This is a genomic window from Ensifer sp. ENS10, from assembly GCF_014852025.1.
GTDB lineage: Bacteria > Pseudomonadota > Alphaproteobacteria > Rhizobiales > Rhizobiaceae > Ensifer.
On the sequence record NZ_JACVAS010000006.1, the window covers coordinates 340,958 to 398,628 of the forward strand.

50 protein-coding genes (2 of these 50 running past the window's edge) are annotated in these 57,671 nt (G+C 62.1%); 29 read left to right on the forward strand and 21 right to left on the reverse strand.

The window, feature by feature from the left end; translation table 11 throughout:
• Both IB265_RS22045 and IB265_RS22050 read right to left on the reverse strand, forming a co-directional pair.
• A protein-coding gene (locus IB265_RS22045; protein WP_057252009.1) for an AMP-binding protein crosses the window boundary here: on the reverse strand, nt 1-1,609 show its 5' portion. Its footprint begins 299 nt before the window's first position; only the first 1,609 of its 1,908 coding nucleotides appear in the window; it begins with the start codon at nt 1,607-1,609; its stop codon lies beyond the left edge, outside the window.
• 111 nt (nt 1,610-1,720) lie between these two features.
• A complete protein-coding gene (locus IB265_RS22050) occupies nt 1,721-2,380 on the reverse strand; it encodes a YggS family pyridoxal phosphate-dependent enzyme (RefSeq protein ID WP_057252010.1) in 660 nt (219 codons plus the stop codon).
• A 224-nt stretch (nt 2,381-2,604) separates the two neighbouring features.
• On the opposite strand from IB265_RS22050, the gene leuS reads away from it, so the two are divergent.
• From leuS to holA, 3 genes are read left to right on the forward strand one after another with little or no spacing between them, the layout of a single operon-like run.
• Complete coding sequence (gene leuS, locus IB265_RS22055; protein WP_057252011.1) at nt 2,605-5,232, forward strand: leucine--tRNA ligase; 2,628 nt, start codon at nt 2,605-2,607, stop codon at nt 5,230-5,232.
• Entirely contained in the window at nt 5,219-5,752 is a 534-nt protein-coding gene (lptE, locus tag IB265_RS22060) for an LPS assembly lipoprotein LptE (RefSeq protein ID WP_057252012.1), read from the forward strand. Before leuS ends, lptE begins: the two co-directional genes overlap by 14 nt.
• Before the next feature lie 12 nt (nt 5,753-5,764).
• Nucleotides 5,765-6,799: a DNA polymerase III subunit delta gene (gene holA, locus IB265_RS22065; RefSeq protein ID WP_057252013.1), complete on the forward strand. Its 1,035-nt coding sequence runs from the start codon at nt 5,765-5,767 to the stop codon at nt 6,797-6,799.
• A 221-nt stretch (nt 6,800-7,020) separates the two neighbouring features.
• Here the strand turns inward: holA and IB265_RS22070 are convergent, their stop codons facing one another.
• The 8 genes from IB265_RS22070 to hemE all read right to left on the reverse strand — a co-directional run bounded on the left by IB265_RS22070 (nt 7,021) and on the right by hemE (nt 16,114).
• On the reverse strand, nt 7,021-7,911 hold the full coding sequence (locus IB265_RS22070; protein WP_057252014.1) for a ParB/RepB/Spo0J family partition protein: 891 nt from the start codon (nt 7,909-7,911) through the stop codon (nt 7,021-7,023).
• Between the two features lie 35 nt (nt 7,912-7,946).
• Nucleotides 7,947-8,741 (reverse strand): ParA family protein, encoded by a 795-nt coding sequence (locus tag IB265_RS22075; protein WP_057252015.1) that lies wholly within the window; start codon nt 8,739-8,741, stop codon nt 7,947-7,949.
• 15 nt (nt 8,742-8,756) lie between these two features.
• On the reverse strand, nt 8,757-9,398 hold the full coding sequence (rsmG, locus tag IB265_RS22080) for a 16S rRNA (guanine(527)-N(7))-methyltransferase RsmG (RefSeq protein WP_058321626.1): 642 nt from the start codon (nt 9,396-9,398) through the stop codon (nt 8,757-8,759).
• A complete protein-coding gene (mnmG, locus tag IB265_RS22085) occupies nt 9,395-11,278 on the reverse strand; it encodes a tRNA uridine-5-carboxymethylaminomethyl(34) synthesis enzyme MnmG (protein ID WP_192495167.1) in 1,884 nt (627 codons plus the stop codon). Before mnmG ends, rsmG begins: the two co-directional genes overlap by 4 nt.
• A 100-nt stretch (nt 11,279-11,378) precedes the next feature.
• Nucleotides 11,379-12,707: a tRNA uridine-5-carboxymethylaminomethyl(34) synthesis GTPase MnmE gene (mnmE, locus tag IB265_RS22090; RefSeq protein WP_057252018.1), complete on the reverse strand. Its 1,329-nt coding sequence runs from the start codon at nt 12,705-12,707 to the stop codon at nt 11,379-11,381.
• A gap of 376 nt (nt 12,708-13,083) precedes the next feature.
• Nucleotides 13,084-14,349, reverse strand: a complete 1,266-nt coding sequence (gene rho, locus IB265_RS22095; protein WP_093233478.1) for a transcription termination factor Rho — start codon at nt 14,347-14,349, stop codon at nt 13,084-13,086.
• Between the two features lie 194 nt (nt 14,350-14,543).
• A complete protein-coding gene (gene hemJ, locus IB265_RS22100; protein ID WP_057252019.1) occupies nt 14,544-15,086 on the reverse strand; it encodes a protoporphyrinogen oxidase HemJ in 543 nt (180 codons plus the stop codon).
• Nucleotides 15,083-16,114 carry a uroporphyrinogen decarboxylase gene (gene hemE / locus IB265_RS22105; RefSeq protein ID WP_057252020.1) on the reverse strand — a complete coding sequence of 344 codons (1,032 nt, stop codon included), beginning with the start codon at nt 16,112-16,114 and terminating at the stop codon, nt 15,083-15,085. Before hemE ends, hemJ begins: the two co-directional genes overlap by 4 nt.
• A gap of 407 nt (nt 16,115-16,521) precedes the next feature.
• Between hemE and IB265_RS22110 the strand changes: the two genes are divergently transcribed.
• Genes IB265_RS22110 through dnaQ form a run of 5 tightly spaced genes read left to right on the forward strand, consistent with a single transcriptional unit; the run spans nt 16,522 to nt 20,123 of the window.
• Entirely contained in the window at nt 16,522-17,343 is an 822-nt protein-coding gene (locus tag IB265_RS22110) for a pyruvate, water dikinase regulatory protein (protein WP_057252021.1), read from the forward strand.
• A 31-nt stretch (nt 17,344-17,374) separates the two neighbouring features.
• Nucleotides 17,375-17,974 (forward strand): Maf-like protein, encoded by a 600-nt coding sequence (locus IB265_RS22115; RefSeq protein ID WP_057252123.1) that lies wholly within the window; start codon nt 17,375-17,377, stop codon nt 17,972-17,974.
• Nucleotides 17,967-18,824 (forward strand): shikimate dehydrogenase, encoded by an 858-nt coding sequence (locus IB265_RS22120; protein WP_057252022.1) that lies wholly within the window; start codon nt 17,967-17,969, stop codon nt 18,822-18,824. Before IB265_RS22115 ends, IB265_RS22120 begins: the two co-directional genes overlap by 8 nt.
• Nucleotides 18,824-19,426 carry a dephospho-CoA kinase gene (gene coaE / locus IB265_RS22125; protein WP_057252023.1) on the forward strand — a complete coding sequence of 201 codons (603 nt, stop codon included), beginning with the start codon at nt 18,824-18,826 and terminating at the stop codon, nt 19,424-19,426. The genes IB265_RS22120 and coaE overlap by 1 nt, the downstream gene beginning before the upstream one ends.
• Nucleotides 19,419-20,123: a DNA polymerase III subunit epsilon gene (gene dnaQ / locus IB265_RS22130; RefSeq protein WP_057252024.1), complete on the forward strand. Its 705-nt coding sequence runs from the start codon at nt 19,419-19,421 to the stop codon at nt 20,121-20,123. Before coaE ends, dnaQ begins: the two co-directional genes overlap by 8 nt.
• Before the next feature lie 61 nt (nt 20,124-20,184).
• On the opposite strand, the gene secB is transcribed toward dnaQ, so the two are convergent.
• Entirely contained in the window at nt 20,185-20,688 is a 504-nt protein-coding gene (gene secB / locus IB265_RS22135) for a protein-export chaperone SecB (RefSeq protein WP_057252025.1), read from the reverse strand.
• 182 nt (nt 20,689-20,870) lie between these two features.
• On the reverse strand, nt 20,871-21,377 hold the full coding sequence (locus IB265_RS22140) for an FxsA family protein (protein ID WP_192495168.1): 507 nt from the start codon (nt 21,375-21,377) through the stop codon (nt 20,871-20,873).
• A gap of 210 nt (nt 21,378-21,587) precedes the next feature.
• On the opposite strand from IB265_RS22140, the gene IB265_RS22145 reads away from it, so the two are divergent.
• From IB265_RS22145 to gyrB, 5 genes are all read left to right on the forward strand, one after another.
• The gene (locus tag IB265_RS22145; RefSeq protein WP_057252027.1) at nt 21,588-22,292 is read left to right on the forward strand and encodes a Tim44/TimA family putative adaptor protein; all 705 of its coding nucleotides are present in this window, start codon (nt 21,588-21,590) and stop codon (nt 22,290-22,292) included.
• Between the two features lie 15 nt (nt 22,293-22,307).
• Complete coding sequence (locus IB265_RS22150) at nt 22,308-23,408, forward strand: murein transglycosylase A (protein ID WP_057252028.1); 1,101 nt, start codon at nt 22,308-22,310, stop codon at nt 23,406-23,408.
• Nucleotides 23,401-23,970, forward strand: coding sequence for a Smr/MutS family protein (locus tag IB265_RS22155; RefSeq protein ID WP_057252029.1), 570 nt, complete (start codon nt 23,401-23,403; stop codon nt 23,968-23,970). The genes IB265_RS22150 and IB265_RS22155 overlap by 8 nt, the downstream gene beginning before the upstream one ends.
• Nucleotides 23,967-24,344: a helix-turn-helix domain-containing protein gene (locus IB265_RS22160; RefSeq protein WP_057252030.1), complete on the forward strand. Its 378-nt coding sequence runs from the start codon at nt 23,967-23,969 to the stop codon at nt 24,342-24,344. The genes IB265_RS22155 and IB265_RS22160 overlap by 4 nt, the downstream gene beginning before the upstream one ends.
• A gap of 135 nt (nt 24,345-24,479) precedes the next feature.
• Nucleotides 24,480-26,915: a DNA topoisomerase (ATP-hydrolyzing) subunit B gene (gyrB, locus tag IB265_RS22165; RefSeq protein ID WP_057252031.1), complete on the forward strand. Its 2,436-nt coding sequence runs from the start codon at nt 24,480-24,482 to the stop codon at nt 26,913-26,915.
• Between the two features lie 59 nt (nt 26,916-26,974).
• Here the strand turns inward: gyrB and IB265_RS22170 are convergent, their stop codons facing one another.
• Nucleotides 26,975-27,571 (reverse strand): nitroreductase family protein, encoded by a 597-nt coding sequence (locus IB265_RS22170; RefSeq protein WP_057252124.1) that lies wholly within the window; start codon nt 27,569-27,571, stop codon nt 26,975-26,977.
• A gap of 256 nt (nt 27,572-27,827) precedes the next feature.
• Here IB265_RS22170 and gabD point away from each other — a divergent pair, with 256 nt between their 5' ends.
• Together gabD and IB265_RS22180 are read left to right on the forward strand one after the other, a co-directional pair.
• Nucleotides 27,828-29,282, forward strand: coding sequence for an NADP-dependent succinate-semialdehyde dehydrogenase (gene gabD / locus IB265_RS22175; protein ID WP_057252032.1), 1,455 nt, complete (start codon nt 27,828-27,830; stop codon nt 29,280-29,282).
• A 254-nt stretch (nt 29,283-29,536) separates the two neighbouring features.
• A complete protein-coding gene (locus IB265_RS22180) occupies nt 29,537-30,343 on the forward strand; it encodes an aldolase/citrate lyase family protein (RefSeq protein ID WP_057252033.1) in 807 nt (268 codons plus the stop codon).
• Here the strand turns inward: IB265_RS22180 and IB265_RS22185 are convergent.
• Nucleotides 30,337-31,425, reverse strand: coding sequence for a mannitol dehydrogenase family protein (locus IB265_RS22185; protein WP_192495169.1), 1,089 nt, complete (start codon nt 31,423-31,425; stop codon nt 30,337-30,339). The genes IB265_RS22180 and IB265_RS22185 overlap by 7 nt on opposite strands.
• Nucleotides 31,426-31,444: 19 nt before the next feature.
• Entirely contained in the window at nt 31,445-32,323 is an 879-nt protein-coding gene (locus IB265_RS22190; RefSeq protein WP_057252035.1) for a GntR family transcriptional regulator, read from the reverse strand.
• A gap of 216 nt (nt 32,324-32,539) precedes the next feature.
• On the opposite strand from IB265_RS22190, the gene IB265_RS22195 reads away from it, so the two are divergent.
• The 9 genes from IB265_RS22195 (at nt 32,540) to IB265_RS22235 (ending at nt 43,015) form a co-directional block, all read left to right on the forward strand.
• Complete coding sequence (locus IB265_RS22195; protein WP_057252125.1) at nt 32,540-34,045, forward strand: UxaA family hydrolase; 1,506 nt, start codon at nt 32,540-32,542, stop codon at nt 34,043-34,045.
• Nucleotides 34,046-34,085: 40 nt separating this feature from the next.
• Nucleotides 34,086-35,105 carry an aldo/keto reductase gene (locus IB265_RS22200; RefSeq protein WP_057252036.1) on the forward strand — a complete coding sequence of 340 codons (1,020 nt, stop codon included), beginning with the start codon at nt 34,086-34,088 and terminating at the stop codon, nt 35,103-35,105.
• Between the two features lie 167 nt (nt 35,106-35,272).
• Nucleotides 35,273-36,262, forward strand: coding sequence for an ABC transporter substrate-binding protein (locus tag IB265_RS22205; protein WP_057252037.1), 990 nt, complete (start codon nt 35,273-35,275; stop codon nt 36,260-36,262).
• A gap of 95 nt (nt 36,263-36,357) precedes the next feature.
• The gene (locus IB265_RS22210; RefSeq protein WP_057252038.1) at nt 36,358-37,911 is read left to right on the forward strand and encodes a sugar ABC transporter ATP-binding protein; all 1,554 of its coding nucleotides are present in this window, start codon (nt 36,358-36,360) and stop codon (nt 37,909-37,911) included.
• A gap of 40 nt (nt 37,912-37,951) precedes the next feature.
• The gene (locus tag IB265_RS22215; RefSeq protein ID WP_057252039.1) at nt 37,952-38,929 is read left to right on the forward strand and encodes an ABC transporter permease; all 978 of its coding nucleotides are present in this window, start codon (nt 37,952-37,954) and stop codon (nt 38,927-38,929) included.
• A gap of 32 nt (nt 38,930-38,961) precedes the next feature.
• Nucleotides 38,962-39,984: a zinc-binding alcohol dehydrogenase family protein gene (locus IB265_RS22220; RefSeq protein ID WP_057252040.1), complete on the forward strand. Its 1,023-nt coding sequence runs from the start codon at nt 38,962-38,964 to the stop codon at nt 39,982-39,984.
• Between the two features lie 333 nt (nt 39,985-40,317).
• Nucleotides 40,318-41,592, forward strand: a complete 1,275-nt coding sequence (gene phaZ / locus IB265_RS22225; RefSeq protein WP_057252041.1) for a polyhydroxyalkanoate depolymerase — start codon at nt 40,318-40,320, stop codon at nt 41,590-41,592.
• Between the two features lie 146 nt (nt 41,593-41,738).
• Nucleotides 41,739-42,158: a DUF2852 domain-containing protein gene (locus IB265_RS22230; protein WP_057252042.1), complete on the forward strand. Its 420-nt coding sequence runs from the start codon at nt 41,739-41,741 to the stop codon at nt 42,156-42,158.
• Nucleotides 42,159-42,262: 104 nt separating this feature from the next.
• A complete protein-coding gene (locus IB265_RS22235) occupies nt 42,263-43,015 on the forward strand; it encodes a M48 family metallopeptidase (protein WP_057252043.1) in 753 nt (250 codons plus the stop codon).
• Nucleotides 43,016-43,038: 23 nt separating this feature from the next.
• Here IB265_RS22235 and IB265_RS22240 read toward each other — a convergent pair whose 3' ends face one another.
• A complete protein-coding gene (locus IB265_RS22240) occupies nt 43,039-43,233 on the reverse strand; it encodes a YqaE/Pmp3 family membrane protein (protein WP_058321604.1) in 195 nt (64 codons plus the stop codon).
• Nucleotides 43,234-43,390: 157 nt separating this feature from the next.
• Between IB265_RS22240 and IB265_RS22245 the strand changes: the two genes are divergently transcribed.
• From IB265_RS22245 to IB265_RS22265, 5 genes are all read left to right on the forward strand, one after another.
• On the forward strand, nt 43,391-44,065 hold the full coding sequence (locus IB265_RS22245; protein ID WP_057252044.1) for a phosphoribosylanthranilate isomerase: 675 nt from the start codon (nt 43,391-43,393) through the stop codon (nt 44,063-44,065).
• Nucleotides 44,062-45,282, forward strand: a complete 1,221-nt coding sequence (trpB, locus tag IB265_RS22250) for a tryptophan synthase subunit beta (protein ID WP_057252045.1) — start codon at nt 44,062-44,064, stop codon at nt 45,280-45,282. Before IB265_RS22245 ends, trpB begins: the two co-directional genes overlap by 4 nt.
• A 4-nt stretch (nt 45,283-45,286) precedes the next feature.
• The gene (gene trpA, locus IB265_RS22255; protein WP_057252046.1) at nt 45,287-46,126 is read left to right on the forward strand and encodes a tryptophan synthase subunit alpha; all 840 of its coding nucleotides are present in this window, start codon (nt 45,287-45,289) and stop codon (nt 46,124-46,126) included.
• Nucleotides 46,127-46,176: 50 nt separating this feature from the next.
• A complete protein-coding gene (accD, locus tag IB265_RS22260) occupies nt 46,177-47,091 on the forward strand; it encodes an acetyl-CoA carboxylase, carboxyltransferase subunit beta (RefSeq protein ID WP_057252047.1) in 915 nt (304 codons plus the stop codon).
• 116 nt (nt 47,092-47,207) lie between these two features.
• Complete coding sequence (locus IB265_RS22265; RefSeq protein ID WP_192495170.1) at nt 47,208-48,551, forward strand: folylpolyglutamate synthase/dihydrofolate synthase family protein; 1,344 nt, start codon at nt 47,208-47,210, stop codon at nt 48,549-48,551.
• Nucleotides 48,552-48,647: 96 nt separating this feature from the next.
• Here IB265_RS22265 and trxA read toward each other — a convergent pair whose 3' ends face one another.
• The 5 genes from trxA to tsaE all read right to left on the reverse strand — a co-directional run.
• Nucleotides 48,648-48,971, reverse strand: coding sequence for a thioredoxin (gene trxA / locus IB265_RS22270; protein WP_057252049.1), 324 nt, complete (start codon nt 48,969-48,971; stop codon nt 48,648-48,650).
• An 86-nt stretch (nt 48,972-49,057) separates the two neighbouring features.
• Complete coding sequence (addA, locus tag IB265_RS22275; protein WP_057252050.1) at nt 49,058-52,624, reverse strand: double-strand break repair helicase AddA; 3,567 nt, start codon at nt 52,622-52,624, stop codon at nt 49,058-49,060.
• The gene (gene addB / locus IB265_RS22280) at nt 52,614-55,796 is read right to left on the reverse strand and encodes a double-strand break repair protein AddB (RefSeq protein ID WP_244495657.1); all 3,183 of its coding nucleotides are present in this window, start codon (nt 55,794-55,796) and stop codon (nt 52,614-52,616) included. Before addB ends, addA begins: the two co-directional genes overlap by 11 nt.
• A gap of 2 nt (nt 55,797-55,798) precedes the next feature.
• Nucleotides 55,799-56,530 carry a nucleotidyltransferase family protein gene (locus IB265_RS22285; RefSeq protein WP_057252052.1) on the reverse strand — a complete coding sequence of 244 codons (732 nt, stop codon included), beginning with the start codon at nt 56,528-56,530 and terminating at the stop codon, nt 55,799-55,801.
• A 10-nt stretch (nt 56,531-56,540) separates the two neighbouring features.
• Nucleotides 56,541-57,671, reverse strand: the 3' portion of a protein-coding gene (gene tsaE / locus IB265_RS22290; protein WP_057252126.1) for a tRNA (adenosine(37)-N6)-threonylcarbamoyltransferase complex ATPase subunit type 1 TsaE. Its footprint extends 381 nt past the window's final position; the window shows 1,131 of its 1,512 coding nt (coding positions 382-1,512); the start codon falls outside the window, past its right edge; the stop codon is at nt 56,541-56,543.

Consider the following 57,671-nt stretch of genomic DNA (forward strand, 5'->3'; position numbering starts at 1 on the left):
CATCGGCTATCCCGATCACAGCGCATTCGGCGACATCAGGATGGCTGGCGCAGACTTCCTCCATTGCCCCGGTCGAGAGGCGGTGACCGGCGACGTTGATGATGTCGTCGGTGCGCGCCATGATGAAGATGTAACCATCCTCGTCGAGATAGCCGGCATCGGCGGTCTTGTAGTAACCGGGGAATTCTTCGAGATAGGCCGCGCGGAAACGATGGTCGGCATTCCAGAGCGTCGGCAGACAGCCGGGCGGCAGCGGCAGTTTTACGACGACATTGCCGAGCGTGCCCGGGCCGACCGGATGTCCGGCATCGTCGAGAATCTGGACATCATACCCCGGCAGTGGGACCGCCGGAGAACCGTACTTGACCGGCAGCAGGCCGAGGCCCATGGGATTGCCGGCCACGGGCCAACCGGTCTCCGTCTGCCACCAGTGGTCGATAACAGGCACCCCAAGCGCTTTCTCCGCCCAGCGGATCGTATCCGGATCCGCCCGCTCACCGGCAAGGAACAACGCGCGGAAGCGCGACAGGTCATAGCGGCCGACATAGGACGCGTCGGGATCGTCCTTGCGGATCGCGCGCAGAGCGGTCGGCGCCGTGAACATCACCACGACGCCATGCTCGGCAATGATCCGCCAATAGGTTCCGGGGTCAGGCGTGCCGACCGGCTTGCCCTCGAAGAGGATCGAGGTGCTGCCGTTGAGGAGCGGGCCATAGACGATATAGGAGTGGCCGACGACCCAGCCGATATCGGAGGCGGCCCAGAATACCTCTCCCGGCTGGACGCCGAAGAAGTTCTCCATGGACCATTTGAGCGCAACCATGTGGCCGCCATTGTCGCGCACCACGCCCTTGGGCTGGCCGGTCGTGCCCGACGTATAAAGCACATAAAGCGGATCGGTGGAGGCGACGGGTGTGCATCCGACCTCTTCACCCGCCTGCTTCGCGGAGGCCAGCGCCGATGCGAAATCAATGTCGCGCCCCTCCATCATCTCCGCTTCCGCCATTTCCCGTTGGAAGACGAGGCAATGCGCCGGCTTGTGGGTCGCGATCTCCAGCGCCGCGTCGAGCAGCGGCTTATAGGCGACGGTTCGACCGGGTTCGATGCCGCAGCTTGCGGAAACCACGAGCTTCGCCTGGCAATCGTCGATGCGCACCGCCAGTTCGTTGGCGGCAAAACCGCCGAAGACCACGGAATGCACGGCGCCGATCCGGGCGGCGGCCAGCATGGCAACCGCCGCCTGTGGGATCATCGGCATGTAGATGATGATGCGATCACCCTTGCCAACACCGAGCTTCCGATAGACGGCAGCCAATGCCGCCACATCGGCAAGCAATGCCGCATAGGAGATGCGCTCGACCCGCCCGGTGACCGGACTGTCATAGATAAAGGCGACCTGCTCGCCACGCCCCGCTTCGACATGACGGTCGAGACAATTGTAGCAGGTGTTCGTCGAGCCACCGGCATACCAGTGCCCGTAGGTCCCCGCCGCAGCATCGAATGCACGCTGCGGACGCTCGTACCAGTCGATGGCGTCGGCAGCACCGGACCAGAAGCCTTGCGGATCCGCCTTCCAGGCGGCGTACACTTCGGAATAGCGACTCGCCATTTCCGTTCCTCCCTATGCATTTGCCGGACATGTCCGGCCTCCTCGTGCACAAGGATAGGCTAATGGGTGGGCAGGGGAACCCCGACGAAAGCGTAATGCGGCGAAATGGCGTTATCGCGCGCCGAAAATGGCCGAACCGACACGGACGCTGGTGGCGCCGAACTGCACCGCCGTCTCGAAATCGCCGGACATGCCCATCGACAGCTTCTCGAGCTTGCAGGCGGCGGCCAGCTTGGCGAGCAGGGCGAAATGCGGGCCGGGATTTTCCTCGACCGGCGGAATGCACATCAGCCCCTCTATCTGCAGACCCAGCTCCTGGCGGCAGAGATCGACAAAAGCGACCGTCTCCTCCGGTGGGATGCCGGCCTTCTGCGGCTCCAGCCCGGTGTTGACCTGAACGTAGAGCCTGAGGTTCCGGCCCTGCTTCTGCATCTCTGCGGAGAGCGCGCGGGCAATCTTCTCACGATCGACCGTCTCGATGACGTCGAAAAGGGCGACTGCCTCAGCCGCCTTGTTCGACTGCAGCGGGCCGATCAGGTGCAGTTCGAGGCTGGGCGTTTCAGCCTTCAGCACCGGCCACTTGCCTTGCGCTTCCTGAACCCGGTTCTCTCCGAAGACCCGCTGGCCTGCGGAAATCACCAGCCGGATTGCATCGGCGTCGAAGGTTTTGGACACGGCGACCAGCGTGGCTGCACCCTTGGCGCGATGAGCAGACTTCTCTGCCGCCTGAATCCGGCTCACGACATCCTGCAATCGCTCTTGGACTTCCATGGACCTTTTCTCCGAAACGGATTTCTCAAACCACTCACCGAGCGGATTAGGCAAAGTTGATCGGCTTGCCAAGACCGCCACCCTCATGACGGGCGCAAATCCGCCAAAGTGTCGCGGCAAACCCTTCAAAAACTTGACCGTCAGACGGTTTCGTGGTGAAGGTCACCCCAACTATCATGAGGCGCGCCCTATGCGCCGCAGAACTTCCGGAACATCGAAAAGACATGTCTAGCGAACGATACAATCCGCGTGATGCCGAGCCCCGTTGGCAGCAGGAATGGGAAAAGAACGAGGTCTTCCAGACCGAGAACGACGATCCGCGCGAAAAGTACTACGTGCTAGAGATGTTCCCCTATCCGTCGGGCCGCATCCATATGGGCCACGTGCGCAACTACACCATGGGTGACGTGGTGGCGCGGTACAAGCGTGCCCGCGGCTTCAACGTGCTGCACCCGATGGGCTGGGACGCCTTCGGCATGCCGGCCGAGAACGCCGCCATGGAGCGTGGTGTGCATCCAGCAAGCTGGACCTACCAGAACATCGCTTCGATGAAGGCGCAGCTTAAGGTCATGGGCCTGTCGCTCGACTGGAACCGCGAATTCGCGACCTGTGACCCCGCCTACTACCAGCGCCAGCAGCATCTGTTCCTGGACTTCCTGGAAAAGGGCCTCGTTTACCGCAAGCAGTCCAAGGTCAACTGGGACCCGGTCGACAACACCGTGCTCGCCAACGAGCAGGTGATCGACGGCCGCGGCTGGCGCTCGGGCGCGCTGGTCGAACAGCGCGAACTGACGCAGTGGTTCTTCCGCATCACCGACTTCAGCCAGGAACTGCTCGACGCGCTGGACACGCTGGATCAGTGGCCCGAGAAGGTGCGCCTGATGCAGAAGAACTGGATCGGTCGCTCCGAAGGCCTGTCGCTGCGTTGGGAGCTGGTCGAAGGCACCGCCGGTGACGCGACCGAGCTGACCGTCTACACGACCCGTCCGGACACGCTCTTCGGCGCTTCCTTCCTGGCGATCGCTGCCGACCATCCGCTGGCTAGGCAGGCGGCGGCGACCAATCCGGAAGTCGATGCCTTCTGCGAGGAGTGCCGCCGCGCCGGCACCTCGCTCGCCGCGCTGGAAACGGCAGAAAAGAAGGGCATCGATACCGGCATTCGCGCCAAGCACCCGCTCGATCCGAGCTGGGAACTGCCTGTTTATGTCGCAAATTTCGTACTGATGGACTACGGCACGGGCGCCATCTTCGGCTGCCCCTCCGGTGACCAGCGCGACCTCGACTTCGCCCGCAAATACGACCTGCCGGTTGTTCCGGTCGTTATGCCGAAGGACGGCGATGCCGCAACCTTCGCCATCGGCGACGAGGCCTATATCGGCGACGGCGTGATGATCAACTCGCGCTTCCTCGACGGCCTGTCGACGGAAGAGGCATTTGAGACAGTCGCCTCGAAGCTCGAGCAGGAAACGCTCGACGGCGCGCCGAGCGCCGAGCGCAAGGTGAACTTCCGCCTGCGCGACTGGGGCATTTCGCGTCAGCGCTATTGGGGCTGCCCGATCCCCGTCATCCATTGTGATGACTGCGGTGTCGTGCCGGTTCCGAAGGCCGACCTGCCGGTCATTCTGCCGCCGGACGTCACCTTCGACAAGCCGGGCAATCCGCTCGACCGTCACCCGACCTGGCGCCACGTTGCCTGCCCGCATTGCGGCAAGGATGCCCGGCGCGAGACGGACACGATGGACACCTTCGTCGATTCGTCCTGGTACTTCACCCGCTTCACCGCGCCGTGGGAAGACAATCCGACCGACCCCAAGGTCGCCAACCATTGGCTGCCGGTGGATCAATATATCGGCGGCATCGAGCACGCGATCCTGCACCTGCTCTACTCGCGCTTCTTCACCCGCGCGATGAAGGCGACCGGTCATGTCGCGCTCGACGAGCCGTTCAAGGGTCTCTTCACCCAGGGCATGGTCGTGCACGAAACCTATAGCCGCGGCGAGGGTGCCCAGCGCGAATGGGTGACCCCGGCCGAGATCCGCATCGAGGAAATCGACGGACGCCGCCGCGCCGTGCTGCTCGAGACCGGCGAGGAAATCGCCATCGGCTCGATCGAGAAGATGTCGAAGTCGAAGAAGAACGTCGTCGATCCCGACGACATCATCGCTTCCTATGGCGCCGATACCGCGCGCTTCTTCGTTCTCTCCGATTCGCCGCCGGATCGTGACGTCATCTGGTCCGAAGCCGGTGTCGAAGGATCACATCGCTTCGTCCAGCGCGTATGGCGCTTGATCAGCGAGGCGGCCGAAAAGCTGCGCGGGATCGAAGCCGTACCGGCGCTTGAAGGCGAGGCCCTTGCCGTTTCTCAGGCCGCGCACAAGACGCTGCGCGCGGTCGAGGCGGATTATGACAAGCTGGCCTTCAACAAGGCCGTGGCGCGGATCTATGAGCTCGTGAACACGCTTGCCGCACCGCTGACACAGGTTGCCGCCGGCAAGGCGGACGCAGCGCTCGCGAGCGCTGTAAAGGACGCCACGACGATCCTGGTCAGCCTGATTGCACCGATGACGCCGCACCTCGCCGAGGAATGCTGGCGCGAAATCGGCGGCGGGGGGCTGATCGCGGAGCGCGGCTGGCCGACGTTCAATCCTGCGCTGGTTGTCGAGAACGAAATTACCCTTCCCGTGCAGATCAACGGCAAGAAGCGCGCCGATTTGACAATCGCCCGCGATGCGGATCAGAGTGCGATCGAAAGCGCCGTCCTGGCGCTCGATGCCGTCAAGTCCGCGCTCAACGGCAGCAGCCCCAAGAAAATCATCGTCGTGCCCCAGAGGATCGTCAATGTCGTTGTCTGATAGAGCTGGCTCCCGTATCCGGTCGTTTCCGGTGCTGGCAGGTGTTCTTTTGCTGACCGCGCTCGCCGGCTGCCAGGTCAGGCCGCTCTACTCCGATCCTGTCGGTACGTCGACGGCGCTGGCGGCGATCGAGATCTCCGATGCCGACGAGCGCGTCGAACAGGAAGTCCGCAACGCGCTGATCTTCCTTGTGGCGGGCGGGCAGGGCGAACCGGTAAACCCGCAATATCACCTGTCGCTGGACGTCACGAGCCGCGCCATGGGCGTGCTCTATGATCAGAACAAGGACCGCGTGGATCGGGCAAGCGCCGGACGCATCGTCGTCAAGGCGGACTACAACCTGACGAAGATCGGAACGGGCGAGACGATCAAGTCTGGCAACCGCACGGCGGTCGCGCTTGTCGACTTCTCCGTCCAGGAATTTGCCAAGGTGCGCGCCGTGCGCGATGGCGAAAACCGCGCCGCAAAGGAATTGGCCGAGCTGATCCGGGCTGATGTTGCCGCGGCCCTCAGTCGCTAGTCCGGTGTCGGGATGAGCGAAGTCAAGTCGCACGAATTCGACTCCTTCCTCCAGAAGTCCGTCGGGGTCTACCGGCTGTTCATTCTCTACGGGCCCGATCGCGGGCTCGTATCCGAGCGTGCGTCCGCACTCGCCGCGCGCTGCGGCGTGCCACTGGATGATCCCTTTTCCGTCCTGAAGCTCGATGTCAGCGAGCTGGCGCAATCGCCCGGCCGGCTGCTGGACGAGGTCAATTCCATCGGCCTGTTTGGCGGTGAGAAGCTCATCTGGGTGCGGGGAGCAGCCAACGAGAAGTCACTCGTCGACGCGATGCAGCTTTTGGCGGCCGAGCCGCCCTCAGGCAGCTCTGTGATCGTCGAGGCCGGTGACCTGAAGAAGGGTGCCGCCCTTCGCAAGATCGGCGAGACGGCCCGCTCTGTTGCCTGTATCGCCTGCTACAGTGATGACGTTCGCGGCCTGCAGGCCTTGATTGATAAGGAACTTGGCGACGAGAAGCTGGGAATCACGCCGGCCGCCCGTGCGCGCCTGGTGGACGCTCTCGGCGGCGACCGTCTGGCGTCACGCAACGAGCTGCGCAAGCTCGCCCTTTACTGCCGTGGGAAGACGGCCGTGGACGAGGAGGACGTGCTCGACATCGTCGGCGATGCCAGCGCCATTTCCGTCGATGACGCGGTCGATGCGGTGCTCAAGGGCGATCTCGATGGCCTGCTGCACGCGATGCAAAAGATCACGACCTCGAAGACCCCGGCGTTTCTGGTACTGCAGGCCTGTCTGCGACAGTTCCAGCAGCTCGACGTGATGCGCGCCGAAATGGACGCCAGTCGTCAACAGGCAGGGCAAGTGATTGCGACGCTCGGGCGTGGTCTGCATTTCCGACGCAAACCGATCGTCGAGGCCGCGCTGAAGCAATGGACGGCGCCGGCGATACGCCGTGAACTCAATCGCCTGCAGACAACCATCTTCCAAAGCCGCAGCCGCGCCAGCCTCGAAGAAAGCCTGGTCTTGCAGAACCTCATGGCGATCGCGGTGCAATCCGCACGGCGTTGATGCGTTCGGCCCAGGGGAATTCAGCCGGCTGAGGTCGCTTGCTTCCTTCATTTCCTAGCTGGAATTGCCTCTTTACACGCATGGATCCACGTCCTTGCAGGCGATCCCTTTGAATCTGGTCCATTCGCGCAGAAAGATTAGAGAAATCAATATATTAAGGCGCGCGCCCTTGTTTGCAGGGCGCGCCTCTCGATTGTTCTCACAATGCCGTTTGTAAGCGCTCAGCGGCGCTCGAGCAGCCGGCAGATTTCCTCAAGCTGATCGAGCGTCTTGTAAGCGATGCGAAGATGGCCGCCGGAAGCCTTGTGATTGACGGTCACCTCGAGGCCAAGGCTGTCCGACAGGGTGCGTTCAAGCGCCAGCGTGTCCGCATCCTTCTCGTCGCGGCGTGCCGTCTTGCCGAAATTCGGGTCGTTCTGTGCGCGGATATCGTTCTGGGCGATGCGCTCGGCATCACGCACCGAAAGCCCCTTGGAGACGATCGTGCGGGCCAGCGCCGCCGGATCCGACGTGGGAATCAGCGCGCGCGCATGCCCGGCAGACAGCGCGCCTTCCGACAGCATGTCGCGCACCGGTTCCGGCAATTTCAGCAGTCTCAGGCTGTTGGCGACGTGGCTGCGGCTCTTGCCGATAATTTCGCCGAGATCGTTCTGCGTATAACCGTGCTCGGCAATCAACTGCTCATAGCCGAGCGCCTCGTCGAGCGGGTTGAGATCCGAGCGCTGAACGTTTTCGACGATCGCGATCTCGAGCGCCGTGCGATCGTCAACGTCACGGATAATGACCGGAATCTCGGTGAATCCGGCTAACTGTGCCGCCCGCCAACGACGTTCGCCGGCGATGATCTCGTAGCGGTCGGCGCCGATCGTGCGAGCGACAACAGGCTGAACGATGCCGTGCTGACGAATCGAATTGGCGAGATCCTGAAGTTCGGCTTCGTCGAACTGCCGGCGCGGGTTGCGCGGGTTGCGCGACACGAACTCAATCGGCACACGCCGGTCCGGGTTGACCGGGGCAGGGGCGGAAGCACCTGCCTGCAGCGGTTGATCCATCTCGCCGATCAACGCGGCCAGTCCGCGACCAAGCCGTCTCTTCGAGCTATCGTCGTTCATATCGTCACCCGATTTAAATTACGCTACCGAAATGATTATGCAGCCTTGCGCTGGCGTTCACGCTGAATCACTTCCGATGCCAACTGCAGATAGGCCTGGCTTCCAGCGCATTTCAGATCATAGAGAATCGCAGGCTTGCCATAGGACGGCGCCTCGGAAACGCGAACATTGCGCGGAATGAGCGTGTGATAGACCTTGTCGCCAAGATGGGTCCGGACATCACTGACGACCTGCTGGGCGAGATTGTTGCGCGAGTCGAACATCGTCAGCACGATACCCTGTATATCCAGCGACGGATTCACCGATCGGCGAACCTGATCCACAGTTTCCAACAGCTGGCTGAGACCTTCCAGCGCGAAGAACTCGCACTGCAACGGCACCAGCACGGAATGCGCTGCGGCCATGGCATTCATCGTCAGGAGATTGAACGACGGCGGGCAATCGACGAGCACATAGGAGTACTCCATCGCCGCCGGGCTGACCAAAGCTTTGCGCAGGCGGAAGACCCGGTCCGGTTCCTGAGAAATCTCCATCTCGACGCCGAGAAGATCCATGGTCGAAGGCACAATCGAAAGATTCGGCACAGCGGTTTGCTGTGCTATCTCGTTGATCCCGTGCGAGCCCATCATCAGCTCATAGGATGAGAGGTTCCGATCGCGCCGCTGAATACCCAGACCGGTGCTGGCATTGCCTTGCGGATCGAGATCGACGATGAGGACTCGTTCGCCGATTGCCGCGAGAGCAGTCGCCAGATTGATGGCGGTCGTCGTTTTACCGACTCCACCTTTCTGATTTGCGATTGTGATGATCCGATTTCTTGCGCCAAACATGTTTCCGCTCGCCGATCACTGAACCTTGCGTGATAGATTTGCGATCTCGAGCACAACAGAGTCCGGCTCGACGACGCTTGGATGTTTTACCAGATCGAACTGATAGCGGCCAATGGCTTTGTCGATTTCGCGCTGGTAATCCCGCCCTTTGTGGAAATAGGCGACCGTTTTGCGCTCATCTGCCAGCAACCACGGCGCAGAGTAGTCGAGCAAGAGCGTCAAATCGGCCAAGGCCCGCGCCGAAACCGCGTCGGCGTGCGGAATCACCTTGCCGGCTTCTTCGATTCGAATCGGGTGAACGGAGCCACGCGCGCCCGTTTCGGCCAAGGCGACTCGCAAGAATGCGGCTTTCTTGTTGTTGCTTTCGACGAGATGCACCCAGCCGTCAGCGAACTCCGAGAGATAGATCGCCGTAATGATGCCCGGGAAGCCGCCGCCGCTTCCCAGATCAACCCAGGTCTTTGGCTCGGGCGACAACTGTACAAGCTGCAAGCTATCAACGATATGGCGGCGCCATAGATCCTCAATCGTCGAAGGCGCTACGAGATTGATCGACTTCGCCCACTTCTGAAAAAGGCGGGCAAAGTGCTCCAGGCGTTCATTCGTTTCACGTGAAACACGCAGTCCGTTCAACACATCGATTGGACTCGTTTTCATTGTGCACTTGCCTTTTCTTCGCGTTCTGCGCTTCCGTTTTGACGCTTCAGCCAGGCAAGGATCAGCGATGCGGCGGCGGGCGTCATGCCATCAACCTTCATCACCTGCGACAGATTGCGCGGGGCATGCTGCTTCAGCTTCTGCTTCAACTCATTGGACAATCCCGACAGCCTGTCAAAGTCAAAGCCTTCAGGGATCACCAGATTTTCCTCGCGGCGAATGCCTGCAATATCCGCCGCCTGCCTGTCCATATAGACCGCATAGGCGGCGTCAATTTCCAGCGCCTCGACGACCCGTGAACCAATCGACGACAGCTCCGGCCAGATCGGCACCAAGGCGGAAATCGATTGATCCAGATAGGAGAGGATTTCAAAGGCGGTGCGCCGCTGGCCATCCTGGTTCAGCTTCAGGCCATGACGATTGCCTTCGGCTGGCGTCACCGAGAGGCTCTTCAACAGTTGCCGTCCATCATCGAACTGTACTTGCCAGTCGGTAAAGCGGTCGCGGCGCGCATCTGAAATACAGCCGAGTTCCATCGCCAATGGCGTCAGTCGCGCATCGGCATTATCAGCGCGCAGCGACAAACGATACTCCGCTCGAGATGTAAACATGCGGTAAGGCTCGGTAATGCCGCGCGACGTCAGGTCGTCGATCATGACGCCGATATAGGAGTTGGTGCGGCTGAAGATCACCTCGGGCCGACCGGTCGCCAGCAGCGCCGCATTCAGGCCCGCGACCAGCCCCTGGGCGCCGGCTTCTTCGTAACCTGTCGTCCCGTTGATCTGCCCTGCCAGGAACAGGCCGGGCATCTTGCGCACCGCCAGCGTCGCGTTCAACTCGCGCGGATCCACATGGTCATACTCGATGGCATAGCCGGGCTGCAGGATCGCCACATTCTCCAATCCCGGAATTGTTCGAATGAACGCCTCCTGGATATCAGCCGGCAATGAGGTCGAGATCCCATTCGGATAGATGGTGTCATCGTCGAGGCCTTCCGGCTCCAAGAAGATCTGATGACCGTCGCGCTCGCCAAAACGCACGATCTTATCTTCGATCGACGGGCAATAGCGCGGACCGACGCCTTCGATCTGACCCGAATACATCGCGGACTTTCCGATATTGTCGGCGATGATCTTGTGGGTGGCCTCGGTCGTGCGCGTCACGCCGCAATCAATCTGACGGTTCAGAATGCGGTCGGTCATGAAGGAGAACGGTACAGGATCCTCGTCGGGACCTTGTCGGCCGACACTGTCCCAATCGATCGTGCGCCCATCCAGGCGTGCCGGCGTACCGGTCTTCAGACGTCCCAGCTTCAGACCATAGCGCAGCAGTGTCGCCGAAAGCCCAACAGAGGGTTCTTCACCAACGCGGCCAGCCGGGATCTTCTGGTCGCCGATATGGATCAGCCCCTTCAGAAAGGTGCCGGTCGTCAAAACCACGGACGTCGATGCAAACGTCCGGCTGTCCTTCATGACGACACCGCTGACCTTGCCATCGCTCTCGATCAAGTCGAAGGCGTCACCCTCAACCACCGTGAGGTTGGCAATGCCGCTTATTTCGCGCTGCATGGCTTCGCGATAAAGGCGCCGGTCGGCCTGCGTGCGCGGACCGCGGACAGCCGGGCCCTTGCGACGGTTGAGCAGGCGAAACTGAATCCCGCCGGCATCGGCGACCCGACCCATCAGACCATCCATGGCATCGATCTCGCGCACGAGATGGCCCTTGCCCAATCCACCAATCGCTGGATTGCAGGACATCACGCCGATGGTCGACGCCTTGTGCGTGATCAGTGCCGTGTTGGCGCCGAGACGTGCAGCCGCGGCAGCCGCCTCGCAACCGGCATGTCCACCGCCAATGACGATAACATCATACTGGGTCATTGCTCATATCTCCAAGCCAGCACACCTTTGCACCGGCACGAATCGTTTCACGTGAAACACAACGAAGGACTCGCAAACGTTGTATCGTTGTTTCCACAGACTATTTTCCGATACAGAATTCGGAAAATATCACATCCAAAAGGTTCTCGACATCCACCCGCCCGGTAATCCGTCCAATCGCGTCTCCGGCAAGACGAAGCTGCTCTGCTCGGATGTCCAGGCCGTAATGTTGCCCCGCCAAGCTCTCTTCGATTGCCCGAAGAGCCTGCCGGAGACTATCGACGTGACGGCGACGTGAAGGCAAGGCAAGGGACGTTCGACCGCTGAGGTCGGGGAGATGGGCGGCGATCTCATCCAGTAGGCGATCCATGCCTTCACCCGTCCGGGTCGAGATCAAAACATCGGCTTCATCAGGAGACCATTGCCGATCATCTCGATCTATCTTCGTTGCTACACGCAAGACGGCAGTGCCGTCAGATGTGATATCGGACAGAGAATCAAAGCCGCTCGCCGTCTCCGAAAGGAGGAGGATCAAATCTGCTCGCTCGATAACTTCTCGCGCGCGACGTATGCCCTCTTGCTCGACACGTTCCTCGGTTTCACGCAGACCGGCGGTGTCATAAAGCTTGACTGAGAATCCGGCTAATGAAAGATCCACCGAGAGCACGTCACGCGTTGTCCCGGCAATTTCCGTGACGATCGCGATATCTCTCTGCGCCAGTGCATTGAGCAAGCTGGACTTTCCGGCGTTCGGCTCACCGGCGATGACGATCTTCAGCCCATCACGGATGATCTCGGCAATCGGCGCATCGGCGATGTGTGCGGCGATCTCCTGTGCAAGCACGGACATGTCCTGCCAGATGCGTTCGCTCACCGAGCCCGGCACATCGTCCTCGTCAGCAAAGTCGAGTTCAGCTTCGATCATCGCCCGCGCATGCGTCAGGCGCTTCGCCCAGGCCGCGTAGACTTTTGATTGCCCGCCGCCGGAGTGTTCGATCGCCAGGCGGCGCTGCATTTCGGTCTCGGCAACGATCAGGTCAGCGAGACCCTCGACTTCCACCAGATCCAACTTGCCGTTCTGGAAGGCGCGCCGTGAAAACTCACCCGCTTCGGCGTGGCGCAGCCCTTCGAACTTCGAAAGCTCCTCGAGCAGGGCGTTCACCGCAGCGCGGCCGCCGTGGATTTGAAACTCGGCGCAGTCCTCGCCCGTGAAAGAGGCAGGACCAGGGAAATAGAGAACGAGGCCGCTATCGATCACGAAACCGTTGCGAGAGCGAATCGATTTGAGCGTCGCTATCCGCGGTGATGGGGCCTCGCCACACAATGCCTCAAGCACCGCTGCGGTGTGCTGGCCGCTGACACGCACAACCGCGACACCAGCGGGAAGGGCTCCGCTGGAAAGCGCATATATCGTGTGCATCGCTGTCATTGGCTCACCTGGAAAGACCGCCGAGACGGCAGGGCGCCTCGCTGGTCGAAACAATGGGGATCGTCGAAGTTCCAGACCGGATCGTTTTTTCTTCGCGGAGCGTGCTCACGCAGAATGGAAACGGCATCTCAAAGGGTCGGGGAGCTTATGCCGAAACGGCGCCGAAATATCAAGGTCCCGCCACGCTCATGTTTCACAGCGTCGGTGTGTTTCACGTGAATCAGCCGGAGCGATCACCTCTCCCAGATCCCGGAGAGAACGAGATTGTTGCGAAGCCGAATCAATGAGGAAGAAGAATCCGGATAAGGTTCTGGGAAAACAAAAGACCGGTCGACGATAGGTCGACCGGTCTTTGAAATCGGATATCGAACGGGTCTTACGTGTTCATCGAGTCGAAGAAATCGCCATTGTTCTTCGTCTGCTTGAGCTTGTCGATGAGGAACTCGATCGCGTCGGTCGTGCCCATCGGCGCCAGGATGCGGCGGAGCACGAAGATCTTCTGCAGATCCTGGCGCGGCACCAGCAGGTCCTCCTTACGCGTGCCGGACTTGAGAATGTCCATCGCCGGGAAGATGCGCTTGTCGGCGACCTTGCGGTCGAGCACGATTTCCGAGTTGCCGGTGCCCTTGAATTCTTCGAAGATGACTTCGTCCATGCGGCTGCCGGTATCGATCAGCGCGGTCGCGATAATCGTCAGCGAGCCACCCTCTTCGATGTTACGGGCGGCACCGAAGAAGCGCTTCGGACGCTGCAGCGCATTGGCGTCGACACCACCGGTCAGGACCTTGCCCGATGACGGAACAACCGTGTTGTAGGCGCGGCCGAGGCGGGTGATCGAGTCGAGCAGGATGACGACGTCGCGGCCGTGTTCGACAAGACGCTTCGCCTTTTCGATCACCATTTCGGCGACCTGGACGTGGCGCGTCGCCGGCTCGTCGAAGGTCGATGAAACGACTTCGCCCTTCACCGAGCGCTGCATGTCCGTCACTTCTTCCGGACGCTCGTCGATCAGAAGAACGATCAGATAGCATTCCGGATGATTGGCGGTGATCGAGTGCGCGATGTTCTGCAACAGAACCGTCTTGCCGGTGCGCGGCGGTGCGACGATCAGACCGCGCTGGCCTTTGCCGAGCGGCGCCACCAGATCGATGACGCGGGCGGAGAGATCTTTCGACGTCGGAACCTCGAGTTCCATCTTGAAGCGCTCGTTAGGATAGAGCGGCGTCAGGTTGTCGAAGTGAACCTTGTGACGGATCTTTTCCGGATCGTCGAAATTGATGGTGTTGACTTTGAGGAGAGCGAAGTAGCGCTCGCCTTCTTTCGGTCCGCGGATCGGGCCCTCGACCGTGTCGCCGGTCTTCAGCGAGAAGCGGCGGATCTGGGAAGGCGAGATGTAGATATCATCAGGGCCGGGAAGGTAGTTTGCATTCGCGGACCGGAGAAAGCCGAACCCATCCTGCAGCACTTCAACAACGCCTTCGCCGATGATTTCGATATCCTGAGCCGCGAGCATCTTGAGGATCGCGAACATCAGCTCCTGCTTGCGCATCGTGCTGGCGTTCTCCACCTCGAGCTCCTCGGCAAAGGCGAGCAGATCGGTCGGCGTCTTGTTCTTGAGTTCTTGTAGCTTCATTTCAGCCATGAAGGATCCATGTTTGGTATGGGTAGTGGAGAGATGGCGAGTATTCGTTGGGGAGCTGCGGCTGGAAGAGGCAGGCTCTTGTCTTTGTCACAAGCCATGAAGAGGAGATGGCAGAAAATAGCGATTCACGTGAAACCCTGCAAGGGGCTGTCGCAAATTAGAAACGACTATTGCAAATCACGAATCGATTAAATTCAGAACGGCTTCACCACGACCATGATCACGATGAGAATCATCAGCAGCGTCGGGGCCTCGTTCATCAGCCGCCAATAGCGCGCATCGTGCTTGTTTTCGTCACGCTGAAATTCGCGAACGCCACGGCTGAAGCGCATGTGGACTGCCGTCAAAAGCACCACGAACAGCAGCTTGGCGTGCAGCCACCCGCCGTGGAAGCCATAGACGCTCCAGGCGAGGTAGAGGCCGAGCACCCAGGAGATCATCATCGCCGGGTTCATGATCACCTTCAGCAGCCGCATCTCCATCATCTTGAAGGTTTCCGATTGCGCGGAGCCCGGCGCGGCGTCGGTGTGGTAGATGAAAAGGCGCGGCATGTAGAGCAGGGCTGCCATCCATGACATCACCGCGATGACATGCAACGCCTTGATCCAGAGATAGAAATCATCCGGCCGCCAGACGAAGAGACCGACGAGAAGCGCCACGAAAGCACCAAGCGCGATCGTTGCCCTGAGCCGCGCCCTGTTGCCGGGCGCTAAGTCGGTCTGCTTCTCGGCCATCATTGCGCTCCACGAACCCGCGCAACCAGCGCCGACACGTGATCCGGATCGGCCTGCGGCGTGATGCCATGGCCGAGATTGAAGATCAGCGGCCCATGGCCAAGCGCATCGAGAATACGATCGATGCCTTCCTCGAGCGCCATGCCGCCCGCCACGACCCGCATCGGATCGAGATTGCCCTGGACCGGCCCTTCCTTCTGCAGATCCTTCGCAAAGGAAAGCGGCACGGTCCAGTCAAGGCCGATGGCGTCGGCGCCCGTCGCCTGGCGATAAGTCTTCAACAACTGACCGGCGCCTTTTGCAAAGGCGATAATCTTTGCATGCGGCCGCTGCGCCCTGACCGAAGCGATCATGCGCTGCACCGGCTTGACCGCGTAACGGGCGAATTCCTCCTCGCCGAGAACGCCGGCCCAGGAATCGAAGATCTGCACGGCATCGGCGCCGGCATCGATCTGCCGCACGAGATAATCGGCCGAGACATCCGCCAGGAAGGACAGCAGATGATCGAAGGCTTCCGGGTTGCGGTAGGCGAAAAGGCGGGCAGGGGCCTGGTCCGGCGTCCCGTGTCCGGCGATCATATAGGTCGCAACCGTCCAGGGAGCGCCACAGAAACCGAGCAGGGTCGTTTCGACGGGAAGTTCAGCGCGCAACCGCGATACCGTCTCAAAGACAGGCTGGAGGTGCTCAGCGATGCCCTCCGGCTTCAGGCGCAAAATACCGTCGACATCGATCGGATCCATTCGTGGCCCGTGGCCTTCCTCGAAGCGCACATTGCGTTTCAGAGCATCGGGAATGACCAGGATATCGGAGAAGAGGATGGCAGCGTCGAAAGCGTATCGACGGATCGGCTGCAGCGTCACCTCGACTGCGAGATCGGGTGTGTAACAGAGATCGAGGAAGCTCCCGGCCGTAGCCCGTGTAGCCCTGTACTCCGGCAGGTAACGGCCTGCCTGGCGCATCAGCCAGATCGGAGGAGGAGACACCGTCTTCCCTGCCAAAACCTCCAGAACCTTTCTGCGCGTTTCGGTCACGGATCATCTCTCCCAATATAAAATCAAAGATATTTAGAAGGTTTCTATTTCTTAGAGTCGGTGGGTATCAAGGATTAAAACAAGCCACTGACTTGTCCACGGCTGTCGCTCGGGACAACGCGCGATGGGACAGTATCTGGGCAATCTGGAAAAACAGTGCAGAGAGACGAATAAAGGCATTTGGATTCAGTCGGTTAGCGGAACCACGGATTTGGTCACGCTTGTGGACAAGCGGTTGATACGCGTGACACTTTGTCATCGTCGCGAGTCTTTTCCACATTTGCCCCGAAACGGTTTCCGCGACAGCGCCAATTGTGAATAAGTCGGCAGTTTTCCACTTGCCTGGGTCGGCGCCCCGTCGTTAGCTGTCTTTCATCCCGGCTTATCAACAGCACCAGGAGAATTGCGTGGAGAACAAGAAAAACTACTTCCACCTTCACCTGATTTCGGACTCGACGGGCGAGACTCTGATTGCTGCCGGACGCGCCGCCGCCGCTCAGTTTCAGAGCTCGCATGCGCTGGAGCATGTCTATCCGTTGATCCGCAACCGCAAACAGTTGCTGCAGGTCCTCGACGCCATCGATGGTGCGCCCGGCATCGTGCTCTATACGATTGTCGACCGCGAACTCGCCGATGTCATCGATCGGCGTTGCCGCGAGATGGGTGTCCCTTGCGTCTCGGTGCTCGATCCGATCATCGACCTCTTCCAGTCCTATCTGGGATCGCCGTCGCGCCGCCGTTCGGGCGCCCAGCACGTGATGGATGCGGAGTATTTCGCCCGCATCGACGCGCTCAATTTCACGATGGACCATGACGACGGTCAGTTGCCCGCCGATTTCGACGAGGCGGATGTCGTTCTGGTCGGCATCAGCCGGACGTCGAAGACGCCGACCAGCATCTATCTCGCCAACCGCGGCATCAAGACGGTCAACATCCCGATCGTTCCGGGCGTGCCGCTACCCGAAAGATTGATGGAGGCGACGAAGCCGCTCGTCGTCGGCCTGATCGCCACGGCCGACCGTATCTCGCAGGTGCGCCAGCACCGGGTGCTCGGAACGACGCAGGGCTTTCACGGCGATCAATATACGGACAAGGCCTCGATTACCGAGGAACTGAAATATGCCCGGTCGCTTTGCGCCCGCAACAATTGGCCGGTCATCGACGTCACCCGCCGTTCGATCGAGGAAACCGCGGCGGCAATCGTTGCCCTGCGTCCGCGTCTGCGCTAGACCCGAATCGAACAATACGGGAACCTGCATGATGAATCTTTCGCTCGTCCTGGCCTCGGCAAGCCCGTTTCGACGTGCGCTCCTGGAAAATGCCGGCCTCGTTTTCGAGGCGAAGGCAGCCAAGATCGATGAACGTGCGCTGGAAAAGCCACTCGAAGAAGCCGGTGTGGCACCCGAAACTGTAGCGCTCGCGCTGGCGGAGGCAAAGGCGCGCGACGTCGCCGGCCATTTCGGCGACGCGTTGGTGATCGGCTCCGACCAGACCATGTCTCTGGAAGCACGGGTCTATCATAAGCCGAAGGACATGGCGGAAGCGGCTCAGCATTTGCTGTCTCTGTCCGGAAAGACCCATCGCCTGAACAGCGCCATCGTGCTTTTGCGCGGTGAAGAGGTTGTCTGGCGGCACGTTTCTTCCGCCCACATGACGGTGCGGCCGCTGACGGCAGGTTTCGTCGATCGCCACTTGCAGCGTGTTGGCGAAAAGGCGCTTTCGAGCGTCGGCGCCTATCAGCTGGAGGGCGAGGGGATCCAGCTGTTCGAAAAGATCGAAGGCGACTACTTCACCATCCTCGGTCTTCCGATGCTGCCGCTGCTCGCCAAACTTCGTGAACTGGGAACGATCGATGCGTGATTCACGTGAAACATTTGTTAACCACGCCTTCGTCACCGGCTATCCGATCAAGCACTCCCGGTCGCCTCTGATCCATGGTTATTGGCTGAATGAGCTCGGTCTACCCGGCAGCTATCGCGCGCACGAGGTCAGGCCGGAAGATTTTTCCGCTTTCATCGAAAGCCTCAAGGACGGAACGTCCGGCTTCTGTGGCGGCAATGTCACCATCCCGCACAAGGAGCTCGCCTGTCGCCTGGCGGATCGGCCGGATGAGCTGAGCCAGGAGCTCGGCGCCGCCAACACGCTTTGGCTCAGGGATGGAGAGGTGCACGCCACCAACACCGATGGCCGCGGCTTCGTTGCCAATCTCGATGAGCGGGCGGCTGGCTGGGACAAGACGTCGACCGCAGTCATCCTCGGCGCAGGCGGCGCCAGCCGTGCGATCATTCAGGCCGTCCGTGATCGCGGCATCAAGACGATCCACGTCATCAATCGGACGGTCGAGCGGGCGAAGGAACTCGCCGATCGTTTCGGTCCGGCGGTCGAAGCGCATCCGATGGGCGCGCTCAAAGACGTGATGGCGGGTGCCGGCCTGTTCATCAACACCACGTCACTAGGCATGGATGGCAGCGAAGCGCCCTCGCTCGATTTCGGCGTCATGGCTTCCAGCGCCGTCGTCACGGACATTGTCTATGTTCCCCTGAAGACGCCGATCCTTGCGCAGGCAGAGGCGCAAGGTTTTGCGATCGTCGACGGTTTGGGCATGCTCCTGCACCAGGCCGTGCCCGGCTTCGAGCTCTGGTTCGGCTGTCGGCCGACGGTCGACGCCACGCTTCGACAACGCATCATCGATGACATGGAAAGACACTGATGATTGTCCTTGGGCTCACGGGATCGATCGCCATGGGCAAGTCGACGACGGCCCAGATGTTCCGTGATTTCGGCGTTCCGGTGAACGATGCCGACGAGGTCGTGCACCAACTTTATCGCGGCGAGGCGGTTGCAGCGGTTGAAGCGGCTTTTCCCGGAACGACGAAAGACGGCGAGATTGACCGAGCCGAACTGTCGCGCCAGCTCATGGAGGCGCCGGGACGGCTGTCCGAACTCGAGGCGATCGTACATCCGCTCGTGCGCAAGAAGGAACAGGAATTCCTTGCAAAGTACGCGGCCACGGCTGCGCCTTTTGTCGTCCTGGATATCCCGCTGCTGTTTGAAACGGAAGCGGAAAAACGGGTCGACCGCGTCGTCGTGGTGACCTGCTCGGCCGAGCTCCAGCGCGAAAGGGCGCTGAAGCGCCCGGGAATGACAGAGGAAAAACTCGCAATGATCCTTGCGCGGCAGGTGCCGGACAGCGAAAAGCGTAAACGCGCCGACTACATCATCGATACCAGCGACAGTTTCGACGTCACCCGCGGCCAGGTGAAGGCCGTCGTCGACGAACTCGCAGCCAGAAACGGAGACGCGGATGCGTGAGATCATCTTCGATACGGAAACGACGGGCCTCGACAATCGCGAGGACCGGGTGATCGAAATCGGCGGTGTCGAACTCGAGAACCAGTTTCCGACCGGCCGCACGCTGCATATCTTCATCAATCCCGGCAGCCGCAAGGTTCATCCGGATGCGCTCGCCATCCACGGGATCAGCGACGACTTCCTGAAGGACAAGCCGCCCTTCGCCGATGTCGTCGATGAGATCCTAGATTTCTTCGGTGATGCGCGTTGGGTCGCCCACAACGCCACCTTCGACATGGGCTTCGTCAACGCCGAGTTCGCGCGTCTGGGACTGCCGCCGATCGCCATCGATCGGGTGACGGACACATTGGCGCTTGCTCGCCGCAAGCATCCGATGGGGCCGAACTCGCTCGATGCGCTTTGCCGTCGTTACGGCATCGACAATTCGCACCGCGCGAAACACGGCGCTCTTCTCGACTCCGAACTGCTCGCCGAAGTCTATATTGAGATGATCGGTGGTCGTCAGGCAGCGCTCGGCCTTGTCTCGACGAAATCGGCGGGGCAGTCGATCGAGCTCGATGATGTGCCGATCGTCATCGGCCAGCGTCCGCGTCCGCTGCCGAGCCGGCTGTCGGAGGACGAACTTGCGGCTCACGCTGCGCTGATTGCCAAGATCGGCTCCAAGGCGATCTGGGCAAAATACGATCCCCAGGAATAATCAGGCATCAAAAAAGCCCGGCGTGAGCCGGGCTTCATTGTTTCAGCGTTCTGATTTTCGATCAGTTCGCGGTTTCGTTCGAGTTCGAAACCTGAGCACGGACCTTTTCTTCTGCCATGCGCTGCGCGAACATCTGCGCGAAGTCGATCGGGTCGATCATCAGCGGCGGGAAGCCACCGTTGCGGGTCGCGTCGGCAACGATCTGGCGCGCGAACGGGAACAGCAGGCGCGGGCACTCGATGAAGAGCAGCGGCAGCATGTGCTCCTGCGGGAAGCCTGCAACGCGGAAGACGCCGCCATAGGCGAGCTCGACATTGAAGAGAACACGGTCGCCGTCCTTGGCTTCGGCGTTCAGTGACAGAACGACGTCGAAATCGTTCTCTGCGAGCGGATTGGCGTTGACATTGACGTTGATGTTGATCGACGGCGCCTTGTCACGAGCCTGCAGCGAACGCGGAGCGCCCGGGTTTTCGAAGGAAAGGTCCTTGATATACTGGGCGAGGATGTTCAGCGACGGGCTCTGCTGCGCGCTGCCGTTGCCGTTGGATGCGGTATCAGTCGTCATAAGGGTTCCTCGACATCAATTCGGTGAGGCCATCTAGCATTTCGGCCTAGGGCTTACAACCCTGCGGACCCGGCGCTTTCAGGCGGATGCGCGTACCTTTGCTCCAAAGCGCCAAGCCGAGATTATGCTCCGGAATGTGGGCGACAGAGTGCCGGATGCGCATTCCGCCAAACGCTCCTCGTCTAGGGGCGATCGCGGTCCCCACCTTGCGGCGGATCATCGTCGTCCTTCCGCGAAAATTCGCCTTCGTTAAGGTCGATGACGCGCGTCGAGGGTCGTGGCTGCCGCGGGTCGTCTTGTGGGTACCAGTTCGTCCCGGATGCCGCCGTCACGATCGTCATCCTCTTGCGCAGATAGGCCGCCACCGCGTTGCGGACAAAGGGCAGAAACAGGAGGAGACCGATCACGTCGCTGACGAAGCCCGGTACGACGAGCAGGATCGCCGCAACGAACAGCAAGGCGCCGCCGATCACCTCCCGGCCCGGGTCACTGCCGGTGCGAGTGGCATCCTGCATCCTGCGGATGACGGTAAATCCCTGGACTCGGAGCAGGATCACACCCACAAATGCGCTTGCAAGCACCAGAAGCAGCGTCATCCAAAGTCCGATCTCTCGGCCGACGACGACGAAACCGGCGATCTCGGCGAGCGGGAGCCCGAAGATGACAAGGGGAATAAGCAATGAGCGCATCAATCTGCCCGAAAATGAAACCTGGTGTTCTCTTAAATCGTCTCCGACTTAAGAGCAAAACATGCAGCAACTCTAAAGCGCCACAGCGACCTTTGTGCGTCTTAAAAGACGTTCGGTGCTGTAAGGGTGCGACATCGCCATTTGAATGATCTATTCTTGCGGACTATATGGAATAGCCACGAGAAATTCTAACAGCGGTTCCGGGTGGAAATGGGCTCTTTTGACTTTATCACGTTTTTTTTCCTGATCGCCGCGGTGGTCATCTTCCTGCAACTGCGCAGCGTTTTGGGCCGCCGGACAGGAAGCGAACGGCCGCCATTCGATCCCTATTCGCCGCGTGACATGAGCCAGGGGCCGGAAAACGGCGACAAGGGCAAGGTCGTGCAATTGCCGCGACGCGAGAGCGCGGAAGAAGAAGCGGGTCGTTACGAATCGATCGATGCCTTCGCCAAGGCTGGCACAACGTTGAACACCCAGCTTCGGGCGCTGAGCGACGCTGATCCGAGCTTCGATCCCAAGGAATTCGTCAACGGCGCCAAGATGGCCTACGAGATGATCGTCATGGCCTTTGCTGACGGTGACCGCAAGACGCTGAAGAACCTGTTGTCCCGCGAGGTCTATGAAGGCTTCGACGCGGCGATCACCGACCGCGAGCGCAAGGGCGAAGTCGTCAAGTCCACCTTCGTCGGCATTGACAAGGCCGACATCATTCACGCCGAAGTGAAGGACAGCGAAGAGAACATCACGGTCCGTATCGTCAGCCAGCTGATTTCGGCGACCTATGACAAGCAGGGTGGCCTGATCGACGGCGACGCCGAGTCGGTTGCCGAGGTCAACGATCTCTGGACCTTTGCGCGCGACATCCGTTCGCGGGATCCGAACTGGAAGCTGATCGCCACCGAATCCGAAAATTGAGCGGCCGTGGTGACGATGTCCTTTCGACTTGAACCCGTCAGTTTCGACGATCTTCCGGGCTGGCGGGACGACGACCCGACCAAGGTGATAGCGGCGATGCGCCGCTGTCAGAAGCATGTCTCGACCAAGCCCTATCGCACCGGGTCGATGGGGATCTCGGTCGATGATCTTATGCCGGCCTTTTCGGCTTCGTCAGCCGACGTCGACACAGCTGACGGCGCACGGGCTTTCTTCGAGAAGCACTTCGTACCGTTCCGGATCGAACCGGAAGCCGGTTCCGGCTTTGTCACCGCCTTCTACGAACCGGAAATTGAGGTTCGCGCCGAAGCGGACGAGACCTATCGCTATCCGCTCTACCGACGCCCTGCGGATCTGGTCGATATCGACGATACCAACCGGCCCGACGGGATGGATCCCTATTTCGCCTTTGGTCTTTCCGAGGATGGCCGGATCAGCGAGTATCCGGACAGGCGGGCAATCGAGCAGGGCTACCTTGCCGGCCGCGGCCTGGAGATCGCCTATGCGAAGTCCAAGGTCGAAGTTTTCTTCGTTCATGTCCAGGGTGCGGCGCGGCTCCTATTCCCGAATGGTTCGCGTCGCCGCGTGACTTATGCCGCCAAGACCGGCCACTATTTCTCAGCCGTCGGCAAGCTGCTGATCGAACGCGGCAAGATCGATGCCGCGACCGTGTCGATGATGAGCATTCGCGACTGGCTGGAGGCGCATCCGGACGACGTCGATGAGGTCCTCTGGCACAACCGGTCGTTTATCTTCTTCCGCGAGGCCGCGGTCGAGGACGAGCACCTGGGTCCGATCGCCGCTGCCAAGGTCTCGCTCGAGCCGGGACGTTCCTTGGCGGTGGATCGGCTGATCCATACCTTTGGTGTGCCCTTTTATATTGCGAGCGAGAGCCTGACACGCCTCGATGACGGAAAGCCCTTCCAGCGCCTGATGCTGGCTCTCGACACGGGGTCGGCGATCGTCGGTCCAGCGCGCGGTGACATCTTCACCGGTTCCGGCTTCGAGGCGGGCGAACGGGCCGGGGCAGTTCGTAATCCGGCCGACTTCTATGTTTTCGTTCCCAAGGCGGCCGCGGCACGATACGGCCATGCCTAAGAAAAAAGAGCTTTCGTCCGAAGATCGCATTCTCTGGGGCAAGGTTGCCCGCTCGACGAGACCGATGCCGGGTCGGCTCGACGACCTGATGGACATGTTGGCCGTAGACGAACAGCCAAAGACGCAGGAAGAACCGAAAGCCAAGCAGCAGCAGCAGAAATCGACCGGCGCCGTCGAACAGCCGGGTATCGCGCTGACGAAAAAGACGGGCGAGAAACTGCATCATCCGCTTGAGAAGCCGGTCAAGCGCAAGCTCGCCAAGGGGCGCCTGACACTCGAAGCCCGGATCGACCTGCATGGCATGATCCAGAGCGAAGCGCATGGTTTGCTGTTGCAGTTTCTCTTAAGGGCGCATGAGCGCGGGCTGCGCCATGTGCTCGTCATAACCGGCAAGGGCACCTCGTTCGGCAGCGACGGTGCTTTGAAGCGGGCGGTACCGCTCTGGTTCTCCTTGCCCGAGTTCCGGCCGCTGATCTCATCCTACGAGCAGGCCGCCCGCAACCATGGCGGCGAGGGTGCTCTCTATGTCCGCCTGGCGCGCGTGAGGGGAAGCGCGATATGACACCCTTCGGCGAGGCGCTGCGCGAACTCAGGCGCAGGAAGGGCGTGTCGCAGAAACAGATGGCAGTGGCGATCAACGTTTCGGCCGCCTATCTTTCAGCCCTCGAACACGGAAAGCGCGGCGCGCCGAGCTTCGATTTTCTCCAGCGCGTGGCCGGCTATTTCAATGTGATCTGGGATGAGGCAGAGGAATTGTTTCGTGTCGCCAACGTCTCCGCACCGAAAGTCGTGCTGGACACCTCGGGCCTGACGCCGGAGCACACGGCATTTGCCAACCGCCTCAGCGAACAAATCCGCGCTTTGTCGCCTGAGACGATCCGCGCCCTGGAAGATGTTTTGGAAAAAGCCACATTTCCTGATAATGACAGGGGATGAATGCCTGTTTCCGGCCGCTGCCCGGCGGTCCGGGATTTGGAACCGTGGACAAATTTTCTATAGTCCGCGAGGCGTCCGAGACGTGATTCGCAACGAATCACCCTGTCCGAACAACCTGGAAAGACCCGTAGCTGAATGACCGACAATCCTGAGACCGAAACCGGCGCCAGCGCCGAATATGGTGCCGATTCCATCAAGGTGCTGAAGGGCCTGGATGCCGTGCGCAAGCGGCCGGGCATGTATATCGGCGACACGGATGACGGTTCCGGTCTGCACCACATGGTGTACGAGGTCGTCGACAACGCGATCGACGAGGCGCTCGCCGGCCACGCGGATATCGTGACGGTGACGCTCAACCCGGAGGGCTCGGTGACGGTGACCGACAATGGCCGTGGCATCCCGACCGACATCCACAAGGAAGAAGGCGTCTCGGCAGCCGAGGTCATCATGACCCAGCTACACGCCGGCGGAAAATTCGACCAGAACTCCTACAAGGTTTCGGGCGGTCTGCACGGCGTCGGCGTCTCCGTCGTCAACGCCCTGTCGGTTTCATTGAAGCTGAAAATCCGGCGCGCCGGCAAAATTCACGAGATGAGCTTCACGCACGGCGTCGCCGATGGTGCTCTTGCCGTTACCGGCGACGCCGGCACGGAGACGGGCACCGAAGTCACCTTCATGCCGAGCGAGCAGACCTTCTCGAAGATCGAATTCGATTATGCGACGCTCGAACATCGCCTGCGCGAACTCGCCTTTCTGAATTCCGGCGTTCGCATCGTCTTGACCGACAAGCGTCATTCAGACATCCGCCGCGACGAGTTGATGTATGAAGGTGGGCTGGAGGCCTTTGTCGCCTATCTCGACCGGGCGAAGAAGCCGCTGGTGCACAAGCCCGTATCGATCCGCGGCGAAAAGGACGGCATCACCGTCGAAGTGGCGATGTGGTGGAACGACAGCTACCACGAAAACGTGCTCTGCTTTACCAACAACATCCCGCAGCGCGACGGCGGCACCCATATGGCGGGCTTCCGCGGCGCGCTGACGCGCCAGGTCACCTCCTACGCGGATTCCTCGGGCATCACCAAGAGGGAAAAGGTCACGCTCCAGGGCGAGGACTGCCGCGAAGGCCTGACGGCTGTTCTTTCGGTCAAGGTTCCAGATCCGAAGTTCTCATCGCAGACGAAGGACAAGCTGGTGTCTTCAGAAGTGCGCCCGGTTGTCGAAAGCCTCGTCAACGAAGCGCTCAGCACCTGGTTCGAAGAACATCCGAGCGAAGCCAAGATCCTCGTCGGCAAGGTGGTCGAAGCGGCTGCTGCCCGCGAAGCCGCCCGCAAGGCCCGCGAACTGACGCGCCGCAAGGGTGCGCTCGATATCTCGTCGCTGCCCGGAAAGCTTGCCGATTGCTCCGAGCGTGACCCGGCCAAGTCCGAAGTCTTCCTGGTGGAGGGTGACTCGGCAGGTGGCTCCGCCAAGCAGGGCCGCTCGCGCGAAAACCAGGCGATCCTGCCGCTGCGCGGCAAGATCCTCAATGTCGAGCGTGCGCGCTTCGACAAGATGCTGTCGAGTCAGGAAATCGGTACGCTGATCACCGCGCTCGGCACGTCGATCGGCAAGGACGAGTTCAACGCCGACAAGCTGCGCTATCACAAGATCATCATCATGACGGACGCCGACGTCGACGGCGCCCATATCCGCACCCTGCTGCTCACCTTCTTCTTCCGCCAGATGCCGGAATTGATCGAGCGCGGGCATCTCTATATCGCCCAGCCGCCGCTCTATAAGGTGACGCGTGGCAAGTCGGCTCAGTACCTCAAGAACGAGCAGGCACTGGAAGACTACCTGATCACGATGGGTCTGGAAGAAGCCACGCTGGAGCTGGAATCAGGCGAAGTGCGCGCCGGCCAGGATCTGCGCGAAGTCATCAATGATGCACTCCGCCTGCGCAATCTGATGAACGGGCTGCATTCGCGCTACAACCGCTCGATCGTTGAGCAGGCAGCGATTGCCGGCGCGCTGAATGTCGAGCTCAACGGCCAGCGTGATGCCTATGAGGCGGTCGCTGCGGAGGTTGCTCGTCGCCTCGACGTCATCGCCGAGGAAACCGAACGCGGCTGGAGCGGTGCGGTCACGGCAGAAGGCGGTCTTCGCCTCGAGCGCATGGTCCGCGGCGTCAAGGAAGTCGCGGTGCTCGATATGGCGCTGATCGGCTCGTCCGATGCCCGCTACATCGACCAGCTCACCGCGAAGCTCAAGGAAGTCTATGCTGCCCCGCCGGTCCTGCGGCGTCGCGACGGTACCCTGGAGATCAGCGGACCGCGTGCGCTTCTCGATGCGATCTTCGCGGCCGGTCGCAAGGGTCTCTCGATGCAGCGCTACAAGGGCCTCGGTGAAATGAATGCCGAGCAGCTCTGGGAAACGACGCTCGATCCGAACGTCCGCTCGCTGCTGCAGGTCCGCGTCACCGACGCCACCGATGCCGACGGCCTGTTTTCGCGCCTGATGGGCGACGAGGTCGAGCCGCGCCGCGACTTCATCCAGGAAAACGCACTGAGCGTCGCCAACCTCGACATCTGATCTTCTCGGATATCGTGACCACTTGGAATCCCGGTGCCTTGCGGCGCCGGGATTTTTCGTTATTCGCCCTTGAACTGGCCTTCGAAGGCGAACTCGCTGACCGGCTTGCGCTGGCTCGGGATTTCGCGTGCGCGCAGGTCGTCCGGTAGCGTCGAGGGGTCAGCCAGCCGTCCGATCGCCACGGCGGCCTCGACCCGGTGATGCTCGGGAACGTTCAGAACGCGCATCGCCTTGTCGCGGTCGATGCCGGCCATGCCATGGGTATGCCAGCCGCCAAGGGAAGCCTGCAGAGCGAGGCTGTACCAGGCCGAGCCCGTGTCGAAGGCGTGGTTATAGGCCGGCCGCATCTCGCCGTTCTGTGCCTGGTTGTGGGTTCTTGAAATAACGATCAGAAGCGCGGCAGCGTTCTTCGCCCAGCGCTGGTTGCCTTCATCGAGCGTGTCGAGCAGCACCGGAAAGTGCTCCGTTCCGCGACGGGCATAGACGAAGCGCCAGGGCTGTCGGTTGCTCGCAGACGGCGCCCATCGGGCCGCTTCGAAGAAGGAAAGCAGTTCGCGTTCCTCGATCTCCTCGTTGGTGAAAGCGCGGGGCGACCAGCGCTCCAGGAACATGGCATCGATGGGATAATCGGCTTTTCTGTTGTTGGTCGCCGTCATGGACATGCCTCTTCTATGTGTTCTCTATATCCTCGGCCGATCTTCGGTGCCTGATCTGTCACCTGCGCCTATGGCTCGATTCGTTTCGGACGCTACATGAGGACGGGTGTGGATGAAACCGGGTTGGACGCACGGGAACGCGAGCGCGTTCGGTACGCGAGGCGCGCCAGGAAAGTGCAGAAACGGTCGCGTGGGTCATTGCCGTTTCCAAGAAAAAAGTTGTATAAGTTCTGTAGACTTTGAGAGAGGACGGATCATGTCGTTTAAAGACCCATCATTGTTTCGCCAGGCAGCGCTCGTCGGCGGCGAGTGGATCGAGGCGGACGCGGCGAACGCGATCGAGGTGAACAACCCGGCGACCGGTGAGATCATCGGCCGGGTGCCGAAGCTTGGCGCCAAGGAAACCAAGGCGGCGATCGAGGCGGCGCGCGTGGCCCAGAAGGGCTGGGCGGCGCGCACGGCCAAGGATCGCGCCGGGATCTTGCGCAAGTGGTTCGAGCTGATGATCGAGAACAAGGAGGATCTCGGCCGCATCCTGACGCTCGAGCAGGGCAAGCCGCTTGCCGAAGCGACCGGCGAAATCGTCTACGGCGCAAGCTTCGTCGAGTGGTTCGCCGAAGAGGCGCGCCGCATCTATGGCGACCTCATCCCCGGCCATCAGCCCGACAAGCGCATCCTGGTGATGAAGCAGCCGATCGGCGTCGTCGCGGCAATCACGCCCTGGAACTTCCCCAATGCGATGATCACCCGCAAGGCCGGCCCGGCTTTCGCTGCAGGTTGCGCGATGGTGTTGAAGCCGGCGGCACAGACGCCGTTCTCGGCAATCGCGATCGCCATTCTCGCCGAACGCGCCGGCTTGCCGAAGGGCCTGTTCAGCGTCATCACCGGCTCGGCCCGCGAGATCGGTGCCGAGATGACCTCCAACCCCGTCGTGCGCAAGCTGACCTTCACCGGCTCGACCGAGGTCGGTGCCGAGCTCTATCGCCAGAGCGCCGCCACCATCAAGAAGCTCGGCCTCGAGCTTGGCGGCAATGCTCCCTTCATCGTCTTCGACGATGCCGATCTCGATGCGGCGGTTGAGGGCGCGCTGATCGCCAAGTTCCGCAACAACGGCCAGACCTGCGTCTGTGCTAACCGCATCTATGTGCAGGACAAGGTCTACGACGCCTTTTCCGACAAGCTCGCCAAGGCGGTCGCCAAGCTGAAGATCGGCAACGGCCTCGACGAGGGCGTGATCCTCGGGCCGCTGATCGACAAGGCGGCGCTGGAGAAGGTCGAGGAGCATATTGCCGACGCCACCTCCAAGGGTGCACGCGTGATCCAGGGCGGCAAGCGTCACACGCTCGGCGGCACCTTCTATGAGGCGACGGTTCTGGCCGATGTCACCCAGGCGATGGCGGTGGCGCGCGAAGAGACCTTTGGCCCGGTGGCGCCGCTCTTCCGCTTCGCCGATGAGGCGGATGTGGTCGAACAGGCAAACGACACTGAGTTCGGTCTTGCCTCCTACTTCTATGCCAAGGATTTGGCGCGGGTTTTTCGGGTGGCCGAAGCCCTGGAATACGGCATGGTCGGCGTCAACACCGGCCTGATCTCGACGGCGGAAGCGCCGTTCGGGGGCGTGAAACTCTCCGGTCTCGGCCGCGAGGGCTCGCGCTACGGCATCGAAGAGTTCACCGAGATCAAATACGTCTGCCTCGGCGGCGTGGCCTGAAACAGGCGAAAATCCGACTTGCAACAAACCGGCCAACGTTTTGGCCGGTTTTCTTTTGCCAGCAAGGCGTTAGTCTTCGCAGTCGAATCCATCGATGGCGTGAGATTGCCCCTCACCCTAGCCTCTCCCCGCAAGCGGGGCGAGGGGACTTGAGTCGGTGCGGCATCGTCCGTCCTCCTTTTTCCAGGACGAAGGTGCCGGCAGGCGGATGAGGGGCGAAGCTCGATCCCACGCTAAGTTTAAGGAGAGTCAGCATGCCGGCACCGAAGAACCCCTTTAAAGCGGCTCTGCGCGAAAACCGCTTCCAGCTCGGGCTGTGGGTGGCGCTCGCCAGCCCATACGCGGCGGAAGTGGTTTCCGGCAGCGGCTATGACTGGCTGCTGATCGACGGCGAGCATGCGCCGAATGACATTCCCTTGCTGTCGGCGCAGTTTCGCGCGGTCTCGGCATCGGCGAGCCACCCGATGGTTCGCCTGCCGGTCGGCGACACGGTGCTGATCAAGCAGATTCTCGACACCGGTGTGCAGACCCTGCTGATCCCGATGGTCGAGAGCCTGGCGCAGGCACAGCAGCTGGTGCGCGCCACCCGTTATCCGCCGCATGGCGTTCGCGGCGTCGGCGCCGCCCTCGGTCGGGCCTCGCAATTCGGCCGCATCGGCGACTATCTCCAGACCGCCGGTGATGAAATCTGCCTGATCCTGCAGATCGAGAGCCGCGCGGGTCTTGCTGCGATCGATGAGATTGCCGCGCTTGATGGCGTTGACGGCCTCTTTATCGGCCCTTCCGACCTGGCGGCCGACATGGGTTATCTCGGCAAGCCAGGTCATCCGGAGGTGCGCGCGGCAATCGCCGATGCGTTCGAGCGTATAAAGAAGGCCGGCAAGGCGAGGGGCATCATGACGCTCGATCTCGGTCAGGCACGCGACTACCGCGAGATGGGCGCCGATTTCATGGCGATCGGCACGGATGTCACGTCGCTCGTGCGCGCGACGACGGCGCTGCGCCAGGAGTTTCTCGGCGAGGTGGCGGTGGCACCAAAGAAGCAGGAATCCGGCTACTGATCCGAGATTGCCGTGAGCTCGGGCATTGCTACGCCCGGGCTCCAGAGCCGGAGGTCGCCGATCCGGCGCGCGATCTTTTCGCGGTGATGGTTGGCGATATCGCTTAGGCGATGATTGAGGAACGGGTTTCTGAAGCGCTCCAGCGTCGCAGTGACATAGTCCGTCGCTTCGCTTTGCAGGTCCTTCGCGGCGAAAGCGGGAATGACTTCGGATCGATAGATGCGGTCGAGATATGCTGCTACGCGGGCGTCGGCGAGCGTCTCCCGGACGGTCTCATGCGGGTTACGGCCCTCCCTCAGCCAGAGATCGGCCAGCACGGTGTGGCCGAGATTGAGGATGTGAAGCTTCAGCTTCTCGTAAGGCGTCAGGTCATCAACGAGCTTCACGGACGGATGAATGCACGGAAGGTGCAAGCCGGGCTGGTTTTCGATCGCCCAGAGCGCATAGGGTTCGGCAATCGCACCGGCGGGCTCCAGAGGCTCGGAGACGATGCGGTCGACCAATGTGTTTGCCCAGACGACACCTGTGTTCAGCCAGTTCGTGAAAGCGGTGTCTTTGGCCCGCTCCGCCGCGAGCCCCAGCATCAGCGCCTTCAGCACATCGCCGTTGCGTGACACGAGCTCGCAAGGAAGGATCGTCAGGGCGCGCCCACCCGCTTCAAAGCGGGCCTTCAGGAGCAGGAGCAGCTTGCCGGGAAAGGAACGGGGAATGTCCGTGACCAGGTCGTCGTCGGTGATCCGGTAACCCGTATCGCCGGTATTGGAGATCAGGATTTCCGCTTCCTGGGCAACAATCTCCCGGACCTCGCTCCAGTTTTCAGCGGTTGAAAGCGCCCGCGTCACGCTCGTCACCCGCTGCGTCGCGTCGATCCGCTCCCCGTCTTGGATGCCGCGGATGATGACGGGAAAGCCTTCGGGGCGCGCGAGCGCCGCAAGACGTCCGGAACGCTCGCTGGATCCGGTTGTCTGCACGATCGTGATCGGGCCTGGTGCCTTTCCCGCCTTCAGCGCGTCGCTGACGAAGAGATCGGCATGCGCTTGAAGAAAGCGGCTGGTTCCGAATTGCACGATCGGCGTCGGCATCTGTGGCTCCGGTAGCTGGCTATGGAATGGATTGAAGGAGAGTTTCGCGCGCGGACTGGAGATGCCGCCGGCAGGCCTGTTCGGCCTTTGCGGGATCATGCGAGCGCAACGCTTCGATATAGGCGAGGTGTTCTTCAAGCGCGCGGGCGTTGCGCTGGCGGGCATTCGTCTTGTTCCACTGGTAGTGATAGTGGAAGACGATCGCGATGATATCGTAGAAATCGACGATGAAGCGGTTGCTGGATGCCTTGTGCACTAGCAGGTGGAACTGCTCGTCTAACTCGGAAAACTCCCGGTAGCGGTTGTCGATATCGGCAAGCATTTCCCGGTGCAGGGTCTCGATTTCCCTGAGCTCCTCCCAGGCCGGGTGATCATCCGGAAGCGAGACGAAACGTGCGGCCGAGCGCAGCTCGAACATCTCGCGCACTTCCGTCAGCTCCAGCGCGAATTCACGCGTGAAGCCTTTCAGGATCCAGTGGCTGTTTGGCCGTTTTTCGATCAGGCCGAAGCGGCTGAAGCGGATCAGGAACTCGCGCACACTGGTCGTTCCGGTGCCGATCTCGCGCGCCAGTTCAAGCTCGTTGATCTGCATGCCGGGCTCGGCGCCGCCGGCGAGAATCCGGCGCATGAAACTGCGCTCGATGATTTCGGCGAGCGAATCGGTCTCTTCCGTTGGGAAGTAGTCGTCGGGGCGGGGCTGCCGCAGCACGTTCTTCTTGCGCTTGTCCCAGGCGATGAGCTGTGCTTCCTCGAAGCGACTGAGGATCGCGCGCACCGTCGTCCGGCTGACGCCGAGCACTTGCCCAAGTTCCGGCTCGGAGGGCAGCGAGGATGTTTCCGCCAGAAGCTTCAGGCAGCGGTTGTAGGCATCCTTGAAGACGGTGTTCTGTTTTGCCATGGCAAGATCCGGCCGGTTCGAAATTGTCTGCGCTTGGACGCTCCTCTATCGCGGCGATCCGGTTTTGTCTCCGTCTGTCGTCAACATCTGTTCCTCCCGTTCACCCGGTCGTTGGCACGGCGTCGTCGCCGATGTTTTCGCTATAATACCCATTGACGACGATCTGTCTATTGTAGATAAAAGACAGAACTGACGATAACAATCATGGAGAAATCGGTGTCTGCGCCGTCCACCATCCTGCTCGCACCGGAGGACAACGTCGTCGTGGCGACATTGGCGATTGCCGCCGGTGATGCCTTGCCGAACGGCGCTCGCGCAGCAGTAAAGGTCGATGCCGGCCACAAGATTGCGATCCGTCCCATTCGCGCCGGCGAACCGGTCGTCAAATACGCCCAGGCGATCGGACGGGCGACCGCCGACATCGCGCCGGGCGACCATGTGCATTCCCACAATCTTGCCTTCGACCGGGATCGTCTGGCGATCGGGCCACAAGGGACGCCGGAGGTGGCAAGCGATACCGACAAGGCACGCACCTTCAAGGGCTATCGCCGCGCAGATGGCCGGGCTGCGACGCGAAACTATATCGGTGTCGTCGCCAGCGTTAACTGTTCCACCACGGTCTGCCGTGCCATCGCCGAGGAGGCGAACCGCCGCATCCTGCCCAAATACGAAGGCATCGACGGCTTCGTGCCGATCGTGCACGATCAGGGCTGCGGCATGTCGTCGACCGGCGACGGAATGGCCAATCTGCACCGCACGCTTGCCGGCTACGCCCGCCATGCCAATTTCGGCGGCGTGCTGATGGTGGGCCTCGGCTGCGAGGTCAATCAGCTGACGCTCTATGGCCAGAGCGGCGCCGGCGCGGAGAAACGTCATTTCAACATTCAGGAGGCCGGCGGCTCGCGCCGCTCCGTGGAAAAGGCACTCGGCATTCTCGAAGAAATCGCGGCCGAAATCGGAAAAGAGCGCCGTATTGCCATTCCGGTCAGCGAGATCATCGTCGGCTTGCAATGTGGCGGGTCGGACGGGCTTTCGGGCATCACCGCCAATCCGGCGCTTGGCGCCGCCGTCGATATCCTTGCTGCAGCCGGCGGCACGGCGATCCTCTCGGAGACCTCTGAGATCTATGGTGCCGAGCACCTGCTACGCAGCCGGGCGGTGAATGAGGCCGTAGCGGTGAAACTCGACGGCCTGATTGCCTGGTGGGAGAACTATGTGGCGATGCATGGCGCATCGCTCGACAACAATCCTTCGCCGGGCAACAAACGCGGTGGACTAACCACCATTCTTGAAAAATCACTCGGTGCTGTCGCCAAGGGTGGCCGGTCGCCGCTGAACGCAGTCTATCGGTATGCCGAACGGGTCACCGAGCACGGGCTCGTCTTCATGGATACGCCCGGCTACGATCCGGTATCTGCCACCGGCCAGGTTGCCGGCGGTGCCAACGTCATTGCCTTTACCACCGGCCGCGGCAGCTGTTTCGGCTGTAGGCCGGCGCCGTCGATCAAGCTTACCAGCAACACGGCGCTGTTTCGGGCGATGGAAGAGGACATGGACATCGATTGCGGGGTGATCGCTTCGGGGGAGGTGAGCATTGCCGGGCTTGGCCGGGAGATCTTCGACCTGATCGTCGAGACCGCCTCTGGCCGCAAGACCAAGAGCGAGCTTTTCGGCTACGGCGACAACGAGTTCGTGCCCTGGCATCTGGGGGCGACGCTCTAGACATGTGGCGACTGGCATCCTTGGAGGAGGAGAACAGGGAATGCAGACGAGACGGATCGGTCGAACCGGACTATCGGTGACCGAGTACAGCTTCGGCGCCGCCGGTCTCGGCGGGCTCTACCGGGAGTGCACCCGCGACGCTGCCATGGCGACGCTGGACGCGGCCTGGCAGTCGGGTATGCGCTACTTTGATGTGGCGCCTTTTTACGGCCTCGGGCTTGGAGAACGCCGGGTCGGCGACTTCCTGCGCGAAAAGCCGCGCGACGAATTCGTGCTCTCCACCAAGGTCGGCCGGCTCCTCCATCCGGTGCCGGAAGACAAGGTGCCAGACTATTCCTATGTGAAGCCGCTCAATTTCGATGTCAGATACGACTACAGCTATGACGGCATCATGCGCTCCGTCGAGTTCAGCTACGCCCGGCTCGGACTCAGCCGCATCGACATCCTCTATGTCCACGACATCGGCGGCTACACCCACGGTGCCGCCCGCAATGCCGTCTATATCAGGCAGTTGCTGGACGGCGGCCTCAAGGCGCTGGAGGAGCTGAAATCCTCAGGAGCGATCGTCGCCTATGGTCTCGGTGTGAACGAGGTACCGGTCTGCCTGGAGGTCATGCGGCGGGCCGATATCGACTGCATCCTGCTTGCCGGCCGCTATACACTGCTCGACCGCTCGGCCGTCGCCGAACTGTTGCCGCTCTGTGAAAAGAAGCAGACCTCGCTTGTCGTCGGCGGGGTCTTCAACTCGGGCATTCTGGCAACGGGCCCGGTCGAGGGGGCGCATTTCGATTACATGCCGGCAACGGAAGATATCCGGCAAAAGGTCGGTGCCATGGAGGTGGTCGCGCGCGGTATGAACGTGCCGCTTGCCGCGCCAGCCATGCAGTTTCCGCTGAGCCATCCCAAGGTCGCCTCCGTGCTGGTCGGCACCGCCAAGCCGGAGAGTCTGAGGCGCAACATGGCGCTCACCGAACACCGGTTTTCCGCGGCCGATTTCGCGGCTTTTGAACCGTTCACGCTGGTCGCGCCGGAGCTCGGCGACGAGGCTGTTCGCGTTTAGCGGGCGGGGGCCGCGTTTCGGTCTGAAATGCTGTTCCGGCAGCTTGCCAAGCCGGAATTGTCGTATTAGCATTCCAATATGTTTTTTATCGATAAAAGGTCGATAGCTAGCACCTGCGATCGATCTCCAAGAAATGGAACACGGTGCACTGAGAGGAGAAACCTGGGATGAGCATTCTGAAAAGCAGCCTTACCCGTCGCGCCTTCACCGCTTTGGCCGGTGCCGCGATGATCGCCGGCATGTCGCCGGCCGCGTCCTTTGCGCAGGACGTGACGATCCCGATCATCGTCAAGGACACCACGTCCTTCTACTGGCAAATCGTGCTTGCTGGTGCCCGCGCCGCCGGCAAGGATCTGGGTGTCAATGTACCTGAACTCGGCGCCCAGTCCGAGTCCGACATCAACGGCCAGATCAGCATTCTCGAAAACGCGGTTGCCGGCGCGCCGGCTGCCGTCGTGATCTCGCCGACGGAGTTCAAGGCACTCGGCAAGCCGATCGATGAGGCGGCCAAGGCCGTCCCGATCATCGGTATCGACTCCGGCGCCGACTCCAAGGCATTCTCCTCGTTCCTGACCACCGACAACGTCCAGGGCGGCCGTATTGCCGCCGACGGTCTTGCGGCCGCCGTGAAGGAAATGAGCGGCAAGGAAGAGGGCGAAATCGCCATCATTACCAGCCTTCCGGGTGTCGGCTCGCTCGACCAGCGCCGTGAAGGCTTCCTCGATCAGGTCAAGACCAAGTACCCGGGCTTCAAGGTCGTCGTCGACAAATACGCCGACGGGCAGGCGACCACCGGCCTCAACATCATGACCGACCTGATCACCGCCAATCCGAACCTTGTCGGTGTGTTCGCGTCGAACCTGATCATGGCGCAGGGCGTCGGTCAGGCGATCGCCGAAAACAAACTCGGCGACAAGATCAAGGTGATCGGCTTCGACAGCGACGACAAGACCGTCGGCTTCCTCAAGGAAGGGGTTCTGGCGGGTCTCGTCGTTCAGGATCCCTACCGGATGGGCTATGATGGCGTGAAGACGGCACTGGCCGTCTCCAAGGGCGAAAAAGTCGAGGCGAATGTCGACACCGGTGCCAATCTGGTGACCAAAGCCAATATGGCCGAACCGAAGATCGACGCTCTCTTGAACCCTAAGGTCAAGTGACGACGGCCGCGGCGGGCCCATTGCCCGCCCCACCCGCTTGCGACCGGGAACGAGGACCGGTCGCAAGCGATCTCTGCGATGGGAGGAATGCGCAGATGACCGAGTTGCAAGAGGCGCGCGACACCAGGACCCAGGGCCTGCAGGTGGCGACGCGTCATCCGGTTCCCAAAGGGGAGCCGATTCTGGAACTGCGCGCTTTGCAGAAGAAATATGGCGCCGTCGAAGCGCTGAAGCCTGCCTCGCTGACGTTCTTATCCGGCGAGATCCACGCCATCGTGGGCGAGAACGGCGCCGGCAAATCGACGCTGATCAAACTTCTGACCGGTGTCATCAAGCGCACGTCAGGCGAAATCTTCTGGTGCGGCAAACCCGTTCAGCTCGGCACGCCACATGAGGCGATCGAGCGCGGCATCAACGCCGTGCACCAGGAGGTCGTACTCTGTGCGCAGCTGTCTGTGGCGGCCAACATGTTCCTCGGCGACGAGATCAATCGTAACGGCCTGATGCGCAAGCGCGCCATGACCGATGCGGCGCAGCGCGTGCTCGACGATCTCGGCTTCAATCTGCCGGCCGGCGCGGTGCTCGGCAGTCTCACCATTGGCCAGCAGCAGCTCGTCGCCACGGCGCGCGCCGCCATGCGTGGCACGCAGTTCCTGATCTTCGATGAGCCGACCGCCTATCTCACCCGACAGGAATCGGCGCAGCTCTTCCGGCTGATCCAGAGGCTTCAGGCCGAAGGCGTGACCATCGTCTATATCAGCCACCGAATGGAGGAGGTCTTCGAGATTGCCGACCGCGTCTCGGTGCTGCGCGACGGCACCCATGTCGGCACTCGCAAGATCGGGGAGACGAACGAGGCGGAGCTGATCGCGTTGATGATTAACCGCACCATCGAGCAGATCTATCACAAGGAGCATTTTCCGCCCGGCGAGGTCATCGTCGAAACGCGGAACTTGAGTGGGCCCGGTTTTCAGGATGTATCGCTGACCGTTCGCGCCGGCGAGATCGTCGGCCTTTATGGGCTGATCGGAGCGGGGCGCAGCGAGTTTGCGCTCGGCCTCTATGGTCGGCATCGTCCAAGCGCCGGCGAGGTCTATTGGAAGGGGCGCAAGGTCGAGATCGCCAGCGAGCGTGTCGCCATGAATCTCGGCATCGCGCTCGCGCCGGAAAGCCGCCGCGATCAGGGCCTGTGCCTCAATCTGCCGATCGGCCTCAACATCAATCTGCCGGTGTTCAACCGGCTGACGCGTGGCCTGACGATCAACGGCCAGCAGGAGCGGGAGAATGCCGACCGGCAGATCCGCGACCTGAAGATCAAGACGCCGTCGCGACGAGTCCTGACGTCGGCCATGTCCGGCGGCAACCAGCAGAAGATCGTTATCGGCAAGTGGCTGAGCCATGGCGCCAAGCTCTTCATCTTCGACGAGCCGACCGTCGGCGTCGATGTGGGCACCAAGGCCGAGATCTACCGCCTGTTCGCACGGCTTCTGGAGAACGGGGCAGGCATCATCCTGATCTCGTCCTATCTGCCTGAAGTCTACGAGCTTGCGGACAGGTTGCACGTGTTCCGGCGCGGCCGGCTGGTTGCTAGCCACGACTATCGCGCCGCGAGCCACGAGGAAGTGCTGACGCAGGCGATCGGTGTTTGAACACATAAAAAGAAATCTGAGGGACGCAGGGAGGAAGACGATGAGTGCGGAAACGGTGGAAAGCGGCGCCAGCGCGGCGCCACGCAAGGGCGTGAGCATTCTGTTCGGCCTCACCCTCCTGGGGCTGCTTCTGTTCCTCTGGCTACTGCTGGGCCTTGCCACCAACAGTTTTTGGACGCCAAACAACATCAGCAACCTGTTGCGCCAGGGGGCGATGACGGCCATCCTCGCGGTTGGCCAAACCTTCGTCATCATCACCGCCGGCATCGATCTTTCGGTGGGGGCCGTGGTCGGCTTCACCAGCGTCATCGTCGCCTGGCTGCTTGCGGCTGGCGTGCCGCTCTGGGCCGCCATCATCCTCACGCTCGCCTTCGGGGTGCTGATCGGCGCCTTCCATGCCTTCGGCATCGTGCGCATGGGTCTGCCGCCCTTCATCATAACACTTGCGACCCTGACATCGCTGCGCGGGATCGGCCTGCTGATCACCAACGGTTCGACGATCTCGATTACCAATGAAGCCTTCACCAACTTCTCTCGCGCGGATTTCCTCGGTGTGCCGAGCCTGTTCTGGATGGTGATCGTGGTGGCGATCCCGGCCTATGTCTTCCTGCACTTGAGCCGCTTCGGCCGTTATCTCTTCGCGGTCGGCTCCAACAGCGAGGCGGCGCGCCTCTCCGGCGTCAACGTGCACCGCACCATCTATCTCGCCTATATCCTGTCATCGACCTGCGCCGCCTTCGTCGGCCTGCTGCTCGCCTCGCGCATCGGCATCGGCAACGCGACGCAAGCCGAGGGATGGGAACTGCAGGCGATCGCCTCGTCGGTCATCGGCGGCACCAGTCTGTTCGGGGCCGTCGGCTCGGTTCATGGGCCGCTGCTCGGCGCTTTCATCCTCGCGACGATCAACAACGGTGCCAATCTTCTCAACGTCAACTCGTTCTGGCAGCGCATCATCACCGGCGCGCTGATCATCGTCATCGTCTATTTCGACCAACTCCGGCGCCGCAGCGCCCGCTAGGCGCTGCCGCCGAACATTCCGTGAGAACTGCCATGAAAGCCGTGCTCTGCCTCGAACCCGGCCGCCTGGAGGTCGTCGACCGCCTACCGGCTGAAGACGTACCTGACGGGTGGGTGCGTCTATCCGTCAACCATGTCGGCATCTGCGGCACCGACTACCATATCTTCGCCGGCAAACATCCGTTCCTCGAATACCCGAGGGTCATGGGTCACGAGATCTCGGCAACGGTCATTTCCGGTGGCCGCGGCACAGAGATCGCGCCTGGTACGCCTGTCGTGGTCAACCCTTATCTCAGCTGCGGCAACTGCGTTGCCTGTCGCCAGGGCAAACAGAACTGCTGCACCGCCATCAAGGTTCTCGGCGTACATACGGATGGCGCCTTCTGCGAAGAGATCATCGTGCCGGAGGGTAATCTTTATCCGGCGCATGGTCTGTCTGCCGAAGCTGCGGCAACGGTCGAGTTCCTGGCGATCGGTGCCCATGCGGTGCGCCGAGCATCCGCGGATGCGGGTTCACGGGCGCTGGTCATCGGCGCAGGGCCGATTGGCCTCGGCACTGCGATCTTCTCGCGCATTGCCGGCCATCAAGTGACGCTTGTCGATACCAGCGACGAACGGCTGGATTTTGCTGCCGAGAAGCTCGGCTTTGCCAATGGCATCGTCGCGGGAACCGATATGGGGTCACGCATAGCCGAAGCGACAGGAGGGGATGGTTTCGACGTGGTCTTCGATGCCACGGGGTATAGTGGCTCGATGCAGGCCGCCTTCGCCTATGTTGCCCATGGCGGCACGCTGGTCTTCGTCAGCGTTGTCAAGGACGAGATACACTTCTCCGATCCGGAGTTTCACAAGCGGGAGATGACCTTGGTCGGCAGCCGCAATGCGACCCGCCAGGACTTTGATCATGTCGTCGCATCGATTGCTTCCGGCCTCGTGCCGGTCGAGGCGCTGATCACCCACCGCACGACGCTGGATGGCGCGGTCGCCGATCTGCCGCGATGGGCGGAAGAAAAGTCGGGTCTGGTCAAGGCAATCGTCAAGGTGGCAGCGGCATGAGCGATGGCGGCTTTGCTGCATCGCCGCAGAGGCCGCACCGGACATTCGCTCTTCGGAGTCGCCATTTTTTCCCTGAAAATGCCCGGCATCGGTTCTCAACGCACGAAAATTGCGGAAAACCGCCAGTTTCGGACAAGCTCGTTTGCAAATCGTCAGGAATCCAGATTCATTCTGGCCTGAGGCCTTGTATCGAGGCGAGACGGGTATATTTGTTGCACTGCACAAGAAAAGTGGTAGTCTGGCAGAGATTGCGGACACCAAGACAAACAATCGCAAGCTTGCGTCCGACCGGGAGCGGCGTTGTCGTCGATTGAACCAAGGGGTACGCTTCCCATGTTCTACCAGCTCTATGAATTGAACCATGCAATGATGGCGCCGTGGCGTACGGCCGCCGATGCCATGCGGCTTGCCTTCAGCAATCCGATGAACCCCATCTCGCACACCTATTTCGGCCGTGCCGCTGCCGCCGGGCTCGAAGTGTTCGAGCGCTCCACCCGCCGCTATGGCAAACCGGAGTTCGGACTTCCCGCGACAGAGGTCGACGGCATGTCCGTCTCCGTCTACGAGCGCATCGTCTGGCGCTCACCCTTCTGCAACCTCATCCATTTCGAGCGCGCCTTGCCCAAGGGGCGTGCCGCCGATCCGAAGGTTCTGGTCGTGGCGCCGATGTCCGGCCACTACGCGACGCTGCTGCGCGGCACCGTGGAAGCCCTGCTGCCGCATTCCGACATCTACATCACGGACTGGATCGACGCCCGCATGGTGCCGCTCAGCGAAGGCACTTTCGATCTCGACGATTACATCGACTACGTCATCCAGATGCTGCACTTCCTGGGCCCGAACACCCATGTGATCGGCGTCTGTCAGCCGGCAGTGCCTGTGCTCGCCGCCGTCGCCCTGATGGAAGCGGCGGACGATCCGCTGTCGCCGGCGACGATGACGCTGATGGGCGGACCGATCGACACCCGCATCAATCCGACGGGCGTCAATCAGCTTGCCGAACAGCGGCCGATCGAATGGTTCCGCGACAACGTCATCATGCCGGTGCCGTGGCCGCAGCCGGGCTTCATGCGCATGGTCTATCCGGGCTTCCTGCAGCTCTCTGGCTTCATGTCGATGAACCTCGACCGGCACCTGATCGCCCACAAAGAGTTCTTCGCGCATCTGGTGAAGAACGATGGTGACGCCGCCGAGAAGCACCGGGACTTCTATGACGAGTATCTGGCCGTCATGGACCTGACGGCCGAATTCTACCTGCAGACCGTGCAGGTGGTCTTCATGCAGCACGCGCTGCCGAAGGGCGAGATGATGCATCGCGGCAAGCGCGTCGATACGACGGCGATCAAGAAGGTCGCGCTGCTGACCGTCGAAGGCGAGAACGACGACATTTCCGGCGTTGGCCAGACGAAGGCGGCGCAGACGATCTGCACCAACATCCCTGATCACATGCGCATGCACTACATGCAGCCGGATGTCGGCCACTACGGCGTCTTCAACGGATCGCGCTTCCGCCGCGAAATCGCGCCGCGCATCGTCGCTTTCCACCGCGAGCACTCGCGGCACGTGAAGCCGGTGAAGCAGCTCATCAAGGGCGGCAAGTTGGCCTAACCTCGCGATCGGGGCCGTTTTGACCGCGTAGAGTCAAGGGTTTGTTCGAATCCGGGGGAGGGCGTCTTGCACAGCCAAGGGCGCCTTCCCACATCGTTTTCATCGGGCCGCATGGGTGGCCCGGATGATTGCGAGGAATCCTGAAGATGAACCAATCTGCAATGATCCGTCCGGATTGGACGCCCGCGACCATCGCCCTGATGGTGCTCGGCTTCGTGGTCTTCTGGCCACTGGGTCTGGCCATGCTCGCCTACATCCTGTTCGGCGAAAAGCTGAAGACTTTCAAGAAAGACGCCAACGACACGGTGGATGGCATGTGCTCTGCATTCAAGCGCAATGGACGCCGTTCCAACTGGACGCATCGCACCGGCAACGTCGCCTTCGACGACTGGCGTGAAGCCGAGCTTGCCCGCCTCGACGAGGAACGCCGCAAGCTCGACGCGATGCGCGAAGAGTTCGACACCTATGTGCGCGAGCTTCGCCGCGCCAAGGACCAGGAAGAGTTCGACCGCTTCATGCGCGACCGCAAGAACGGCGGCTCCGGCCCGGTGGTCGAAGCTCACTAATCCGAAGACAACGCTTCCGGCGTTTCACATGAAACGCCGGATTATCCATTGCGCGCCTTTCGACGCTGTAGGCGAAGCCCCAGCGAATCGGTTAGAAAGCCTGCATGTTCCCTTCTTTCAAGCGGCGCATTCAACCTGCTCCACCCGCCATGACGCGGCAGATCGACGTTGCCGGCAAGTCCCTGCCGCTGACGATCAAGCAGAACGCGCGCGCGACCCGCATGACACTGCGCATCGAGCCCGGCGGCCGGGCGCTAAAGATGACGATCCCCCAAGGCTTGCCGGAGCGTGAGGTCAACGCCTTTCTCAACCGCCATCAGGGCTGGCTGATGACGAAGCTCGCGCGTTTCTCCGGCGAAAGCCAAATCGAGGAGGGCGGCTCCATCTTGATCCGAGGCATCTCCCACCGGATCGAGCGGACCGGCAATATCCGCGGTCTGACGGAAGCGGTCTTGATCGATGACGAACCGGTGCTGCGCGTCAGCGGCGGCGAGGAGCACCTGAATCGGCGCATCGTCGATTTCCTCAAGAAGGAAGCCCGTCAGGATCTTGATCGGCTGGTGGCAATCTATACCGGCCGCATCGGCCGACGGGCGAAGTCGCTGTCGCTGAAGGACACCCGCAGCCGCTGGGGATCCTGTTCGGCCGATGGGGCGCTGAGCTTCTCCTGGCGCATCGTCATGGCGCCGCCGAAGGTCATCGCCTATCTTGCAGCGCACGAGGTCGCACATTTGCAGGAGATGAACCACGGCCCCGATTTTTGGACGCTGTGCGGGAGGCTGTGCCCGGATACGGAGGATGCCAAGCGCTGGCTCCGCCGCAACGGCACGATGCTTCACGCGATCGACTTCGACTGAACCAGGCGGAGAGCGATGGCGCGTTACGCGCGGTAACGCAGAGCGTCGCGGATCTTCTCGTCGGTCTTGTATTGGCTGAGCGCATAGACCGACCAGATCGCTGCCGGAACCCAACCGATTAGGGTGAGCTGCAGGATCAGGCAGACGAGGCCGGCAAAGGGACGGCCGATGGTGAAAAACTGCAGCCAGGGCAGGATTAGCGCGAGCAACAGGCGCATCAGTCTCTCCATTGTGGTAAAATGCATATGGTGAAAGCTCGCCTGTCGCGCAAGGGGCGCAACGGCCGTCGGGCCATCGTTGCAGGGGGCGCTGGCTGGGCCTTGCGCGTCGGTTTTTGGCTCGACTCGCGCGACATTTCATGCAAGGTCGCTTCTCATGAAAACCGAAGTGAAGATATGCGGGCTGAAGACCGCGGAAGCGGTTGAGCGTGCTGTCGCGCTCGGTGCATCCCATACCGGCTTCATCTTTTTTCCAAAGAGTCCCAGGAACATCGAGCCTGACGATGCCGGCCGTCTGGCAGACCGCATTCGCGGCCAGGCGAAGATCGTCGCGGTCACGGTCAATGCCGACAATGACGAACTCGACGAGATCGTTTCGGCGCTCAACCCGGATATCCTGCAGCTCCACGGCAGTGAAGATCCGGAACGGTTGCTGACGGTCAAGGCGATGTACGGGCTTCCTATCATGAAGGCCCTTTCGGTGCGCGATGCATCGGACCTCGAAAGGATCGCCCCCTACATCGGCATTGCCGATCGCTTCCTCTTTGATGCCAAGCCGCCTCAAGGTTCCGATTTGCCCGGCGGTAACGGCGTTTCCTTTGACTGGAAGCTGCTCGACGCGCTTGACGGAAGCGTCGATTACATGCTTTCCGGTGGTCTCAACGCCAGTAACATTGGCGAGGCCATGGTGCAGACCCGCGCCCGCGCCATCGATATCTCCTCCGGCGTCGAGAGCGCGCCGGGCGTCAAGGATCTGAAGCTCATGGAATCGTTTTTCAATGCCGTTCGCCAGGCGGAGGCGGGCATGCCACGGTCAGGGAGCAGGACGTGAACCAGGCGCCAAAGTTGAATTCTTTCCGGGGCGGTCCCGACGAGGACGGCCGTTTCGGCATTTTTGGCGGTCGCTTCGTGGCCGAGACATTGATGCCCCTGATCCTCGACCTGCAGGCCGAGTGGAACAAGGCAAAGGACGATCCGGCCTTCAAGGCGGAACTGGCGCATCTCGGCGCTCACTATATCGGCCGGCCGAGCCCGCTTTATTTCGCCGAGCGGCTGACGGCTGAGCTCGGCGGCGCCAAGATCTATTTCAAGCGCGAAGAGCTGAACCACACCGGTTCGCACAAGATCAACAACTGCATCGGCCAGATCCTGCTGGCTAAGCGCATGGGCAAGACGCGCATCATCGCCGAAACCGGTGCCGGCCAGCATGGCGTTGCTTCGGCGACAGTCGCGGCCCGCTTCGGCCTGCCTTGCGTCGTCTACATGGGCGCGACCGACGTCGAGCGCCAGGCGCCGAACGTTTTCCGCATGAAGCTGCTCGGTGCCGAGGTCAAGCCGGTAACCGCCGGCAGCGGCACGCTCAAGGACGCGATGAACGAGGCCCTGCGTGACTGGGTCACCAATGTCGACAACACTTACTATCTGATCGGTACGGCCGCCGGCCCGCATCCCTATCCGGAAATGGTCCGCGATTTCCAGGCGGTCATCGGCCAGGAAGCCAAGGAACAGATGCTCGCCGCCGAAGGCCGGCTGCCGGATCTCGTCGTTGCTGCCGTCGGCGGTGGCTCCAACGCGATCGGCATCTTCCATCCGTTCCTTGATGATGAAAGCGTCAAGATCGTCGGCGTCGAAGCCGGCGGCAAGGGCATCGAGGGCGACGAGCATTGCGCGTCGATCACCGCCGGTTCGCCCGGCGTGCTGCATGGCAACCGCACCTATCTGCTGCAGGACGGCGACGGCCAGATCAAGGAAGGCCACTCGATTTCTGCCGGCCTCGACTACCCCGGCATCGGCCCGGAACATGCCTGGCTGAACGATGTCGGCCGCGTCGAATACGTGCCGATCATGGACCACGAAGCGCTCGAGGCGTTCCAGACGCTGACCCGCCTCGAAGGCATTATCCCGGCGCTCGAGCCGTCGCATGCGCTTGCCGAGGTCATCAAGCGTGCGCCGAAAATGGGCAAGGACGAGATCATCCTGATGAACCTCTCCGGTCGCGGCGACAAGGACATCTTCACCGTCGGCAAGTTACTGGGAATGGGGCTGTAAGATCATGACCGCACGCATGGACAAGAGATTTGCCGATGTGGCGGCCGAGGGACGGCCGGTCCTCGTCACCTATTTCATGGCCGGTGATCCGGATTTCGAGACGTCGCTCTCGATCATGAAGGCGTTGCCGAAGGCCGGCGCCGACGTCATCGAACTCGGCATGCCCTTCTCTGACCCGATGGCCGATGGCCCGGCCATCCAGCTTGCCGGTCAACGCGCGCTGAAGGGCTGCCAGACGCTTGCCAAGACGCTCGAGATCGCCCGCCGCTTCCGCGAGGACGACCAGCGCACGCCGATCGTGCTGATGGGCTACTACAATCCGATCTATATCTACGGCGTCGACCGCTTCCTGACGGATGCGCTCGCCGCCGGCATCGACGGCCTGATCGTCGTCGATCTGCCGCCGGAGATGGATGATGAACTCTGCATCCCGGCGCTTGCGAAGGGCATCAGCTTCATTCGCCTGGCGACGCCGACCACGGACGACCGTCGCCTGCCGAAGGTGCTCGAAAACACCTCCGGTTTCGTCTATTACGTATCGATGAACGGCATCACAGGTTCGGCTCTGCCCGATCCGTCGTTGATTGCCGGCGCAGTCGGCCGTATCAAGGCGCACACCAACCTGCCGGTTTGCGTCGGTTTCGGCGTCAAGACGGCGGAGCATGCAAGGGCCATCGGAGCATCCGCCGATGGCGTGGTCGTCGGTACGGCGATCGTCAACCAGATCGCGTCGAGCCTGACCGAAGAGGGCAAGGCGACGGACGCGACGGTTCCGGGTGTTGAAGCGCTGGTCAGAGGGCTCTCGGCAGGCGTGCGGTCCGCACGCCTCGCAGCAGCCGAATAATTGCCTATATTAGCGCGCACAACCCGAAGGAAATCTTCAGGAGTTACTAAGTGAACTGGATCACAAACTACGTTCGGCCGAAGATCAACTCGATGCTGGGCCGCCGGGAAGTTCCGGAAAATCTCTGGATCAAGTGCCCGGAAACCGGCGAGATGGTGTTCCACCGCGATCTCGAAGAAAACAAGTGGGTCATCCCGCAGTCCGGCTTCCACATGAAGATGCCGGCCAAGGCTCGGCTGAAGGACCTGTTCGACGGCGGCATCTATGAAGCGTTTCCGCAGCCGAAGGTTGCTCAGGACCCGCTGAAGTTCCGCGATTCCAAGAAGTACTCCGACCGTCTGCGCGACAGCCGCGTGAAGACCGAGCTCGAAGACACGATCGTCGCCGGTCTCGGCCGCGTTCAGGGCGTCAAGCTCGTCGCCGTCGTGCACGAGTTCAACTTCATTGGCGGTTCGCTCGGCATGGCTGCCGGCGAGGCGATTATCAAGGCCTTCGAAAGAGCGATCGCCGAGAAGTGCCCGCTGGTCATTTTCCCGGCATCGGGCGGCGCCCGCATGCAGGAAGGCATCCTGTCGCTGATGCAGCTGCCGCGCACCACGGTTGCCGTCAACCTGCTGAAGGAAGCCGGTCTTCCCTATATCGTCGTGCTCACCAACCCGACGACCGGTGGCGTCACCGCATCCTATGCGATGCTTGGCGATATCCATATGGCCGAGCCTGGCGCCGAAATCGGCTTTGCCGGCAAGCGCGTGATCGAGCAGACGCTGCGCGAGAAGCTGCCGGAAGGTTTCCAGACGTCTGAATACCTGCTGGAGCACGGCATGGTCGACATGGTCGTCAAACGCCATGATCTGCCGTCGACGCTTGCCCGGGTCCTGAAGATCCTGATGAAGAAGCCGGCAGAAGCCTCGAAGCTCAACGGCGGCACGCAGCCGGCTGCCTTGCCGGTCGCGGCAAGCGCTTAAAGGCTATTGCGGGAAAAGCGTAAACCGGTTTTCCCGCAGTTGTGCAGAACAAGAATGAAACATCTCCGCCAGACCGGAGATGTTTGGCAGTCAAGCTTGTCGGGTCGGGGTGAGAGATGACAGCGGTGGAAGCCAGCGAAGCGGGCTATGAGATCGAAAAACTCCTTGCCCTCCACCCCAAGGGGTTTGATCTGTCGCTGGACAGGATCACCCGGCTGCTCGCCGCGCTCGGCAATCCGCAGGACCGCCTGCCACCGGTGATCCATGTCGCCGGCACCAATGGCAAGGGTTCGGCAACCGCGTTTTCGCGGGCGATCCTGGAAGCGGCCGGTCTCAGCGTTCACGTCCACACGTCGCCGCATCTCGTCAATTGGCACGAGCGTTACCGCCTCGGCGTCAAGGGCGGCAAGGGACGGCTCGTCAGCGACCCCGTTCTGGCCGATGCGGTGCGTCGCGTCGCCGAAGCCAATGGCGGCGAGAAGATCACCGTCTTCGAAATCCTGACCGCCGTCACCTTCCTTCTCTTTGCCGAGCACCCGGCCGATGTCGCGATCATCGAGGTTGGCCTCGGCGGCCGCTTCGACGCGACCAATGTCATTGCTCGACCGGCCGTATCCGTCATCATGCCGATCTCGCTCGATCACCAGGCCTATCTCGGCGACCGGGTGGAACTGATCGCCGCGGAAAAAGCCGGTATCCTGAAGCGCGGCTGCTCCGTCGTGATCGGTCAGCAGGAAGAAGAGGCTGCGCGCGATGTGCTGATCTCGACGGCCGAGCGGCTCGGTTGCCCGATGTTCGTCTATGGCCAGGACTTCATGGCGCATGAGGAATTCGGCCGCCTTGTCTATCAGGACGAAAGCGGTCTCGCCGACCTGCCGCTGCCGAAGCTGCCGGGACGGCACCAATACGCCAATGCCGCCGCGGCCGTTCGCGCGGTGCGGGCTGCGGGCTTCGACGTTTCGGAGGCGGCGATCGAGAAGGGGCTTGCCGGCGTCGAGTGGCCCGGGCGCCTGCAGCGCCTGACCAGCGGCAAACTTACGCGTTACGGCCCGGCCGATGCGGAAATCTGGGTCGACGGCGGCCATAATCCGGGTGCCGGCCAGGTGATCGCCGAAGCGATGGCGACCTTCGAAGAACGCGAATCGCGCCCCCTGTTCCTGATCATTGGCATGATCAACACGAAGGATCCGGTCGGCTATTTCCGGGCGTTTGTGGATCTTGCCGAACAGGTCTTCACCGTTCCGATCCGTGGTTCCGATGCAGGTCTTGATCCGGTGGCGCTTGCAAGCGACGCGGCTGCTATCGGATTTGAGGCTTCGGCTGTCTCTTCCGTCGCCGAAGCGTTGACGATCGTTGCCAATCTGGTCGATGAGGATCCGGCGCCGCCGCGCATCCTGATCGGCGGCTCGCTCTATCTGGTGGGCGACGTTCTCGCCGACAACGGTACGCCGCCGAAGTGATCCGGAGGTGGCGCCGCCATCCCGATAGCAGCCAAGTTCAAGACAAGAAAAAAGCCCGGCATGCCGGGCTTTCTGCTGCGGTAGTCAGCGAAGGTCTCAGGCGACCGCCGTGGAGATCCACGAGGAAAGGGCCGTCTTCGGCGCAGCGCCAACCTTGATGTCGGCCACTTCGCCGGCCTTGAACATGGCGAGCGTCGGGATCGAGCGAACGCCGTACTGGGCAGCCAGTTCCGGGTTTTCGTCGATGTTGAGCTTGACGACCTTGACCTTGCCGGCGAGCTCGTTCGAGATTTCCTCGAGGCTCGGCGCGATCATCTTGCACGGGCCGCACCATTCAGCCCAGAAATCGACAACCACCGGCTCGGCGGAGTTCAGCACTTCCTGCTGAAAATTGGACGTATCGACCTTTACAGTAGCCATAGGCTGCTCCTTGCGTTCGGAATGGCAGTATCCAGATGTTGTGTCTCATGTGAGATGGCACCGCTGGATTTTCAATATCCGGTATCTCACTTTGTCGCGAGGTCTTCAAGGCTCCTGTCGAGCGCCTGATCCGTAACCACGTGGATTGCCGGTCCTTCGGTGAAGATCAGCACGCATCGGAATGCGTGCCCGGGATAGAGCGGCCGCAACAGCTCGCGATAGATCGCAAGCTGTGCCCTGTAGGCGAAGGGTATGTCACCCTGCGAAGCCGGCACCTGCCGGTTCGTCTTGAAATCGGCAATGGTCACGATCCCGTCGCTGACGGCGAGCCGGTCGATGCGGCCGGAGACCGCGTGCTCGCGCGTGCCGAGGGTCAGTGTGCCCATGACCGAGACTTCGGCGCGGCTGCCGACCGAGAAGAGCGCCTGAAGATCGGGATGGTCGAGCACATTCTCGACAGCGTCAATCAGCGCGGCGCGCTGCGCGGGCGCCCAGCGGGGCACCGAACGCACGAGATAGCGCTCGGCCGCGGCGCGGCGATCATTGCCCGCAATGGAGGGCAGGACCTGCAGCAGGCGGTGCAGGATGGCACCGCGCAACATCGAGAGATTTGCCGGTGCCTTCTCAGAAAACAGGGCGGATCCGACAAGCCCATCGCCGTCGTCCTCGTCGATGGCGATACCGACGCCGGAGGGGCTGAGCGGCCGCGGCAGCCGCTTTTGCGGTGGCAGCGGCGTCGAAAGCGCCTTCGGCAGGCCGGAGGCCGGGCGGTTGGCGTCCGGCGTGGGCGCTTCCTTGGAGGGAAGGTCGCGCTCGAGCTGCTTCTCGCGCCAGGCATGGCCGGACCATTCCTCGCCGCCGGCGTGAAAGGTCTTCGGATGGCCGCGGCCATTTTCGTCCCCGGCAAGGCTCGCCTGAACCATGGCATGCCATGTTTCGGCGACGGCCCGCTGTCCGCGATAGCCACAGACGATCAGGCGGTCAGCGGCGCGGGTCATGCCGACATAGAGCAGGCGTCGATACTCTTCCTCGGCAAGCGTCTTCAGACGATCGCTGTCGGCGGTCACGAGCGTATTCGATTCCGAGCCCGGTGCGCGCCACACCGGCAACGACAGGACGGCGCCATCCCTTTGAGCGAGCTCGAGGAAGCGAAGGGAAGGGACATGCTGGTTGCTGAACGGCGCACCGCCGCCGTCGACGAGGAAGACGACCGGCGCTTCGAGACCCTTGGCGGCGTGCACCGTCATGATCCGGACTTCGTCGCGTTCCTTGTCCTGCTCGCGCTTGACCGTCGGCGCTTCCATTTCGAGCGTCGAAACGAAGGCCTGCAGACCGGGGAGGCCGCTTCTTTCCTGATCGAGGGCGAAGGTGAGGAACTCGTCAAGAATGTCGCTGACCTCGGTGCCGAGCCGCGCCAGGAAGGCCGCCCGGCCGCCATGAACGCCAAGGATGCGGGCATAAAAATCGTGCGGTGCAAGCGCGTTCGCGAGCGCCACATAGCTTTTCAGCGCCCTTGCTGCCTGGTGGAACAGGATGCCCTCGGCCGCCTCGGCCTGGAGCCTCTGCCAGAGGCTTTCGCCTTCCTTGCGCCGCGCCGCGAGCTCGAACAGCGCGTCTTCGCCGAGATTGAACAGCGGGCTTTTCAGCAGCGCGGCGAGTGACAGGTCGTCCTGCGGCAAGAGGACGAAGCGCCCGAGCGCGAGCAGGTCCTGAACGGCAATATGCTTGGTGAGCACCAGCCGGTCGGCGCCGGCGACCGGAATGTTGTTGCGGCGCTTGAGCGCCCGGGTCAGCGCATTGACGAAGGCGTCGCGCTTACGGACCAGCACGATCACGTCGCCCGGACGCATCGGTCGGCGAATACCCTTCTCGACGATCGTTTCCTTGCCGATCCAGCTCTCCAAGACGCCGGCGATCCGGCGTGCGAGGATATTGACCGGTGCGCTCTCAGGCGTTGCGTCGAAGGCTGCGGTCCATTCTTCGTCCGTATCGATCGGTTCGGCGGCAATCACGTCCCAGATATCGACGGCGCCGGGATGGCCGATACGGTTCGAAGCATGAACGACGGGCTCGTTGCGGGCGCTGAGGCCGCGTGCATGCGCCGGATTGGCGAAGACCGTATCGACGGCCGAAAGCACGTCGACGGTCGAGCGGAAGGAGAGCTGAAGACGGATGGGCTCGAAGGCCTTGCCGCCGTCGCGCACCCGCCGTTCCGTTTCCTGGCTCTCATGCGAGAACCGTTCCGGCCGTGCGCCCTGGAAGGAGTAGATCGACTGTTTCTCGTCACCGACGGCGAACATGGTGCGGTTGGTTCCACGGGCGCTTTCGCCGGAGAAGAAGTCAGCCGCCAGCGCCTGGATGATGGTCCATTGCGCCGGGCTGGTATCCTGAGCCTCGTCGACGAGGATATGGTCGATGCCCTGGTCGAGCTTGTAGTGGACCCAGGCGCTGACATCGCCGCGGGCAAAGAGCGCCGCCGTGCGGTTGATCAGGTCCTCGAAATCGAGCTGGCTGCGTCGCCGCTTGAGCTCCTCGTAGTCGACGTTGAGCCGTTCGGCGAGCGTCAGAGCCGCCAGCGTCGCCTCGAACATCCTAAGAATGCTGATGTGATCGATGCAGGCGACGACATGGCGGTAGGCTTCGTCCACCAGGTCTATGAGATCGGGTGCCGCCTGCTGCATCGCCTTGTTGAGGAAGGCGGATTGTGCCCGGGGTTTTCCGGTGCCGGTGAAGAACAAATGCCTGAGACCGTCATAGCGCGCGTCCAAGTCCGTGAGCTTGGAGACGGTCCGAAGTCCCTCTGCAAATTCCAGAACCTTCGTTCCGCCGACGCTCGTGGCGAGTGAGAAGTAACGTTCCAGGGACGCACCGTTCAGGCCCGCCAACGGCCAGATCGCGGCCATGGCGCTGTCGACGCTTTCGCTCGGCGCCAGCTTCAGGGCGCGGCGCAACTCGGCCTCGGTGCCGCCGAGCGCGTCGGCATGTTCGAAAAAGGTCTGGATCGCGGTGCGGTTCTCGACGATCGCCGCGAGCAGTTTTTCAAGCCCGGTGTCGTCGGCAAGGTCGAGCACGATGGCGAAGGCGCGCGCCAGTTCCGGATCGTCCTTGGCGGCCGTCGCCGTCAGCAGCATGCGGCGCGCATCGGCAAGCAGCACGGCGGCAGCGCGGTCGTCGAGAACCGAAAAATGCCCGGCGACATTGGCTTCCAGTGGAAACTGGTGCAGCAGCGCCTCGCAGAAGGCGTGGATCGTCTGGATTTTGAGGCCGCCGGGCGTCTCGAGCGCCCGGGCGAACAGGCGCCGCGCCTCCTGCAGCTTCAGCAGACCAGGCCGCTCGCCCTCGATTGCCTCGATCCGTTTTTCGAGCGTCGCGTCGTCGAGCGTTACCCATTCGGCCAGCCGTTCGAAGACGCGGTTCGACATTTCGGATGCCGCCGCCTTGGTATAGGTCAGGCAGAGGATCGCCGACGGCCGACAGCCGGCGAGCAGCAGCCGGATCACCCGCTGGGTCAGCACATGTGTCTTGCCGGATCCGGCATTGGCCGAAACCCAGGCAGAACGCTCGGGATCGGAGGCTAGCGATTGCCGATGCGAGGTCCAGTCGAGCCAGGCTTGCGGCGTCGCCTGTTCGGGGCCGAGGCTGTCATCCCTCATCGCCGTCCTCCTCCTCGCTATCGGCCGTCGACCATTCGGCCACGCGTGCCAAATGGTCGTATTCGCCGCCGTGGTCGCGCTCTTTCTGAACAATCACGCGCGATGCAAAGCCATGCTTGCCCGAAAGCAGCGCACTCAGCAGTTTTCTGAGCTCGGTGAGGGATTCGTCCGCGAGCTGGTCGGCGGATTTGGTTTCCTTCGCCTTGCTGCCCTCGTTGTTCACGGTCTCCTGCTTGAAACGCGATCCGGGCTTCAGCCGGACATAGAGCAGCGATTGCGGATGGCTCGGCGGCAGGTCCTTGAAGGCGCCGGCCTTGAGGGCTGCGGCTTCGAGTGCGAGCTGCGGGTCAAGCAGCACACGGGCTTCCTTGACCGATGGGCTGGAGCCGGTCTTGTAGTCGATGATCTCCACGCTGCCGTCGGTCAGCATATCGAGCCGGTCGGCAATGCCCGTCAGCCGCATGTCGGCGACGCCGAGCTCCATCGATGCCGGAGCTTCCGTGCGCGAGCGGCGGATGAAGCGTGCGCGGTCCCGCTCCCATTTGATGAAAGCCAAGCCGACGGCGGCGAAGCGCGGCCGCCAGATCGTGTCGATATGCGTGGGCAGCCGCGCCTCGTCGAAAGCCTCGTTCAGCAGCCGATGCATCGCTTCTTCGGCCGCGGGCGACATGAGGTCGAAGCCGCCGCGAATAAAGCGCTCGACGATCTGGTGATAGAGCGTGCCGCGCTCCGCCGGACCGGGATCGCTGTTGAACGGCAGCAGCGGATGCAGGCGAAGAATGCGCCGGGCGTAGATCGCGTAGGGGTCGCGCCTCAGCCGCGAGACCTCGCTGAAGGAATATTTGCGCGGCTGCAGGTCCACCGGTGGCTTGGGCGCGGGGCGTTCGGCAAGCGGCTGCCGCCCTCCGTCGTCGAGCATCCGGGCCCAGGCCAGATAGTCGGCGCCATTGGCCTGCAAGGCCGCAGTCAGCCGTTCGCCGCCAAGCGCGAGCAGCCGCTGTAGCCAGCGCGAGGCAACGGTGGGTGTTGCGCCCTGGCGCATCGAGCGGGTGAAGATCAGCCGCCGTGTGCCGCAGGCCATCTGGAAGTCATGCGCGAGCTGGCCGATGCGCCGCTCGGGGGGCTCGAGACCGATGCCCGTCTTCATCGTGCGCGACAGGAACGGGTCGTTGGCGGTCTGGCCTGGCCAATTGCCCTCGTTCATGGCGCCGAGCACCACGAGATCCATGCTCTGCAGGCGTGATTCCAGCGCGCCGAAGATGAAGACCCGCGGATGGCGCATGGACCGCGGCTTGACCGCGGCACCTGCAGCAAGCGCCTCCATGACGTCGCACCATTGCGGCCCGTCCGCCGTCATCTGGCCATCGGTTTCGATGATGCCGCGAAGCAGGGTCGCCAGCGTATCGGCCGCCTCGCCGGACCAGAGCCCACCGAGATCGCCGCGCTCGTCGGCCGAGGCCGCTTCCAACGCCTGGCCGGTACGCGTCGCCCAGTCGGCAAAGGTGAATTCGTCCGAGAACACGCGGCTGCCGTCCTTGCTGCGCGTGAGCGCGGAAGCCAGCGGCGCCACCGCGAGGCCGATCTTGATCGCCAGATCGCGTGCTGCCTGAAGCTCCTCGGCGCCGATGCCGGCACGCCATTCCGGCGGGTGGCGATCGACCTTGTGGCCGGCAATCGCCGCATCGAGCAACGGCTCCAGGGCGAGGATATCGACGGTTGCGGTGCTGCCGCGCAGCGCCATGCGTTCGAGCGCGTCGGCGCCCTGGCGCATCTCATCACGCGAAAGCCCGAAGCGCGCCAGCGGGTGCTTGAGCAGCGCAACGAAGGGCACGGGATCGCCGGGGCGCAGGCTTGCCTCCAGAAGCAGACGCATGAAGCTGCCCTGGGGCGTCGAGGACAAAGGCGTGCCGGCGGAATCGTCCGCCTCGATGCCGAAGCGGGCGAGCTCGGCGCCGACCCGCCGCGCGAGATTTCGGTCGGGCGTGATCAACGCCGCCTGGCTATCCTCGCTGCCTTCCAGCGCAAGCCTTAGCGCAACGGCAATCGCCGCCGCCTCCTCGCGTTCGTTGGCGGTTTCGATGAGAGCCGTATCGCCGAAGGCAGCGCGCAGCAATTCGCCGTCGAGTTCGCTGCGCATTTCGGTCCAGGCATCGGTGGCCTTTGCCGGCAAAAGGGCGTGCGAGAGGATCGCCGCGCGGAAATCGACGTCGGTTTGGGCGCCGGCTAGCGCGCCCACATCCGAGCGGATGACGCCCATGCGCTTCAGCAGCCTGTAGAAGCCGTATTGCGGGTGGCTGCGGCTTGCCGGGTCCGGCCTGCCGTCAAAGGCAGCGTCGGCGACGATCATGTCCCATTCGGCATCGCTCATCGTCTGGTCGAGACCAGGCAACACGATCGTGCCGTTCTGAAGCTTCTGCACGGCGGCAATCAGCGCGGCCGTGGCGGGAATGGAACCGGTCGAGCCGGCGATGATGATCGGGCCTTCGATCTTGCCGCCGGCGATGCGCTGCGTTTCGGCCTGAAGGATGGCGTTGCGATGGCGTGCGGGCGAGGATTGCTTGAGTTCCTCGAGCCGTTCCGGCCAGTAGGTTCGGGCGATCTTGAGGAATTCGAGCGTCAGCTGCCACCACAGCGCATGCTCGCCGGCGTCGAGCCGGTCGAGCGCGTCCCAGTCCAGCTCTTCCGTCTCCATCGCATCGATGAGATCGGCAAGATTGCGTGCCAGCCAGATCGCATCGGCAGGACTTGCCGGCGCGATCAGCGGGCTTTCCGCATGGATGTCGAGCACGACCTTTGGTAGCCGGTTGCGCCAGGCGAGAATCAGCCGGCCAAGCTCGATCAGCCGTGCCGTGCCCGGCAGCGGCGGCGCGAGATCGAGGATTGCCGGTACTTCGGCGTCGAAGAAGCCACTGTCATCATCGGTCTCGCCGAGCGCCTTGATGGTGGGCAGGATGGTGGAGCGGCCGCCGAGCAGGTCGACGAATTCGGATCTGAGCACACGGGCCGAACGCCGCGTCGGCACGAAGATCGTGACGCCGGCAAGCGGCAAGGGATCGGCCGGATCGTAGCGGAAGTCCGGAGTCAGGATACCGTCGCAAAGCTTTTCGGCGAGCGTCTTCAGGAAGGGGAGGCCAGGCGGGATCGTGAAGACGTTGGACCGGCGGCCGCGCACGCTCATCCTCCTGGCTGGTGGCGGCGGATCGCCGCTTCCGCTTCGCCGATCGCGTCGGGCGTGCCGACCGTCATCCAGTGGCCATCGAGCAGGAGGCCGTGGAGGCGCCCTTTTTGGGCAGCGCGATCGAAGTAGATGTTGAGGTTGAAGGCATCATCAGGCGCGTCGGCAAAGAGCCGGGAGTGAAGCGCGATCGCGCCGGCATAGACCACCGGGTTTGGCAGACCTTCGGTGTATCGCGTCAGCTTGCCGTCGGCACCGAGCGAAAAGTCCTTCTTGCCGTTGTGACCGGTCGTGTCCTCATCGCGCACGCACAGGAGCAGCATGTCCATGCGGTCCGCATCGAAGGCTGCGGCGAGGCGCGTCAGGTTGCTGGGAACGCCGACCGGTTCCCCGACCCAGAAGAGGTCGGCATTCATCACCAGTACGGGGCCTTCCGGCAGCAGTTTCAGGCCCTTGGCCAGGCCGCCGCCGGAATTCATCAGCGCATCGCGCTCGTCGGAAATCAGGATCTCCGGGCTTCTTCTCTGGCTGAGATGTCCTTCCATCTGGTCGGCGAAATGATGCACGTTGACCGCGGCCTTGGTGATGCCGGCCTCTGCCAGCAGATCCAGCACGTAGTCGATCATCGGCTTGCCCGCGATCTCTACGAGCGGCTTCGGCATGGTGTTGGTGATCGGGCGGAGCCGGGTGCCGAGGCCCGCGGCGAGCACCATCGCATTGCTGATCGACATTGCTTCTCTGTCAGTTCGCTGATTCGGAATCTAGGATTCCGGTCTTCATACACCAGTCGTGCAAGGGTTTCAGCGATTCATGTGTGAGCGCCGCCTGAAGATAGGCGAAAGTGCGGGGCATATGTTTCATGTAGCCGGGTTTGCCGTCCCGCTGCATCAGCCGCACCCAGATGCCGACGAGCTTGCAGTTGCGCTGCGCCGACATCAAATGCCAGTCGCGCAAGAAAGTCGCCTCGTCGAAGTTGCCGCTTGCCTGCCGTTCGGCGAGATAGGTTTCCATCATCCGGTTGGCGAGCGGAGGCGCGACGGTCACGCGCGCGTCCTGCACCAGCGATGCCACGTCATAGGCCGTCGGGCCGATCATCGCGTCCTGGAAATCGATGAGGCCAATCCGGTCCAATCCCTGGCGCTCTCCGCGCCAGATGATGTTCGGCGAGTGAAAATCTCGCAAGAGCAGGTTCGTCTCGGAGGTCTGGAGAAGATCAATCAGCCCGTCCCAGATCTCTCCGTATTCACGTTTTTCGTCATCGCTTGCCGGCGCACCGCGCTTCCACGGCAGGTACCAGTCGGTCAAAAGCCGCGTCTCGATCTTCATCGCCGTCCGGTCGAAATCCGGAATGCGGTGGATGACCGCTCTGTCGAGGTTGATCTCCCTGTCGGTCTGCTTGGCATGGAGGCGGGCGAGCAGTCGTACGCTTTCGATGTAGCGCTCGTCGATCGGCTGGCCGGCCGCGTCGAGAACGCCATCCGACCCAAGGTCCTCGATCAGCAGGATGCCCTGGTCGAGATCGCGGGCGTAGATCGTCGGCGCTGCAAAGCCGCGTGCAATGAGCAGCTGGTCGATCGCGACGAAGGGAACGACGTCTTCGGCGATATGCGCGAGCTGCTGGTAGTATTTTCCGTCCTGGAGGACGGGGCCGGGCTTGTGTCGTGGCGAATCCATCAGAATCCGGCTAACGGAGCCGTCTGCCGGGTAAATGCGCTCATAGGCCCGGATCGAGGCGTCGCCGCTGAGGTGCCGGCGCCGTGCGTTTGGGTGATCGTTCTGATCGAGGAAGTCGCGGATCGCCAGCGTGCGGGCGATGCGCTGCAGCTTTTCGTCCGGACCGGAAATTTCGACGCGGCGACCATCGCCTTCATG

Excerpts from the sequence above, each read along its gene's own strand:
- IB265_RS22185 (WP_192495169.1), bottom strand. The coding sequence starts at position 31,425 with ATGCCGACGCCGATCGTGCAATTCGGAACCAGCCGCTTTCTTCAAGCG.
- IB265_RS22230 (WP_057252042.1), top strand. The coding sequence starts at position 41,739 with ATGAACCAATCTGCAATGATCCGTCCGGATTGGACGCCCGCGACCATC.
- gabD (WP_057252032.1), top strand. The coding sequence starts at position 27,828 with ATGTCGTTTAAAGACCCATCATTGTTTCGCCAGGCAGCGCTCGTCGGC.
- gyrB (WP_057252031.1), top strand. The coding sequence starts at position 24,480 with ATGACCGACAATCCTGAGACCGAAACCGGCGCCAGCGCCGAATATGGT.
- IB265_RS22220 (WP_057252040.1), top strand. The coding sequence starts at position 38,962 with ATGAAAGCCGTGCTCTGCCTCGAACCCGGCCGCCTGGAGGTCGTCGAC.
- rho (WP_093233478.1), bottom strand. The coding sequence starts at position 14,349 with ATGGCTGAAATGAAGCTACAAGAACTCAAGAACAAGACGCCGACCGAT.
- addA (WP_057252050.1), bottom strand. The coding sequence starts at position 52,624 with ATGAGGGATGACAGCCTCGGCCCCGAACAGGCGACGCCGCAAGCCTGG.
- IB265_RS22145 (WP_057252027.1), top strand. The coding sequence starts at position 21,588 with ATGGGCTCTTTTGACTTTATCACGTTTTTTTTCCTGATCGCCGCGGTG.
- hemJ (WP_057252019.1), bottom strand. The coding sequence starts at position 15,086 with ATGATGGCCGAGAAGCAGACCGACTTAGCGCCCGGCAACAGGGCGCGG.
- holA (WP_057252013.1), top strand. The coding sequence starts at position 5,765 with ATGAGCGAAGTCAAGTCGCACGAATTCGACTCCTTCCTCCAGAAGTCC.
- coaE (WP_057252023.1), top strand. The coding sequence starts at position 18,824 with ATGATTGTCCTTGGGCTCACGGGATCGATCGCCATGGGCAAGTCGACG.
- IB265_RS22215 (WP_057252039.1), top strand. The coding sequence starts at position 37,952 with ATGAGTGCGGAAACGGTGGAAAGCGGCGCCAGCGCGGCGCCACGCAAG.
- IB265_RS22180 (WP_057252033.1), top strand. The coding sequence starts at position 29,537 with ATGCCGGCACCGAAGAACCCCTTTAAAGCGGCTCTGCGCGAAAACCGC.
- secB (WP_057252025.1), bottom strand. The coding sequence starts at position 20,688 with ATGACGACTGATACCGCATCCAACGGCAACGGCAGCGCGCAGCAGAGC.
- IB265_RS22050 (WP_057252010.1), bottom strand. The coding sequence starts at position 2,380 with ATGGAAGTCCAAGAGCGATTGCAGGATGTCGTGAGCCGGATTCAGGCG.
- IB265_RS22140 (WP_192495168.1), bottom strand. The coding sequence starts at position 21,377 with ATGCGCTCATTGCTTATTCCCCTTGTCATCTTCGGGCTCCCGCTCGCC.
- mnmE (WP_057252018.1), bottom strand. The coding sequence starts at position 12,707 with ATGACAGCGATGCACACGATATATGCGCTTTCCAGCGGAGCCCTTCCC.
- rsmG (WP_058321626.1), bottom strand. The coding sequence starts at position 9,398 with ATGAAAACGAGTCCAATCGATGTGTTGAACGGACTGCGTGTTTCACGT.
- IB265_RS22265 (WP_192495170.1), top strand. The coding sequence starts at position 47,208 with ATGACAGCGGTGGAAGCCAGCGAAGCGGGCTATGAGATCGAAAAACTC.
- trpA (WP_057252046.1), top strand. The coding sequence starts at position 45,287 with ATGACCGCACGCATGGACAAGAGATTTGCCGATGTGGCGGCCGAGGGA.
- IB265_RS22170 (WP_057252124.1), bottom strand. The coding sequence starts at position 27,571 with ATGACGGCGACCAACAACAGAAAAGCCGATTATCCCATCGATGCCATG.
- IB265_RS22155 (WP_057252029.1), top strand. The coding sequence starts at position 23,401 with ATGCCTAAGAAAAAAGAGCTTTCGTCCGAAGATCGCATTCTCTGGGGC.
- IB265_RS22235 (WP_057252043.1), top strand. The coding sequence starts at position 42,263 with ATGTTCCCTTCTTTCAAGCGGCGCATTCAACCTGCTCCACCCGCCATG.
- IB265_RS22200 (WP_057252036.1), top strand. The coding sequence starts at position 34,086 with ATGCAGACGAGACGGATCGGTCGAACCGGACTATCGGTGACCGAGTAC.
- IB265_RS22205 (WP_057252037.1), top strand. The coding sequence starts at position 35,273 with ATGAGCATTCTGAAAAGCAGCCTTACCCGTCGCGCCTTCACCGCTTTG.
- dnaQ (WP_057252024.1), top strand. The coding sequence starts at position 19,419 with ATGCGTGAGATCATCTTCGATACGGAAACGACGGGCCTCGACAATCGC.
- IB265_RS22210 (WP_057252038.1), top strand. The coding sequence starts at position 36,358 with ATGACCGAGTTGCAAGAGGCGCGCGACACCAGGACCCAGGGCCTGCAG.
- IB265_RS22120 (WP_057252022.1), top strand. The coding sequence starts at position 17,967 with ATGCGTGATTCACGTGAAACATTTGTTAACCACGCCTTCGTCACCGGC.
- IB265_RS22160 (WP_057252030.1), top strand. The coding sequence starts at position 23,967 with ATGACACCCTTCGGCGAGGCGCTGCGCGAACTCAGGCGCAGGAAGGGC.
- IB265_RS22240 (WP_058321604.1), bottom strand. The coding sequence starts at position 43,233 with ATGCGCCTGTTGCTCGCGCTAATCCTGCCCTGGCTGCAGTTTTTCACC.
- trxA (WP_057252049.1), bottom strand. The coding sequence starts at position 48,971 with ATGGCTACTGTAAAGGTCGATACGTCCAATTTTCAGCAGGAAGTGCTG.
- IB265_RS22190 (WP_057252035.1), bottom strand. The coding sequence starts at position 32,323 with ATGGCAAAACAGAACACCGTCTTCAAGGATGCCTACAACCGCTGCCTG.
- IB265_RS22285 (WP_057252052.1), bottom strand. The coding sequence starts at position 56,530 with ATGTCGATCAGCAATGCGATGGTGCTCGCCGCGGGCCTCGGCACCCGG.
- leuS (WP_057252011.1), top strand. The coding sequence starts at position 2,605 with ATGTCTAGCGAACGATACAATCCGCGTGATGCCGAGCCCCGTTGGCAG.
- phaZ (WP_057252041.1), top strand. The coding sequence starts at position 40,318 with ATGTTCTACCAGCTCTATGAATTGAACCATGCAATGATGGCGCCGTGG.
- lptE (WP_057252012.1), top strand. The coding sequence starts at position 5,219 with ATGTCGTTGTCTGATAGAGCTGGCTCCCGTATCCGGTCGTTTCCGGTG.
- IB265_RS22150 (WP_057252028.1), top strand. The coding sequence starts at position 22,308 with ATGTCCTTTCGACTTGAACCCGTCAGTTTCGACGATCTTCCGGGCTGG.
- mnmG (WP_192495167.1), bottom strand. The coding sequence starts at position 11,278 with ATGACCCAGTATGATGTTATCGTCATTGGCGGTGGACATGCCGGTTGC.
- IB265_RS22245 (WP_057252044.1), top strand. The coding sequence starts at position 43,391 with ATGAAAACCGAAGTGAAGATATGCGGGCTGAAGACCGCGGAAGCGGTT.
- IB265_RS22075 (WP_057252015.1), bottom strand. The coding sequence starts at position 8,741 with ATGTTTGGCGCAAGAAATCGGATCATCACAATCGCAAATCAGAAAGGT.
- IB265_RS22070 (WP_057252014.1), bottom strand. The coding sequence starts at position 7,911 with ATGAACGACGATAGCTCGAAGAGACGGCTTGGTCGCGGACTGGCCGCG.
- IB265_RS22115 (WP_057252123.1), top strand. The coding sequence starts at position 17,375 with ATGAATCTTTCGCTCGTCCTGGCCTCGGCAAGCCCGTTTCGACGTGCG.